The sequence below is a fragment of the Microbacterium paludicola genome (assembly GCF_039529675.1).
Classification (GTDB): Bacteria; Actinomycetota; Actinomycetes; order Actinomycetales; family Microbacteriaceae; genus Microbacterium; species Microbacterium paludicola.
Genome location: NZ_BAAANG010000036.1, coordinates 1 through 56,668, shown reverse-complemented (window position 1 = coordinate 56,668; position 56,668 = coordinate 1). Strand labels below are relative to the sequence as shown.

Genomic DNA, 56,668 nt, shown 5'->3' with positions numbered 1-56,668 from the left:
CGACACCCGCGACGGCATCTGTGCGCTCTGGCTGGTCACCGACACCGAGGATTTCGTGCTCCACGCACGCAGCGACTCTGCACTGCACCGCCAGCAGTTCGTCCTTCACGAGCTGGCCCACATGATCCTCGGTCACACGGAGGGCGACGATTGCACAGCCGGGGACGTCTTGCTGCCCAACATCCCTCCTCACACGCGCGGACGTCTGCTCAAGCGACAGGACATTGACAGTGAGACGGAGATCGCCGCCGAGTCGCTCGCAGATCGGCTGGCCGCGGGCATCCGAGGATCGGTGTTCGCCGAGTCCCGCTATTCGGAGATTTTCGGGTGATCCAGGCGCTCGTCGCGACGCTCATGTGGGCGCTCGTGGCGAGCCTGCTCATCTTCCGCCGCAAACGGGCGGATCGAAGCATCACCTACGCTTCCTTCACGATTGCCGTCGCGATGACCCTGAACGTCGACGCCATCTACCTCGCCACCGATCCGCTTCTTGGCGGGACGAATGTCACGACCCTCGTTTCGGATGGGTTGCTGATGACCGGGATCTTCTTTCTCGGTCGAGGCGTCATGAAGGCCGACGAGTACCGCCCCAGGCTCGTGCGGGTCGCCGTGGGAATCCCGGTGCTCCTCACCTCGCTTCTTGCGATCACCACGACGTTCGTGTTCATCGACCGAGGCACAACCACGACTCGGTTCATGATCGACCTCGGCGCGCAACCCGCAGCAGCGGCCTACTCGATCATCAACTTCAGCTACTTCTTCCTCGTAATCACGACGATGATGATCCTCGCCGCGCGGCAATATCTGCGCAGCTCCGGCATCCAGCGTCTCCCCGCGGCTCTGCTGAGCCTGGGATCGGCGTTCGGCGGCGCACTGTGCCTGGCCGTGCTCATCATGGACGTCGCACACGTCACAGGACATCTCGATCTCATGCGCGCCGTCCAACCCGCCTACGAACCGCTCTCTCTCCTCGCGTTCCTTTTCCTATGCGCGGGCTTCGCCGCGCAGCCTGCCGTCCGCCGCGCACAGCACGACATGCGCCGGAAGCGCACCGTCGGCCTCGCGACACAGTTGGAGCCTCTCTGGAAGCGGGCGTCCCTCGTGCGGCCTGGGCTGAGCCAAGCAGACCCGCTCGCTGCGAGCGCGGATGACCTGGAGAGCCGTCTACACCGAGAGATCGTTGAGATCCGCGACGCGATGATCGACCCGCGCGTCACCTTCGACATCAGCGCAGCCGAGCGCGCCCTGCTGAATCGCGCCGAGAGCCACCTCCTCGGACTCGACACGAGAGCGACACGGACCACCGCTTCGCCAGGAGGCCGGGTCGGCCAGGAGGGCAGTTCGTGATGCGACGGGTCGCGCTAGGTGCCGGACTCGTTGCGGCAGGCGCGTTGGGTGTCGGCTGGGTGATCGCGCGGCGGCTGACAGCCCCCAGCACGCGGCGATACGACCTGACCGTCCGCGAGGTTGAGCGCGACGGCGACGGCACTCTCATCGTGCTCGACCGAACTCGCCAGACCGCAGCCGAAGGCGCGTACAACCTCTGGTTCGAGAACGGAGGCTGGGCGCAACTCTCCGAAGACGTGCTCGACCGTGGACCGACTCTGATCGCACGACGGGTGACGAGCACGGCATCGGGGCTCACTCTCAGGGCTGGCGATCACGTCTCCTGGAGCGGCATCTACTACCCGACCCCGCACGACGCCGGCCTTCACGCACACGACATCACCATCGACACCCCCGCGGGTGCTGCCCCCGCCTGGCGCATCGACGGCGACGGTGCCAGATCGACGTGGGCGATCCACCTACATGGCCTCGGCAGCGTTCGAGCCGGAACACTTCGCGGCGTGCTCGCTGCGACCGAGCGCGGCTACACCTCGCTCGTTGTCAGCTACCGAGCCGACGGCGAAGGCCCGGGAGTCGGCAACGGGCGCTCAATGCTTGGTTTCACCGAGGCCGACGACGCCGCGGCTGCCATCGAGTACGCGATGCGGCACGGAGCCCGACAGATCGTGCTGTTCGGATGGTCGATGGGTGCGGCCATCGCGCTCCAGCTCGCTCACCACCCGTCGTATCGACGCAGCATCGCAGGTCTCGTGCTCGACTCGCCTGTGCTCGACTGGACGGAAGTCATCAAAGCGAACTGTGCCCGCAGCGGATTCCCCGCAGCCGCGGGCAGCCTCGCGATTCCGTGGCTGACGCTCCGCCCCCTGGCCCACATGGTCGGCCTGCCCGAGCGCATCCCGCTCCGATCCTTCGACTGGACGGTTCGTGCCGAGGAACTCACCGCGCCCACGCTCATCCTTCACGGCACCCACGACGACTCCGTACCGATACGGCTCTCACAAGGACTCCGAGACTCTCGGCCTGGCCTCGTTTCGCTGGAGGTCTTCGAGGCCTTTCATACGCTCTCTTGGAACTCTGACCCCGACCGATGGCACAGCGCGGTGATCACTTGGCTTGCTGCGCACGGCCCGGCATGAACATAAGCGATGTCGGTAGGGGGACTTCGACGGTGGGGGGGGCAACGAGATCGGCCGCCTGGTCGCGACCTCCGGAGGAGCGGTCTCGTTCGCCAGGCTGTCGCCGTCGCGGTTTCGATCCGGCAGGATGTCCACGCCGGCTACATGAAGGGACTGAGTCGTCCCTGACGTCGGGATCCACGCCGGGCCGGGCCCGGTTGACGTTAGCGAGCTCCCACCGTATGCGGGAGCGCAGGAATGACTCGTCGAAGAAGAGCGCCCATATCCGCACACCTTGGGCGGGACGCACCCGAGTACCACATCCCAGCTCTCAGGGTCATAGCCGAACCAGGCGTGCACGCGGCAGTGCCGACCGCCGTCTCGATCTACGCGACGCCCTCGAATACGTGGATGATCTTGACGTGCCCGAACACCGCCTGGTGGTTCCGCTCCGTGCGTACGCTCTCCAGTGTCGGCAACAGTGGACCGACCGGCGGATCGTCAATGGCGTCGCGCCGCGGGAAGTCACCCTGGCCCACCGGAGTTGACCATCGTCCCGTCCGGGCGATGGTGTCGTCACGCGTCCATCGACACGACTTGGGGCGTCGGCTGCAGGAGGTGCAGCCTAGTCACGCCCGATAGCCGATAACAGTGGTCATGCCGGTTTCGGCGTGGTAGATGTTGTGGCAGTGGGCGACCCAGAGGCCGGGGTTGTCGGCGTCGAAATCGACGGTAAGGGTCTGCTTCGGGAGGATGATCGAGGTGTCTTTCCGCGGGCCACCTTCGTGCTGGTAGGTGTGTCCGTGAAGGTGGAATGGGTGCCACATCTCGGTGTCGTTGGTGATCGTGAACCGGACGCGTTCGCCTTCGCGGATCTCGTGCGCGCCGTCGAGGGGCTGATTCATATCGAACCGTCGCCCGTCGATGCCCCAGTCGTATTCGGCCATACCTCCGGAGAGAGTGATCGCCACGGTCCGATCAGGCTGCCGTGAGGACAGCGCAACGCTGCTATCTGACGTCAGCAGCTGTGCGGTCCCGATCCGGCTGCTAGTGAGCTCCGGGATGCTCACATCGGCCGTCGGTGCTGCCGCGGCGCTGCCGGTGCGGATGACGGCGAAACCGCGATCGCGTTTGCCTTCGGCCTGAGCGATGAGGGGGAACGCGCCGTCATCCAGGGTAATGATCGCGTCGTAGCGTTCGCCCATACCGATGAGGATGCTGTCGACTTCGACCGGTTCCACGGGGAATCCGTCGGTATGGGTGATGGTGAGCGTGTGACCGCCGATGGCGAGGCGGAACGCGGTGTCGCTGCCGGCGTTGATGATCCGCAGCCGCACCTTCTCGCCGGCCCGCCCGGTGAACTGGGTCGGGTCGGCGGGGGGCTTCCCGTTGACGAGGTAGAGGGGATAGTAGACGTCGCCGGCGTCGCCGCCGAGCAGGTCGGAGGTGGCGCCCATGAGGGTGTTGCCCATCCGCATGAACATGTCGCCCATCCCGCCCATGTCGCCCATCCCGGCGGACAGCTCGTCAAGGACGTCGTCGGGGGTGGCGGTGACGCCGTCGAGCCAGTCGTCGAGGATGATGACCCACTCGTCGTCGTAGCCGCCGGGTTCGGCGGGGTCCTCGACGATCAGCGCCCCGTACAGGCCACGGTCCAGCTGCACCCCGACGTGGGGGTGGAACCAGTAGGTGCCGGGATCGGGCGCGATGAACTCGTAGTCGAAACTGGCCCCGGCCTTGATGGGCTGCTGGGTGACCGGCGGGACGCCGTCCATGTCGTTGCGCAGCGCGAGCCCGTGCCAGTGCACGGAGGTGTCCGCCTCGAGCTGGTTCCGGACGGTGGCCTTCAGAGTGTCTCCGGCGCCGAGACGGATCACGGGCGCCGGAACAGACCCGAACGCCCAGGTCGGCGCGGTCGCCCCGGCTAGGTCCAGCACGGTCGGGGCGGCGGTGAGGGTCGCGGTGGTGACCTTCCCGGTGCCGCCGCGGCGCCGCTCGGCGCCTTGGACCTGGGCGCCGTCGGGCTGCACCCAGTTCGCCGCCGGCGCGCAGGATGCCAGCGCGACCGTCGCGACGGCGCCAATGCTGACGCCGAGGAACCCTCGCCGAGTTAGGAGGAAGCGGGGGCGTGGGGCGGGCGACGGGTTCATCGTTGTTTCCTTTCCGGCCGGGAGCGCGGGCCGTGGTTTTCGTCAGGGAGGCCGTCCGGGTCGGACGTCGCATGATCGGCGGAGGCTCGTGGGGCACGATTGCCGGTTGCCGTGACGGCCGAGGGCTCTGAGCGCCTGGATCCGATGGCGAGCAACGCCATTGCGATCAGCACGATCACGGTCCCGATCCAGCCCCACAGGCCCGGGTCCTCGCGCAGGATCAGCAGCGACAGCAGGATCCCGAAGACCGGCACGAGCAGCGTCCACGCGGCGAGGAGGTCGAGCCGGGCACGTCCGATCTCGGTGAACCAGGCGACCGTGGTGGCGGCGGTGCCGACCAGTGATAGGAACAGCAGGGTGAGGATGAACCGGATGTTCCAGTCGATCGTGGGCGGCCCTTCTGTGACGGCTGCGGTGCCGGCGAGGATCGCACCTCCGATGAGCAGCTGAGCTGCCGCCACGATTCGGACGTCTGCGTGCACGATCCGGCCGATGAGGGTGCCGGCGGTGATCGCGGCGGCGGAGGTCAGTGAGAGCCACGCTCCGGTGCCGAGCCCGGAGGGAAGGACGATGATGAGTAGGCCGGTGAAGCCCAGGCCGATCGCGGCGATCGCGGCGGGGGTGGGACGCTCGCGGTATAGCCACCACGCGGGCAGCAGGATCAGGATTGGCTGCGCGTTGGCGAGCACCGAGGCGATCCCGGTCGACAGTCCGGTCGCGGCGACGAACATCGTCGCGAATGCCAGGGCGATGTTCACCAGTCCGAGGCAGCCGATCAGTGCCCATGTCTTCGGGTCGCGGGGAAGAGGTGCCCGCTGGATGCCGGCGACGGTTGCGAGCGCGACCCCGGCGATGAGGGCTCTCAGTGCCGCGAGCCACAGCGGCGGGGCGTCTTGCAGGCCGACGGTGATCGCGACGAAGCACGACCCCCAGGCGAGCGTGACCCACAGCATCCGCAGCGGTCGGGGGTGCCCGTGCCGGCTGGCGTCCGCGAGGGGGCGGACGACGGTGTTCACGACGACTCTCGCGTGTCGGTCCCGCTGTCGCCCCCGTGGCGTCGATGATTCGAGTCGTGGGCGCCGGTGTGGTGGCGGTGGCCGAACAGGTGCATGGCGGCCATGCCGATGATCGCGACGTAGGGCAGCACTGCGACGACGTGGGGAAGGTGGTCGATGAACAGGTAGATCGCGATCCCGAGCACGGAGATCCCGATGATCAGCCACGCCGTCACAGGCATCCGTCGCCGCGGGTCGCCTTCGCCGGGATGGTCGGCGGGCGGTTGGTGGTCACCGGTCATGGTCGGGCTCCTCCGCCGGTGTGAGGAAGTCCTGGCGCATGCCGAGGCTCTCGTCGGTGAGGCGGATCGAGGTCGCGGCGTCGGGGACGGTGCCCGTCAGCGCGCGGATCGCGTCGATCGTCTCGGGCACGACGATGGCCTCGTTGTAGACCTGGTAGGCGAGGTAGGCCTCGCTGCCGTTCACGGTGACCAGGTCCTCCCACACGGCGACCTCCCACATGTCTCCCCGGGGGCGGCCGAGATCGCGCATCAGCTCGACGGTGGAGTTGAGGGCGACCAGGCCATCGGACATCCGGATGAACGCGATGCGGGGCGCGGCGCGCAGGGCGTCCAGCACCTCGTCGCGGGTCGCCTCCCGGGTCAGTTGTAGCGTCCAGTAGTGGCTGTGGGTCTGCGTGTGGGCGCCTTTGGCGGCGATGGTGACGACATCGAGTCCGGGGAGCACGGTCTGTGCGTCGGGGCCCTGATGAGAGGGGATGGTCGGTTCTGGGACCATCGTGTTCATGATCCCGCCGAGGTGCGATTCCCACGGGTCGGTGGCGCGGCGGATGAGCACCCCACGGGCGCGCAGCAGGAGTCCGGCCGCATCCAGCGCGCCGAGGATCCGCACGATGCTAGTGGTGTTGCAGGAGACCACCCGGGTGCTGTCCCTGCCGATGGCGCTGGCGTAGTTGGCTTGGGCGACGAAGGAGTGGCCGGTGGTGGAGTGGGACTCGCCGCCTTGGAGCACTGCCTTGACGCCGAGGGCGCGGTAGCGCTCCAGGTTTCCCGCTGCCACATGCTTGGGGGTGGTGTCGACGACGACGTCGCACTGCGCGAGAAGGTCGTCGAGCACTCCCTGTGCGGGCACGTCGGCGGCCCGCATGGCCTGCTGCGCCTCGATGGTGGAGGCGAACACGGGCAGGCGGTTCGCTGCGGACTTGATCCGCCAGTCGGTGGCGATGTCCGCGACGCCGACCAGGTCCATGTCCGACTGCAGCAGGACCGCGTCGGCGACGCGCTTGCCGATGACGCCGTAGCCGTTGACGCCGACTCGAATGGTGTTCATGTGCGTGCCTTTCTGATGAGGGATGGGAGCCGCGGCGGTCATCGCCGTCGCCGCGTGGTCCAGAGCAGGTAGCCGCCGAGTGCGGTGACCACGCTCGCGCCGGCGCCGATCATGACGCCTTCCCGCGAGCGCCATCTCGTGTTCCCGCTGACGAGTTCGCCGATGCCGTTGATCAGAGCGGCGGTGATCATGCCGGCGATCAGGCGATTGCCGATCCGTTCAGCCCGTCCCACGAGCGGTTCCAGTTCGGCCGCGCGCAGGTGCACCTCGAGGCCGCCGTTCTCCAGCACCCGCCGGAGCTGCTTGAGTGTTCCGGGCAGCTCGAGCAGCAGTGCTCCGGCATCCGCGGATGCCTGTGCCCAGCGTTTCGCCAGGGCGGGGAGGGAGAACTGTCGCTGCACGATCCGCTCCGAGAAGGGGGTGAGCGCCTGCAGCATCTCGAACTCGGGGTCGAGCCGTGCCGCCAGTGCCTCGCCCATCATCAGGACCTTGAACAGCAGAGCGATCTGCTGCGGCAGCTGGAGGTGGTGGTGTCGCAGCAGGGCGAGCAGCTCTCCGAGCAGGTGGCTGAGGTTAATGTCGGACAGGGGGCGTCCGAGATACCGCGACACGAAGACGTCCAGGGAGCGGCCTAGCTCGCCGCGGTCGGAGGTGTTCTTGGTGATCGAGAGCGCGAGCAGGGCGGTGGCGAGCGCGTTGGAGTCTCCGCGGGTGAAGGCGAGCAGCACGTCGGAGAGCTGCTCGGTGACCTCTTCGTCGAGTTGGCCGACCATGCCGAAGTCGATGAGGGCGATGGATCCGTCGGTTTGGATGAACAGGTTGCCCGGGTGCGGGTCGGCGTGGAAGAAGCGGTTCTCGAACACCATGGTGAGGATGAGGTCTGCGCCTCGCCTGGCCAGCTGGTTCCGGTCGATGCCGGCCGCGTCCAGGGCGGGCAGGTCGTCGACTCGGATGCCGTGCATCCGTTCCAGGGTCAGCACGCGTGACGTGGTCGTCTCCCAGAACACCTGGGGGACGGCGACGTCGGGTGAGTCGGCGAAGTCGGCGGCGAACCGCTCCGCGTTCCGGCCCTCCTGCAGATAGTCGAGCTCGGCGCGCAGCGTGCGGGAGAACTCCTCGACGATGCCCGGCAGGTTGTACTGGCGGGCGGCATCCCACCGCTTGTCGGCGCGCTCGGCGAGGTTCTGCAGGATCTCCAGGTCTTCGTGGATCTGGGCGACCGCGCCGGGTCGGCGGACCTTCACGACGACCTGGGTGCCGTCGTGAAGGGTCGCAGCGTATGCCTGCCCGATCGACGCGGCGGCCAGCGGTTGCGGGTCGAACTGTGCGAAGAGCTGTTCGGGGTCCGCGCCGAGCTCCTCGCGGATCACCGCCTTCATCGGCTCCCAGGCCTCGGGCGGCGCGGCGTCCTGAAGCTTGACCAACTCGGCGAGGTAAGCGGCGGGCAGCAGGTCGTTGCGGGTGGACAGCAGCTGGCCGAGTTTGATGAAGGTCGGTCCGAGCTCCTCGAGGGCGAGTCGGAGGTGTTCCGGACTGGTGTAGGGCTCGTCCCGGCGCGCATGCCCGAGAACGCCTTTGTTGAAGGGAATCCACTTCTCCAGCCCGAGCAGCCCGAGGCCGAGCCCGAGTCCGTGGTGCTCGAGGATGGTGGCGATGCGCCGATACCGGCTCCGATGCGTGCTCATCAGTCGAGGCCTCCTTCGCGGTTGGTCGCGTCGCGGGCCGAGGTGCCCGGGCCGATCGCGAACGTCTTGGTCTGTCCGGCCGAGAGCGGCACGGCGACCGCGCCGACGCGCACGTGGATCGCGGGTGCTGAGCCGGCGTGCACGCGAAGCTCCAGGCTGCGGTCACGGAGCATCACGTCGACGAGGTGGCCGCGGTATCGGATCTGGAACCCGACCCGGGTGAGGTTCGGCGGCAGTCGGGGGGCGAAGACGAGCTCGTCGTCACCGAGGGCCATGCCGGCGAAGGAGCGGACGGGCAGGTCGATGGTGCCGGCCATCGCGCCGAGGTGGATCCCTTCGCGGGTGGTGCCGCCCTGGGAGTCGTCGAGATCGGCGATCAGCGCCTCGCGGAACGCGATCCAGGAGCGGGACGGGTCGATGCCGGCCAGGACGGAGGCGTTCACGACTCGGCTGAGCGTCGACCCGTTGGCGGTGCGCGCGAGGTAGTACTCGACCGTGCGGGTCAGGTCCTGCTCGGAGAACGGGTAGCCGAGCGTGGCGAGTTGCGCCCGGAGCCCGTCGTGACCGAGCAGGTAGACCAGCATGACGACGTCGGGCTGCTTGGCGAGCTTGTACCGGTTGGTGCTGTCGTTCTCGGACTCGAGGATGAGATCGAGCCGGCCGATGTTCCCGTACTCCTCGCGGTAGTGGTCCCAGTCCAGCTCCTGCAGGCTCTCGTAGCCGTCGAACTGGGTGAGGATGCCGTCGCGGTGGAACCCCACCGCCAGTCGTGTGCTGAGCCGGGCCCATCCCGCGATCTCCTCGTCGGTGACGCGGAGCCGGTCGCGGAGGCCCTCGCCGCGGTGCCCGTGGAGCAGGGCGAGTGTCCGGGCCGCTCGCGTGGCGACCCACGAGGCGAGGACGTTGGTGTACGTGTTGTCGCGCAGGCCGCTGCCGGGAGCGTCCGGGGCGCCGTCGTGGAACTCGTCGGGTCCCATCACCCCGGCGATGTGGAAGCGGTCGGTGGCAGTGTCGTGCTCGGCGAGCGAGGCGAACAGGCGGGCGACCTCGATGATGAGCTCGCCGCCGCGTTCGGCGAGCCACTCGAGGTCGCCGGTGGCCTGGTAGTGCTGCCAGGCGTTGTAGGCGATGGCGAGGCCGACGTGGCGTTGACGGTGGGAGTTGTCCGGCATCCACCGACCGGAGCGCGGGTTGTAGAGCGCCTCGGGCGTCTCCTCGCGACCGTCGCTGCCGCTCTGCCAGGGGAAGAGGGCTCCGCGGAGTCCGGCGGCGGTCGCCGCGGCGCGGGCGGCGTCCAGTCGCCGCCAGCGGTAGTCGATCAGCGCCCGGCTGATCTCGGGCGTGCGCAGAGCGATCACGGGCAGGACGAACACCTCGTCCCAGAAGACGTGCCCCCGATACCCCTCGCCGTGCAGGCCGCGGGCGGGCACCCCGGCGTCGAGCTCGACGGTGTGCGGCGAGAGGGTCTGGAGCAGGTGGAAGACGTGCAGGTTCAGGATGAGTCGGCTGTGCGTGTCGGCGTCCAGGGTGACCGCGAAGCGTTCCCAGAGTCGCCGCCACGCCGCCGCGTGGCGTTCCCGCAGCGCCTCGACGTCGCCACCGCGTTCGGTGAGCAGGGTCAGGGCGGCACCACCCGGCTCGCTGATGGCCCGATCGTGGGAGGTGTAGATCGCGGCCGTCTTGGTGAGGGTGACCGGTCGACCCTGCTCCAGAGGGATGCGCAGCTCCCGGGTGTGCTGCGATGGCGTGTCGATGCGGTGATCGGTCGCGCTGTCGGTTCCGGTGAGGGTCGAGCGGACGGCGGTGGCGATGTGGACCCGGCTCTGCCGGGTCCGCACCTCGCAGAGGGTGGTGTCGCCGACCTGGCGGAACGTCGGCTGCGTGAGGTGGGTGGCGTCCGATCCGAGATACGCGGCCACGTTGCTGTTGCGCACCCCGGCGTCGATCCCGGCGCGGAGGGTGACCGTGCCGCTCCAGTCGGGGGCGGTGAGCGTGGTTTCCAGCACGGCCAGGTGAGGCTCGTCCAGGGAGGTGAACGTCGTCTGCACGAAGTCGAGTCGATCCCCGTTCGGACCGGTGAGGACCGCGCGGCGGACGACCAGGCCGCGGCGCAGGTCGAGCTCGCGTCGTTCGCTGTGCGTCACGACCTGGCCGGTGGACAGCCACGGCCCGTCTCCGAGGCGGAGGTCCACCGGAAGCCAGTTGGGAGTGTTGACGAGATGCTCCTCCTCGAGCTCGCGCCCGTGGATGGTGCTCGCCAGCCGGTTGTACACGCCGGCGAGGTAGGTGCCGGGATAGTGGATGCCGTCGTCGTGGTGCTCGGGCCGGGCGCCCCGGGTGGCCAGGTAGCCGTTGCCCAGCGCGGTGAGCGCCTCCCGGTGCCCTTCGTGCGCGGGGTCGAAGCCGTCGTAGACCAGCTGCCACGGATCCGTGGTGGAGACGCCCAGGTCGAGCTCGGCGACATCGGCCAGGACGAGGTCGGCGCCCGCGGCCTCGAGCTGCTCCCGCGCTCCGGCGCGGTCGATGCCGACGACGAAGCCGAAGCCTCCGCGCCTCCCGGCCGCCACGCCGGCGACCGAGTCCTCGACGACCGCGGTGCGGGCCGCAGCGACACCCAGTCGCCGGGCTGCCTCGACGAACATGGCGGGATCCGGCTTGCCTTTCAGGTGATGCGAGAGCGCGATCCGGCCGTCCACCACGGTGTCGAAGCAGCCGGCCAGTCCTGCGGCGGCGAGCATCTGGTGCGCGTTCCGGCTCGCGGTGACCAGCCCGACCGGAACGGCCGCGCCCCGCAGGCGATGCAGCAGCGCCACGGTGCCCGGATAGACGCGCAGCCCGCGGGTGCCCAGCTCCGCCAGGAACAGCTCGTTCTTGCGCGCCGCGAGCCCCGCGATCGTCCACGCCGTTGGTGGGTCGTCGGGATCTCCGGCGTCCAGGGCGATCCCACGGGCCGTCAGGTACGCCGATACCCCGTCCTCGCGGGTTCGCCCATCCACATAGCGGCGGTAGTCGGCGACCGGGTCGAAGGTCGTCTCGGGGTCGTCCACCTGCACACGCGGGTCTCGCAGCACCTCGTCGAACAGCTGCTTCCACGCGGCGGCATGGATCGCGGCGGTGTTCGTGACCACGCCGTCCATGTCGAACAGCACCGCGTCGTAGACGGCATCGAGGTGGTGAGTCCCGCGCTCTGCCGACCGCGGAGTCATCGCGGCGCCTCGCGTCCGGTCATGAGGCGCCGCCGGGCGTCGACGCCGGGGCGAGGCTGCTCGCCTCTGCCGGGGCCGCGGGGGCCTGCTGGGCGGGCAGCCGGAGCCGCTTGAGCAGGAGCGCGTTGACGGCGACGATCACGCTGGAGCCGGACATGCTGATGGCGGCGATCTCCGGGGAGAGCATGATCCCGAACGCGGGGTAGAACACGCCGGCGGCGATCGGCAGCGCGATCGCGTTGTAGCCGATGGCCCAGCCGAGGTTCTGCCGCATCTTCCGCAGCGTGCCCTTCCCGATCTTCAGCGCGATCGCCACGTCCAGCGGGTCGGAGCGCATCAGGACGACATCGGCGGTCTCGATGGCGACGTCGGTGCCGGCGCCGATCGCGATGCCGAGGTCCGCCTGGGCGAGGGCGGGGGCGTCGTTGACGCCGTCGCCGACCATCGCGACCTTCTTGCCGGATGCCTGGAGCTCGGCGATCTTGGCGGACTTGTCCTCGGGGAGCACGTCGGCGATCACGGTGTCGATGCCCAGCAGCGAGGCGATGCGCTCGGCGGTGGGCTTGTTGTCGCCCGTGAGCATCGCCACCTCGATGCCCTGCTCGTGGAGTGCGTCGATCGCGGCTTTCGCGGTGTCGCGGGGGGCGTCGGCGAGGGCGATCACGCCGGCGATCTGCCCGTCGACGGCGAACATGATCGCGGTGCGGCCGCCGTCCGCGAGGGCCTGCTGCTGCGAGACGACCGGGCCGGTGTCGATGCCCTGCGCGGCCATCAGCCGGGCGTTGCCGAGCACCACCTGCTTCCCGTCCACGGTGGCGATCGCGCCCTGCCCGGTGACGTTGCGGAACGCGGACGCGGTGCGGCGCGGGATGTTCCGGCTGTCGGCGTAGGTGACGATCGCCTTGGCCAGCGGGTGCTCCGACTCCCGCTCGAGCGCGGCGGCGAGGGCGAGCAGCTCCAGGTCGTCCATGCCGATGGGGATGTAGTCGGTGACCTCCGGCTCGCCCTTGGTGAGCGTGCCGGTCTTGTCCAGCACGACGGTGTCGATGTGCGCGGCGGTCTCGATGCCGGTCGCGTTCTTGAACAGCACGCCGCGCTTGGCGCCCAGGCCCGTGCCGACCATGATCGCGGTCGGCGTGGCGAGCCCGAGGGCGTCGGGGCAGGTGATGACGACGACGGTGATCGCGAACAGGATCGCCATCGGCAGCTCCGCCCCGGCGAGGAACCACACCAGGAAGGTCAGGGTGCCGCCGACGAGGGCGAGCAGAACGAGCCAGAACGCGGCCCGGTCGGCGAGGCGCTGGCCGGGGGCCTTGGAGTTCTGCGCCTCCTGCACCAGCTTCACGATCTGCGCCAGCGCGGTGTCCGCGCCGACCTTCGTGGCACGCACCCGGAGCGTGCCGACGGTGTTCACGGTCGCCCCGATCACCTCCGAGCCGGGCGCCTTCTCGACCGGCATGGACTCGCCGGTGACCATCGACTCGTCGATCTCGGACTCGCCGTCCTCGACGACGCCGTCGGTGGGGACTTTCGCGCCGGGGCGGATGAGCATGAGGTCGCCGGGGACGACCTCGGAGGTGGGGATCTCGACCTCCTCTCCGTCGCGGAGGACGACCGCGCGGGCGGGCGCGAGCTCCAGCAGCCGGCGGATGGCGTCGTTCGCACCTCCCCGGGCGCGCATCTCGACCCAGTGGCCGAGCAGCACGAAGGTGGCCAGCACGGTAGCGGCTTCGTAGAACACCTCGCCGCCTCCGGTGAGGGTGATGACCAGGCTGTAGATCCAGCCGGCGCCGACACCGACCGCGACCAGCACCATCATGTCCAGGGTGCGGGCGCGCAGAGCCCGGTAGGCGCCGTCGAAGAAGATCCAGGCCGAGTAGAAGATCACCGGCAGCGACAGGATCAGCATGAACACGTCGTCGCGCAGCCCGAACGGGGCCGGCACCTCGAAGCCGAGCACCTCCCGGCCGATCGGGGACCACAAGGTGATCGGGATCGACAGGATCAACGCGACCAGGAACCGGTTGCGCATGTCGCGGATCATCGCCGCCATCGACATGCCGCCGTGATGCCCGCCGTGGCCCATCACATCCTGCGCGCTGCGGCCGGCCGGCTGAGCCCCGTGATCGTGCCCACCCTCGGTGGCCGGAGCGTGACCGGCATGCTCACCGGCGTCCACTGCGGAGTGGTCAGCGTGGTCCGCTGCCGGGTGCGGGTGCTCGTGCCCCGCCGGGGTGTCATGACCGGTGGAGACCGCGCGTCCCTCGTGCTCGGCGTGCTCCTGATAGCCGTCGTGCGCGTCATGCTCGGCGTGGGCATCGTGCTCGGCGTGGTCGTGGTGGTCGGCGTGCTCGTGGGGTTCGTGGGCGGGGTCGCAGATGTGGTCCGGGACGGACTGCCCGGCGCAGTGGTAGCCGCATTCGATCACCCACTGCTGCAGGTGCGCGACCGAGGTGGTCTGCGGGTCGTAGGTGACGGTCGCGGTCTGGGAGACCGGGTTCGCGTCGACGGACAGGACGCCCGGCTGGCGGGCGAGGTGGGCTTCGGTGACGTTCTTGGAGGTCGCGCGGATCATGCCGCTGACCTGCAGGGTCACGGTCTTGGTGTCGGTCATCGGATTTCCTTCGCGGTGGAGGGGCGGTTCGGGTCGGTGTCGGGGTGGGGCCAGCGCCAGTCGGCGACGGCGGGGATGTCGGTGCCGTGCTCGCGGGTGTGGGCGCGGGCGCGCAGGCGGGCGTCGACGAGTTCCTGCCGCAGCTGCGCGTGGGTCGCGGCAAGGCCCGGGACGTGGTCGAGGACGTCGATCGCGAGCCGGTAGCGGTCGAGGTCGTTGAGCATGACCATGTCGAACGGGGTCGTGGTGGTGCCCTTCTCCACGAAGCCGTGGACGTGCAGGTTCTGGTGCCCGGCGCGCTTGTAGGTGAGACGGTGGATCAGCCACGGGTAGCCGTGGTAGGCGAAGATCACCGGCTTGTCGGGGGTGAAGATCGCGTCGAACTCCCGGTCCGGCAGGCCGTGCGGGTGCTGGTCCTCGGATTGCAGACGGGTCAGGTCGACCACGTTCACGACCCGCACGGACAGGTCAGGGATGTGCTCGCGCAGCAACGCGGCCGCGGCGAGCACCTCGAGGGTGGGCACGTCGCCGGCGGCGGCGAGCACCACGTCCGGCTCGGCGCCCTCGGTCTCGGTGCCGGCCCAGGGCAGGATGCCCAGGCCCCGGGTGCAGTGCTCGATCGCCTCGTCCATGGTGAGCCACTGCGGGGCGGGCTGCTTTCCGGCGACGACGACGTTGATGTAGCCGGTGGAGCGCAGGCAGTGGTCGTAGGTGGACAGCAGCGTGTTCGCGTCGAACGGGAGGTAGACGCGGACGATGTCGGGGCTCTTGTTCAGGGCGAGGTCGATGAACCCGGGGTCCTGGTGGCTGAACCCGTTGTGGTCCTGCCGCCAGACGTGGCTGGAGAGCAGGTAGTTGAAGCTCGGCACCGGTTCCCGCCAGGGCACCTCGCTGGCGGCTTCGAGCCATTTGGCGTGCTGGTTGAACATCGAGTCGACGATGTGCGTGAACGCCTCGTAGCAGTTGAACAGGCCGTGCCGGCCGGTGAGGACGTACCCTTCGAGCCAGCCCTGGCACTGGTGCTCGCTGAGCACCTCCATCACCCGCCCGGTCGGCGCCAGATGCTCGTCCACCGGCAGCACGGTCGCGTTCCACTGCTTGCCGGTGGCCTCGAACACGGGCGGGGCGAGCCGGTTGGAGGCGGTCTCGTCGGGGCCGAAGATGCGGAAGTTGTCCGGGTTGTGCCGGATCACGTCGGCGAGCCATTCGCCGAGCATTCGGGTCGCCTCCGCCGTTCCCGTGCCTCGCGCCTCGGGGTCGACCGGGTGGGCGTGGTCGCGGAAGTCGCCCAGGCGCAGCGGGACGGTCAGCTGCCCGCCGTTCGCGACCGGGTTAGCGCTCATCCGCCGCGCTCCGGCCGGGGCGGCGGCGACCGTGGCGGGGAACGGGGCGCCGTCGGCGTCGAAGAGCTCGTCGGGCCGGTAGGAGGCCAGCCAGTCCTGGAGGAGCTGCAGGTGCTCGGGGGTGTCGCGGACCTCGGCGAGCGGCACCTGGTGGGACCGCCAGGTGCCCTCCACGGGGAGCCCGTCGATCACCGGCGGGCAGGTCCAGCCTTTCGGGCTGCGCAGCACGATCGCTGGCCACGCCGGCCGGCCTTCCAGGGTGCCGGCCGCCGCGGCGGTCTTGATGTCCGCGATCCGGTCCAGCACCTCGTCCAGCACGCCGGCGAACCGGGCGTGGGACTCCCGCGGGTCCTCGCCGTCGAAGCCGACGGTGACCACGAACGGCTCGTGGCCGTAGCCGCGCAGCAGCGCGACCAGCTCGTCCTCGGGGATGCGGGACAGCACCGTCGGGTTGGCGATCTTGTACCCGTTCAGGTGCAGGATCGGTAGCACCACCCCGTCCGCGGCTGGGTTGAGGAACTTGTTGCCGTGCCACGCGGTCGCCAGCGGCCCGGTCTCGGCCTCCCCGTCGCCGATCACGCACGCGACCAGCAGGTCCGGGTTGTCGAACGCGGCGCCGTAGGCGTGGACGAGGGAATAGCCGAGCTCGCCGCCCTCGTTGATCGACCCGGGCGTGTCCGGGGACGCGTGCGAGGGGATGCCGCCGGGGAAGGAGAACTGCCGGAACAGCGCCTTGAGCCCCTCCTCGGTGCGGTCGATCCGCGGGTACAGCTCCGTGTAGGTGCCGTCCAGGTAGGCGTTGGCGACCATGCCCGGCCCGCCGTGCCCCGGCCCGGTCACGTACAGGGTGTTCAGATCCCGGTCGGTGATCGCCCGGTTGAGGTGGGCGTACAGGAAGTTCAGGCCCGGGGTGGTGCCCCAGTGCCCCAGTAGTCGAGGCTTGATGTGCTCCGCGGTGAGCGGGTCGCGCAGCAGCGGGTTGTCGAGCAGGTAGATCTGCCCGATGCTCAGGTAGTTCGCCGCCCGCCACCACGCATCCACCTCCTCCAGTCGTTCCGGGGTGACGGCGGTGGTGCGGTATGCCCAGCGGGCCGGTGCGGTGCTCATGGTCGGTCTCCTCGCGGTTCGCGGCCGAGGCCGCCGAATGTGGTCATGGTGATAGTGGTCATTGTGCGGTCCCTGCCGGGAGGACGACGGTGGTCTCGGTGCCGTGGATCCAGACGATGCCGCGGTCGTCGACGAGCACGACCGCCCCATCTGCGTTCCCGAGCGCCTGGACGGTGCCCGTGGCGGCACCGACGCTGTCCCAGGATCCGGTGCCGGTGAGTCGCCAGAGGGTGCCGTCGGTGTCGACGCCGACCAGCCCGCCCGTGGAGTCCGCCTCCACCAGGTAGAGCGGCGGCGCATCCGCGACGAGGTCGAAGGTGGCGCCCGCATCCCGGCTCTCCTGCAGGCCCTGCCGCGTCGCGGCGTACAGGGTGCCGTCGGTGGTGACGGTCAGGTCGGCGGCGGGGAGCTCGGCGCCGTCGATCCAGGTGGTCCCGCCGTCGGTGCTGGTGCGGATGGTGATCGAGCTGGACCCGATCCCGTGGATCGCACCGTCTCCGGCGGTGAGGACGTGGAAGTCCTCCTGCCCGGTGAACGCGACCGGCTCCCAGGTGGTCCCGGCGTCGGTGCTTCGGATGAGTCCCAGGTTGTGCTCGCCGAGCTCCGCCGGGGTGTTCGGTCCCGGGTGCCCGGAGGCGTAGAGGACGTCGCCGTCGGCGGTCAGGCCCATCGCGTCGAAGTCCGCGCCTCCCAGGGGGCCGGAGAGGTCGCCGGTGTCGGTGAGGGTGTAGAGGCCTGCGTGGGCGCCCAGCAGCACGGTGCTCCCGCCGAGGTCGACGATGCCGTGCACATGACCGAGACCGGTATCCGGGGCGGGTGCCGAGGTGGCGGTCGGCGTGGAGGTGCAGCCGGTCAGCAGCAGGCCCGCAGCAGCGGCGACGGCAGCGGCCGTGATCGTGGTGGCGTTGCTGCTCATGCGATCGCCTGGATGAAGAGAATGGTCGCCGCGGACAGGATGATCAGGGCGAGGATGATGCCCACGAAGCACGCGGCCAGAGTCCGGGAAGTCATGACGGGCCTTTCGACGGGTCGACGCTGTCGGTCAGGACGGATGCGCCGGGCGGATCGCCGGGCCTCGGGCGGGGCCAGGTCAGGGGTGGTCGGCCCCGCCCGAGGGGTTCGGGTCAGAGGGTGGCAAGGATGTCCTGCATGGTGGTGATCTCGGCGGTCTGTCCGTCGATGATCTGCTGGGCGAGCGCGGCCACGTCCGGGTTCTCCCCGTTGTCCAGCACCATCTGGGCCATCGTGACGGCGCCCTGGTGGTGGCCGATCATGCCCTCGAGGAACAGCCGGGTCGCCTCGACCCCGGTGGCGGCGTCCAGGGCGGCCATGTCGTCGTCGGACATCATCCCGTTGCCGTGGTCCATGCCGCCCATCCCGCCCATGTCGGACATGGAGTCGTCGTAGGGGATTCCCCAGTCCTCGAGCCAGCCCTTCATGGTCTGGATCTCGGGGCCTTGGGCGGCTTTGATCTGCTCGGCGAGGGTCACGACCCGCTCGTCGATGCCGTCCTTGGCCAGAATCTGATCGGCCATCTCGATGGCCTGTTCGTGGTGCGGGATCATCATCGTGACGAACATCTCGTCAGCGGAGTTGAACGATGCCTGCCCGGAGGGGGCGGGGGTGCTGCTGGTCATGCCGCCGGGGCCGTGGTCCATGCCGGGCATGGATCCGTCGGTGGGGGCGCAGCCGGCGAGCACGAGCGCAGCGGCGAGCGCGCCGGTGCTCAGCGCGAGAATGCGGAAACGCATGGGTGGGTGTCCTTGTCTAGTCGGTCGAATGGTGAGTCGATTTCCGTGCCGTATGCGGGCACGGCGCAGCATCTCCCGGCACAGCGGTGACGGGAGGGCGGGGAATCAGGTTCGACTGATCGACAGGACGATGAGGGAAGGTGGTCGGGGGTGCGGTAACGCGGTGAGCACATTCCGCCCGTGCAGGCGCAGCAGGGCGAGGGCGGTGCCCAGGCGGGCCAGCAGCGCCGGGGCGAGCAGCACGATGGTGGCGGCCAACAGCGCCAGCACGCACGCCATCATCAGCATCGAATGGTCCGGCATTCCGCCCGAGCCGTCGCAGTCGCCCTCACAGTACCCGCCCGAAGCCTCGGGGCCTGTCCCGATGGTGTCCTCGAGCATGCTCCCGGTCGCGACGGTGCCGCCCAGGTCAGAGGCAGGCGCGGCATGGGCGGCTTCGGAGGCCGCTGCGGGGGTGTCGGCGTGCCCGCTGGTGAGCGTGCCGGTGAGGGTGTGCATGGCCAGCAGGCCGGCGATCAGCAGGAGCGCGGTCGCGAAGGTCAACAGCAGCCGGTGCAGCCCGGATGGGGCGTGCACCAGGGTTCGGATGTGGTTCACCGCCGACCTCCTTCCCGCGTCCAGCGTACCCTGGTGTGCCTGGATCCCCACCGGCGCCGATCGGGCGCACGGCGGTCCTGCCCAGGCTGGTCGCCCGACCGATGCCTGGCCAGGGGCGATGGTCCCGGATGGGGACCGGTGCGCGGCAGCCGGCTCATCGGCGGCCCGTTCCGGCGCGGTGGGCCTTCTCCATCAGAGCCAGCAGCCCGAGGGTGTCGTCCTTGATCTGGGTGCGACCGACGACGGCCCAGTTGCGGGCGAGGTGATCGCGGAGGTAGTCGAGGATGTGCTCGAGGGGGACGGTGTGCCAGGAGCGGGACAGATTGGGGCGGGCGGTGTTGCCGAACGCGACCGTGCGGATCAGGTGGCCCTCCGGGGCGAGGACCTGCCCGGCCGTCAGCAGCTCCTGGACGAGCGCGGGCGCGTCGGCGGGGGTGCAGCAGCCGAACCGGGCGAACGCGGCCTCCAGCACCGCGGGGTCGCGCATCGCGGGGTTCAGCTTCGGGGCGCCCTCCTTGACCTCGCCGACGATCATGTCCGGCGCCCCGGGGCGGGCGCCGAGGGCCGGGTCGGGGTCGTCGCCGCGGATGTGGTGCAGTCGGATCGCGAGGATGTCCAGGTCGGTGACGGTGCGCGGCCCGTCCGGACCGGTCGCGTCCAGCACCGGGTACTCGGCGACGGTGAAGTACCCGTTCACCCGCAGGTAGGCCTGCACCAGCCCGACCGCTGTATCCATCCCGCGCCCCCTTTCCCTGCCGTCGTGGGTCAGGCGGCGTTGGCGTAGCGGGCGGGGTCGGCGTCAAACAGCGGCCCGCACTCGGGGCAGCAGAACCAGTACCGGGTGCCTTCGTAGTCGCGGAACAGGCCGCGCTTCTCGGCCCATGCCGGGTCGACCTGGTTGCCGGGCATGACCGGGCAGGTGACGAGGTTGGTCGCTCCGGCCGGGGGCTCGTGGTGATGATGCTCGTGGGACCCGTGATCGTGCGCGGCGGCGTCGTGGCCGGTGTGGTCGCGGTCGTGCGTCATGGCGGTCTCCTTGCGTGGGTGTCAGGCGTGGACGGGGGTGGTGTCGCGGCGGGGCGTCGGGACGGTGGGCGTCGGGGCGGGCAGGTGGCGGAAGCGGCGCAGTCGGAGGCTGTTGGTGACCACGAACACGCTGCTGAACGCCATCGCGGCGGCGGCGAGGATGGGGTTGAGCAGGGCGAGCATCGCGACCGGGATCGCGGCGACGTTGTACGCGAACGCCCAGAACAGGTTGCCCTTGATGGTGCCCAGGGTGCGGCGGGCGAGCCGGATCGCGTCCGGGACCAGGAGCAGGTCGCCGGAGACGATGGTCAGGTCCGCGGCGGTGATAGCCGCGTCGGTGCCGGTGCCCATCGCGATGCCGAGGTCCGCTTGGGCGAGGGCGGCGGCGTCGTTCACGCCGTCGCCGACCATCGCGACCACCCGGCCGGATGCCTGCAGCTCCCGGATTGTGTCGAGCTTGCCCTGCGGGGTGACTCCGGCGCGGACGTCGTCGATGCCGGCGTCGTCGGCGATGGTGCGGGCGGCGCCGGGGTTGTCGCCGGTGAGCAGGATCGGGGTCAGCCCGAGCTGCCGCAGCCGGGCGATCGCCTCACTGCTGGTGGGCTTGATGGTGTCGGCGACGCTGATCGCGCCGCGCGCCTGCCCGTCCCACGCCACCACGGTCACGGTCGCGCCCGCGGCCTCGTCGGCCGCGATCGTCCCGGCGAGATCGTCGGGGATCGCGATCGCCCATTGCCCGGTGATCCAGGTGGCGCGGCCGGCGACGACCATGCGGCCGTCGACGATGCCCTGCACGCCCTGCCCTGACTCGGCGGCGAACGACTCCACCGCATCCACCGGGCCATCCGCGGCGGCGGTGATCGCGCGGCCGATGGGGTGCTCAGAGCCGTGCTCGAGCGCCGCGGCGACCCGGATCAGCTCGGCTCGGTCGGTGCCGGGTGCGGGGTGGACGCCGGTGACGGTCATGGTGCCGGCCGTGATGGTGCCGGTCTTGTCGAGGACGACGGTGTCGATGCGGCGGGTCTGCTCCAGCACCTGGGGTCCGCGGATGAGGATGCCCAGCTGGGCGCCGCGGCCGGTGCCGACCAGCAGAGCGGTCGGCGTCGCCAGCCCCAGCGCGCACGGGCAGGCGATGATCAGAGTGGTCACCGCGGCGGTGAACGCGACCTCCGGCGGCGCTCCCGCGATCAGCCACCCGGCGAACGCGATCAGGGCGAGAGCGATGACGATGGGGACGAAGACGGCCGACACCCGGTCGGCGAGGCGCTGCACCTGTGCCTTGCCGGTCTGCGCCTCCTCGACCAGCCGCGCCATACGGGCCAGCTCGGTGTCGGCGCCGACGCGGGTGATCTGCACGAGCAGGCGCCCGCCGGTGTTCACGGTCGCGCCCACCACGCGGGAGCCGGGGGCGACCTCGACCGGCACGGACTCGCCGGTGAGCATCGACTCGTCCACCGCGGAGACGCCCTCGGTGACCAGGCCGTCGGCGGGGATCTTCTCACCCGGCCGCACCACCACGACATCACCCGGTACGAGCTGTGCGACGGGGATGCGCTGCTCGGCACCGGCCCGGAGGACCACGGCGTCCTTCGCGCCGAGCTCCAGCAGGGCGCGCAGGGCCTCCCCAGACTGCCGCTTCGCACGGACCTCGAGGTAACGGCCGAGGAGGATGAACACGGTCACCAGGGCGGCGACCTCCAGGTACACCTCATGACCGCCGGACTGCGGGGTGCCGAAGAAGGTGACGCTCATCCGCATTCCCGGCATCCCGGCGCCGCCGAAGAACAGCGCGTACAGCGACCAGCCGAACGCGGCCAGCACCCCGACGCTGATCAGGGTGTCCATCGTCGCCGCCCCGTGCCGGGCGTTGATCGCCGCGGCGCGGTGGAACGGCCACGCCCCCCACACCACCACCGGCGCGGCCAGGGTGAGCGTGAGCCACTGCCAGTAGGTGAACTGCAGGGCGGGGATCATCGACAGCACCGCGACCGGCACCGCCAGCACCGCCGAGACGATCAGCCGCTGCCGCAGCGACGCCAGCTCCTCGTCCCGCGGCGTGGTGATCTGCTCAGCCGGGTCGGGCGGGGCGGGGACGCTCGCCCCGTACCCGGCCTGCTCGACCGCGGCGATCAGCTCCTCCACCGGCACCGGAGCCTCGGAGTGCACGCGGGCCTTCTCGGTGGCGAAGTTGACGGTCGCCTCCACCCCGGGCAGTTTGTTCAGCTTCCGCTCGACCCGCGTCGCGCACGACGCGCAGGTCATCCCGGTGATGTCGAGATCGACGTCCAGCGTGCTCATGATGCTGCGGCGAGGCTGTATCCGGCCTCCTCGACCGCCTCCCGCACCCGCTCCGCGTCCACTGGGGCGGTGCTGGACACGGTCACCGTGGACACGCCGCCGGCGTGCAGGTCGACCTCGACGCCGGAGACCCCGTCGATCGCGGAGACCTCGTCGGTGACGCTGCGCACGCAGTGCGAGCACGTCATGCCCTCCACCAGGAACTGCGCCGACAGATCACCCGACGCTGGTTGCGCCGTCGCCGGAGCGGTGGTGTTCGCCGTGGTGGCGTGCGAGGCGGGGCCGCAACAGGCGCAGCCACCGCCGTTCGTCGCCTGCAGGCCGAGGTCCTGGAATCCCTCTCCGGTCATGTTGTGCTCCTTTCGCGAGCGTGTCGATGCGTGTGGTGTGAACGTTCTAGGAGCGGACCAGCCGCGTGATCGCGGCGTTCGCCTCGCGGAGCTTCTCCTCCGCCACCGGGCCGCCCTGCGCGGTCGCCTGCGCGACGCAATGCCCGAGATGGTCCTCCAGCAGCGTCAGCGCGACCGACTCCAGCGCCTTCGTCGCCGCCGAGACCTGGGTGAGGATGTCGATGCAGTACACGTCCTCATCGACCATCCGCGCGATCCCGCGCACCTGCCCCTCCGCCCGACGCAACCGCGCCAGCAGCGCCTGCTTGTCATCCACGTATCCGTGCGCCATCTCAGCCACCTCCGACGTCAATCCTATACCCTCTAGGGGTATAAGGTACTTCGGGAAGAGGATATTCCCGGAGCAGGCAGAGCGAAAGGGCGAATGTGACCAACTGGTACGTCATCACCGGCGGGCCCAGCTCGGGCAAGACCACCACCGTGAACCTGTTGCGGGACCGCGGCTACACCACCACCATCGAGCATGCCCGGCACTATCTCGACCTGCAGCGCATCGCCGGCCGCACCGTCGAGGAGGTCCGGGCGAAGCAGCGGCAGTTCCAGCGCGGCGTCCTGGACATGCAGCTCGCGGAGGAAGCTGCCCTCGACCCGGACGCCACCGTGTTCCTCGACCGGGCCGTCCCCGACTCCCTCGCCTACTACCGCTTCCTCGACCTCGAGCCCGACCCCGCCCTGCTCACCGCGCTCGAGCACGTCGACTACCGCAAGACGTTCATCCTCGACCTGCTGCCCCTGGCCGCGGACTACGCCCGCACCGAGGACACCGCCGCCCAGCAGCGCATCCATTACCTGCTCACCGAGGTCTACGCGGCCCTGCCCTTCCCGATCGTGCACGTCCCAGTGCTCGGGGCGGAGGAGCGGGTCGACTTCATCCTCGACCGGCTCTAAATGCCGCTCGCCGGTCCCGGGCGACTTCTGCCCGGGTGCCGAGCGCCGGACTCGTCATAACATACCCCCCTAACGTATGCAAGCCGTTCGCCGACCGCTGGTGCCCCGACCTACGGTTCTTCGCAACAGGCCCGGTATTGGGTCGACAAGAAGGAGGACTGAGATGACTGTTGCGGATCAGATGCTCCGGACCTACCCCAAGGATCTGGGAGACCTCGATCAGGCGGCACTACTGGCCTGCATACAGGCCTGCGTCGAGTGCGCACAGGCGTGCAGCGCGTGCGCCGACGCCTGTTTGAGCGAGGACATGATCGCCGACCTCACCAAGTGTGTGAGGACCAACCTCGACTGCGCGGACCTGTGCGAAGCAACAGGGCGCATCCTGTCTCGGCGCACCGGCTACGACGCGAACGTCACACGGTCGACCCTGGAAGCCTGCCGCACCGCGTGCGCAGCCTGCGCCGACGAATGCGAACAGCATGCCGACATGCACGAGCACTGCCGGGTATGCGCGGAAGCCTGCCGGAAGTGCGAGCAGGCCTGCGAGAAACTGCTGGGCCTGCTGTGAGCGACCACACCCAGCATGAGGTCACCTCGCACGCCGACGGTGCGAAGAACTACCTCCGCCTGCTCATCGCCCTGGCCCTGAGCCTGGTGGTGATGTACTTCCTCACGTTCGCGCTGATCAACGTCGTCGGCGATCTCTACCTGAACATCAGCAACCTCTACATGGCCCTGATGATGGTGTTCCCGATGGGCATCATCATGATCGCGATCATGTGGCGCATGTTCCCGAGCAAGCCGCTCAATATCGGGCTCATCGTCGCATTCGCCCTGCTCATGGTCGGCGCGTTCTTCATGGGAAGGGCCGCGGCGTTCGTGGGAAATCAGCAGTTCCTGGACTCGATGATCCCCCACCACTCCCGAGCCATCCTGCTCTGCGAACAGTCGAACATCACCGACCCTGAGATCAAAGACCTCTGCGGCGAGATCGTCGAGTCCCAGCAACGAGAAATCGATCAGATGAAGGACATCCTGCAGCGGCTCGGGAACTAGACCGGCCCTGCTGGATCGGCCTCGGCCGAGTCACCGCGGCTAGAGATCGCCCGGCGATCTCGCGCTCCTCGTCTGTGGCACGACCATGACGGCGGTCCGGGAGCGGGGGTCGGAGACCGTCCGCGCCCCCGCCCCGCCCCGCCGTCGCGCGGTTGCGCTCGTCGTCAAGGCGAATGCCGAGACGCTCCACGCCGAACGGCGGCGGCGCGGGTCGTCGGGGCATTCTCGCCAACACCGCCGGTGAACACGATCGCCTCGGCGCTGTCGAGCTGGCCGAGGTAGTGCCGCAACCCGGTAGTGGTAGACCTCCAGCGCGCAGTCGCGGCCTGAATCACCGACGACCGCAGTCCATGGGTGTCGCGCATTTCCTCGCTGCCGGCCAAAGCCAGCAAGCCGCTCTCGCGAGTCAGCAGCTCCTCACGCTCGTCCCATCCGAGGCCCGCTCGGCCGGGGGCGATGAGCACTCCGGGATCGACGTCGCCGGCGCGGGTGCCCCATGACGAGTCCTTCCAGGGGCGTCATGCCCATCGATGTCGCCACCGATCGACCGGCGGCAAGCGCGCATGCGGAGGCCCCGTTGCGCAGGTGGAAGACGATCAATCGCAACTCTTACAACGGGCGTCCCGGCAGCTCGGCAGCGCGAGCGGAGACGTACTGGTAGGAAATACCGTGGAACTCGTGCGGGCGGATCTGATGCCGTCGCGCCAGATCCAGCGGAGCACATACGAGGCAGACGCCGACAGGATCCGGTGAAACGCCGTATCGAATACGAGCCGAGCGCCTTCAATGCTCCGGGGAATGTACACGTCTTGCACATCGAGGTCGATCGCGCCTGACAGCGGGGTCGGCGGCTCACCTCTTTGACGAGAGAGGCGGTGCCGAGTGTCGGTTTCGATGCGGGTGATGGGCGCTGGGGACGGCTACAAGTACCTGCTGCGCTCCGTGGCGTCGGCTGACGGAGAGCGGGCGCTTTCGACGCCGTTGACCCGGTACTACGCCGAGCAGGGCACGCCGCCGGGGCGTTGGATGGGCGGCGGGCTCGCGGCGCTCGGGGACGGTGAAATTCACGAGGGCGCACCGGTCTCGGAGGCGCAGCTCCAACTTCTGCTGGGAATGGGGCGTGACCCGGTGACGGGCGATCCGCTCGGGAAGGCATACCCGGTGTTCCCGATCGTGGAGGATCGGATCGCGGCGCGCATCGCGCGGCTCGATCCGGCATTGGGCGCGGATCAGCGGGCCGAGGCCGTTGTGGTGATCGAGGCGGAGGAGTCGGCGCGCACCTCGCGGCGGGCGGTTGCCGGGTACGACTTCACCTTCTCGCTGCCGAAGTCAGCGTCGGTGCTGTGGGCGGTTGCGGACGCAAGGACGCAGGCACGGATCACGGAGGCGCACCACACGGCGGTTGCGGAGGTGGTTGCGTTCATGGAGCGCGAGCTTGCAGTGACGCGTTCCGGCGCAACGTTCCGCGGGGGAGCTGTTGCGCAGGTTGAGGTAATCGGGCTGATCGCAACCGCGTTCGATCACTTTGACTCGCGGGCGGGCGATCCGCAGTTGCACACGCATGTCGTGGTGAGCAACAAGGTGCGCACCCTGTTCGACGGCAAGTGGCGGTCGCTGGATGGCCGGCCTCTGTACGCGGCGACCGTGGCGCTGAGCGAGCTGCACACCGCGGTGTTCGCCGATCACCTGACCCGCGCACTCGGAGTCGGGTGGCAGCGGCGTGAGCGGGGCGCGGATCGCAACCCGGTGTGGGCGGTCGCTACGGTGCCCGAGGAGCTGGTCGCCGAGTTCTCGTCCCGGTCGCGGCACATCGACATCGAGAAGGACAGGCTGATCGCCGAATACGAGCAAACGCACGGGCACGCGCCGTCGCGGGAGACGATCATCCGGCTGCGGCAGCAGGCGACGCTGGCAACCCGGCCCGACAAGCAAGTCCGCCCGCTCGCCGACCTCGCCCAGGACTGGCGCACCCGCGCGAGCCGACTGCTGGGCCGGGACGCAACCGAATGGGCGCGAGAAGCCGTCGCGGTCGAGCCTGCGAAGCTCCTGCGCGCGGAGAACGTGCGGCTGGAGTGGATCGCCAGGCTCGGCGCGTCGGTGGTCGCCGCTGTTGCCGAGAAGCGCACGACGTGGAGCGTCTGGAACCTGTACGCCGAGGCCGCGCGGCAGACGATGGGCTGGCGCTTCACCGGCACGGAGGACCGCGAGGCGATCACGGGCATGATCGTCGATGCCGCAGAGCAGGCGTCCATCCGGATCACTCCGCCTGAGCTGGCCTCCAGTCCCGCCTCGTTCCGGCGCGCGGACGGGACGAGCGTGTTCCGGCCTCGCAACGCCGCCCGCTACAGCGGTGCCGCGGTGCTCGCTGCCGAGGATCGGCTGCTTGCACGCTCTCGCGAGCAGGTTGCACCGCGCCTGGCCGACGCAACCATCGCGCACGCGCTGCAACCCCGCCGTGGGCGCACGCTCGGCGACGACCAGCGCGCCGCGCTCGCAGCGATTGCGTCGTCAGGTCGGATGCTCGACCTGCTCGTCGGCCCTGCGGGGGCGGGCAAGACCACCGCGCTGCGCGCGTTGCGGCGTGCATGGGAGGTCGAGCACGGACATGGCTCGGTCGTCGGCCTGGCACCGTCCGCGGTCGCGGCCGAGGTGCTGGCCGGTGACCTCGGCATCCCGACAGAGAACACCGCGAAGTGGTGGCAGACCTACCGCGACCACGGCACCGGGTTCACCGCCGGGCAGCTCGTGATCGTGGACGAGGCATCCCTTGCCGGGACGCTCGCGCTCGACCGGCTCGTCGGCGTCGCGGCCGACGCCGGGGCGAAGGTGCTACTCGTGGGCGACACCGCGCAACTGCAATCCGTCGACGCCGGGGGAGCGTTCGGGATGCTCGTCGCTGACCGCGACAGCGTGGCCGAGCTGACGGATGTGCGCCGCATCGCCGCAGCTTGGGAGAAGGAAGCCACCCTCGACCTGCGCCACGGGCGCATCGACGCCATTGACACCTACCAGGCCCACGGGCGCATCCACGCAGGGGAGGCCGAGCGCATGGCTGATGCCGCCTACGCTGCATGGCAGCGCGACCGCGCCGCAGGACTGGCGAGCATCCTCATCGCCGAGTCGAGCGCGATGGTCACCACCCTGAACCAGCGCGCCCGCGCCGACCTCATCCTCTCCGGGCAGGTCGGCGCGCGCGTCGAGGTGCGGCTGCATGACGATACCGAGGCATCCGTCGGGGACGCGATCATCACCCGCCGCAACGACCGCGAGCTGCGCGTCGGCCGCGGCTGGGTGCGCAACGGCAGTCGATGGACGATCACCGCCATCGGCTCCGACGGGTCGCTGCGGGTGCGTCCCGCCGGACGGCGCTGGGGCGCGACCGTGCGGCTTCCCGCCGAGTACGTCGCCGATCACGTCGAACTCGGCTACGCCGTCACCGCGTACCGGGCGCAGGGCGTCACCGTCGACACCGGACACACGCTCATCGAGCCTGGCGCTACGCGCGAGAACTTCTACGTCGCTATGACCCGCGGAAGGCTCGGGAACACCGCCTACGTCTCGATCAACCGTCCCGACGACGACCACATCCATCCGCCTACCCAGGACACCAAGACAGTCGCGGCCCGCAAGGTTCTCGCCGGGGTGCTCCAGCATGTTGGAGCGGAACTCTCCGCCCGCCAGATGATCGCCGCCGAGCAGGACGCCTGGGGCTCAGTCGGCCAGCTCGCCGCCGAGTACGAGACCATCGCCGCGGCCGCACAGCAACCGAGGTGGGAAGCCCTCGTGCGCGCGACTCGGCTCACCGAGGCCGAAGCCGACGCCGCCATCGGATCGACGGCGTTCGGCGTGCTCGGTGCCGAACTGCGCCGCGCCGAGGCGGACGGGTACGACGCGGAGCGCCTGCTTCGCGCGATCGTCGATTCGCGCCCGCTCGACAACGCGGGCGACGTGGCCGCGGTCCTCCACGAACGGGTGATCCGAGCCCTCGGCCGAGCGGACGGTGCCGGGCGCGTGCGCCAGGCCGCCATACCTATCGCCGGACTCATCACCCCGGCTCTCGGCACGATGGACGACGACATGCGCGCCGCGCTCCGCGAACGCGCCGTACTCATCGAGCAGCGTGCCGATGCACTCGTCGCCGAAGCTGTTGGGGCGTCCGAGGCATGGGCCGCAGAACTCGGCCCAGAGCCCGCCGATCCGCAGCTTGCCGCGATTTGGGGACGGGAGGCGCGCACCGTCGCGGCCTACCGCGACACCTACGGCATCACCAAGACCAGCGCGGTCGGAGTCATCGGCGACGACGTGCGGCAGCGCACAGACGCCGCGCGAGCACGCGCCGCGATCCTGCGCGCACAACAGCTCGCGGCACGCGCAGCAGAACCGGAGTCTACGGTCAGCGCAGTCGGGGTATCCGCGCCGCGCCTGTAGCTGCCCTTCCGTGTGTCCGAGGTCAGGCGTACCCTGGGTGTCGAGGTAGTAGCCACGATTTCTAGGTCGCTTGCGACGGTCCCCTCGGGACGCTCACCACATGATCTACCTCATCGGCGGAGCTACGCACCCTCTCAGGAGGCGGACATCATGCTCCGACTGCTCTGGAATCTCAGCATCCGGGTTCGGCTGTTCCTGCGGACGTACATGCCGACGAACATCCTGCTCAACGCGCTGCGGACGCGGCGCGGACTGAAGTGGGGCGTGCCCGCCATGCTCATCGCCGCGCCGTACCTGCTCGGCGCGTGGCTCCTGACCGTCTGGATCGCTGACGGCGGGCCGGGCTGGCTGAACCTGCTCGTGCTGCTCTTCATCTGGAACGCGCTGAAGTTCCTCGTCAACGGGCCGATCACGCTCGTCATCCTGATCCGGGCTGGCCTCGCCGAGCGGCGCGACCGCCGACTCGTTGAGCGCGAGTCGGCGGCTTACGCGGCGGGCGACGACCTTCCCGTTCTCACCGCGACGCGACTCTGACCCGGACGCATCGGGACCGCCAACGGCACTGCAAGAGCGGCCCCCGCGCCCTGTCCGAAAACCTGTCCGTTTACTGCCCGTAGCCGTCCGTAAACGTCCAGAGGTACACTGAGCCCCAGACGGCAACTGCCGCCTGGGGCTCAGTGAATTGCTGGTCTCAAGAACCGGAAGTGTGGCTCTGAGGGCCTCCCGGAATCAGACCCCGAAGTAGAGCTCGAACTCGAACGGGTGCGGGCGCTGGGCCATCGGCTTGATCTCGTTCTCGTGCTTGTAGTCGATCCACGTGTCGATCAGCTCGTCGGTGAACACGCCACCGGCGGTGAGGAACTCGCGGTCCTTGTCGAGCGCGTCGAGCGAGTCGACGAGGGAGTTCGGAACCTGGGGGATGTTCTTCGCCTCCTCGGCCGGCAGCTCGTACAGGTCCTTGTCGACCGGCTCGTGCGGCTCGATGCGGTTCTTGATGCCGTCGATGCCGGCCATCAGCTGCGCCGCGAACGCGAGGTACGGGTTGCCCGACGAGTCGGGGGCGCGGAACTCGATGCGCTTCGCCTTCGGGTTCGAGCCCGTGATGGGGATGCGGATTGCCGCCGAGCGGTTACCGGCCGAGTAGACGAGGTTGACCGGGGCCTCGAAGCCCTTGACCAGGCGGTGGTACGAGTTCAGCGTGGGGTTCGTGAACGCGAGGACGGCGGGCGCGTGCTTCAGCAGGCCGCCGATGTACCAGCGGGCGATGTCCGAGAGCTGCGCGTAGCCCTTCTCGTCGTAGAAGAGCGGCTTGCCGTCGGCCCACAGCGACTGGTGCGTGTGCATGCCCGAGCCGTTGTCACCGAAGAGCGGCTTCGGCATGAACGTCGCCGTCTTGCCCCACTCCTCGGCCGTGTTCTTGACGATGTACTTGAACTTCAAGATGTCGTCCGCCGAGTGGACCATCGTGTCGAACTTGTAGTTGATCTCTGCCTGACCGGCGGTGCCCACCTCGTGGTGCGAGCGCTCGACCTCAAGGCCCGCCTCGATCAGCTTCAGCACGATGTCGTCGCGGATGTCGGCCTGCTTGTCGACCGGCGAGACGGGGAAGTAGCCGCCCTTGTACGGGGTCTTGTTCGCGAGGTTTCCACCCTCTTCCTCGCGGCCCGAGTTCCACGCGGCCTCCTCGGAGTCGACCGAGTAGAAGCTCTTGCCCTGCGAGACCTCGTAGCGGACGTCGTCGAAGATGAAGAACTCGGCCTCGGGCGCGAAGAACGCGGTGTCGGCGATGCCGGTCGAGGCGAGGTACTTCTCGGCCTTCTTGGCGACCTGGCGCGGGTCCTTCGAGTAGATCTCGCCGTTGCGCGGGTTGTAGATGTCGAAGACCATGATCAGCGTCTTCGCCTCGCGGAACGGGTCGAGGTACGCGGTCGTGACGTCGGGGATCAGCTGCATGTCCGACTCGTTGATGTTCGCGAAGCCTCGGATCGAGGAGCCGTCGAACAGCTGTCCCACCGTGAAGAAGTCCTCATCGACAGTCGAGGCCGGGATGTTGAAGTGCTGCTGAACACCGGGAAGGTCGGTGAAGCGGATGTCGAGGAACTTGACATCGTTGTCCTTGATGAACTTCAGCACCTCGGATGAGTCGTTGAACATTGAGGCTCCAGATTGGTGGGACTTCGGGTGGGGATCGCCTGGAACGCAGGTGACGCCACGACCGTATCGGCGGGGCATTGCCCAAGGGTGTCCCTTATGTTTCCGGCATGTTACGGCGGCGCCAGGAAGGTGCGCCCGCCAGGGCGATCTAGGCTGGAGGGATGCGCCGTAACGAGCGGCCGAAGGGACCCGAGATGACCACCTCCGCAGACGCGTACCCCGGCCAGCGACTGGGGTTGCCGCCGACCGGACGCGGAAGCGTGGCGCGTGTCCCGCGCCGCCTCGCCGGGCTCGCGATCGACTGGATCGCCGCGGTCGTCATCTCCATCGCGTTCTTCGACTACGACCCGCTCGCGACGATGGCGATCTTCGCCGCGGTGCACATCCTGTTCATCCCGACGATCGGCGGCAGCCCCGGCCATCGGATCGCGGGGATGCGCCTGCAGCTCGCTACCGGCGGATGGCCCGGTCTGTGGCGTCCGATCGTGCGGACGCTGCTGCTGGTGCTCGTGATCCCCGCCGTGATCTGGGATCCGGATCAGCGCGGCCTCCACGATCGCGCCGCCGGCACCATCCTGGTCCGCGCGTAGCGGGCGCGGGCTGCCCGAGACAGCGTCCCCGGAGACGAGAGGAGCCCCGCCGTGGCGGGGCTCCTCAGGTCAGGGTCAGCGCGGACGCGGTGCGCGAGCCTTGGTCGGATCGATGCCCTTCGGGATCGGCAGCGACGCGAGCGACTGCGACACCGACTCGATGCGCTGCACGACGGCGCCCATCGTGGCGCGGTCGATGGCCTTCGGATACGACTTGATCGTGCGGACGAGCTCGGCGATCGAGACCTCGTCCTCGCCGTGTCCGACGTAGAGCTCGTGGACGGGGACGCCGTTCGCGACCCGGCTGACCTTCATCCGCTCGTCGCGCATGAGGCGCGTCAGGCGGCCGCGGCTTCCCTCGCCGACGATGACCACGCCGCCGCGGCCGACCGCGCGGTACACGGCCTCCTGCGTCTTCGGGTTCACACCGACGGGCATCTCGCTCGAGCGCCAGTTGCGGCCGAGCATCGTCGACAGGACGTGGCCGGTGGCGCCGGGCATGCCGTCGAGCTTGCGGTACATGGCCTTGGTCGAGAGGCGCGTGAGCGTCATCATCGCGGCCAGCAGGCCGAGCATAAGGCCGGCGAGACCCCACAGGATGAGGCCGAGCGGGTCGGGCTGGAGCAGCACGCCCAGCAGGATGCCGACCGCGAGACCCAGCACCAGGATGCCGAGCAGCAGCCAGCCGAGCCACGGGTACACCTCGCGTGTGAAGGTGAACAGGGACCGGATCTGCCGGAAGAAACCGGGGCGCTTCTCTGCCTCGGGGGTGCGTGCTGCCATACCTCAAGACTACCCAGTGCCCGGCGACGTTCCGACCCGCCCGGCGCCGCAGTGGCCCGTCCACAGGCCGATGTTCGCGCAGGGCGATGCACACCCGCGGCATCGAGCCCCACCGCGACGCGCGGCGGCGCAGGATTGCCGCATGTCCGCCACCGCTCGCCCCTCTGACGCGCCGTCCGCCCTCGACCCCGCGCCGGCCGGGTCCGAGCCACCCCTCACGGACGCGTATCGGCCGATCCGGCGCATCGCCCTTCCGCACGCGCCCGTGGCGGGGATGCTCGCCGCGGCGGGGGAGCGGCGCGTGCTGCTCGCCGACGCCGAGGCCTGCACCGGTCGCGTCTTCCTTGGCAGATCGGATCTTCCCCACCACCTTCTCGTCCCCCTCGACCTCGTCCGGCGCGCCGGCGGCCACGACCTCGAGCTTCCCTGGTGCCGCGAGCCGCTTGCGCGCCTGCTCGACCGTCGCGCGGCGGAGAACAGGCCGCTGGCGGGCGGCGAGCTGGTGACCGTCGCCGTGAGCCTGGCGCGCGGCGCGTGCGAGGCGTGGGAGGACGTCCCACCGGAGGCCGAGCCGCCGCCCGGACGGTGGTGGATCGACGACGAGGGGCGCCCGCTGTTCGCGCCGGCGGATGACGGCGCTCCCGTGGCGGAGGAGGCGAGCGCCCTCCTCGAGCGGGCCGCCGCGCACACGAAGGACCGGGTGCTGCGGCGAGTGATCGAGGAGGCGCGGGACGCCCTCGAACGACCGCGCCGGCTTCACCGCGCACTGGGGGCACTCGAGGACGCGCTGTTCGAGTGCTACGCGCCAAGGGCCATCGAGCGCGGCGAGGGAAGGGCAGCGGATGCCGGTGCGGTCGTGCGCCTCGACGACGCACCGGAGCTTCCCGCGGGGCCGAGCCCGGGGGCGAGCCTGGCCGGCATCCTCGGGCACTTCACGGATCCGGGCCTCGCCGACGCCGTAGGAGACGCGCTCGACAGGACGCGCACCGCGGCGCGGCGCGCCCTGGGCACGGGGCGGAGACTGCCGGTGCTGGTGGGAGCCGCTGCGGCCGTGCTCGTTGTGGTCGGCGGCCTGATGTGGCCGACGGATCCGGAGCCGGCCGATGCTCACGCGGCGAAGGGCGCCACGCCCACGCCCTCTGCGACCACGCCCGGCACCGCCGCGCCTGCTCCCGAACCGAGCGGCACCGCCGACGCCGCGGTCGAGGACGCGCAGGCCGCTGCCGAGGACGCGCAGACCGCGGCCGAGCGGCTGCGCGCGGACCTCGCCGACTGCGCCGCGCACGGGGACCCGCTGTGCGCGGGCATCCGGGACGACCCCGCGGAGCCTTTTCCGGACGAGGTGCTCGCCGCTGTGGCCGCGTCGACCGAGGCCGTGCTGCTCGACGACTACGGTGACGTCGCCGTCTTCCGGGTCCAGGATGCGGACGGCGCGGTGCCGGCGGTGCTGATGCAGCTCGTCAGGCTCGACGGCCGTTGGCTCATCCGCAGCGCGCAGGCTCTCTCGGGAGCAGGATGAGCCCCCGCGTGAATGCGGAAGGGGCCCGACCGGCGAGATGCCGGCCGAGCCCCTTCACGCAGCGGGTCAGATGCCGAGGTCGCCCGTGAAGGCAGCCTCCTCGAGACGGGCCTTGACCGCCGACAGGAAGCGGGCCGCGTCGGCGCCGTCGATCGTGCGGTGGTCGTAGGACAGCGCGAGGTAGACGTACGAGCGGATGCCGATGGCCTCCACGCCGTCGACGTTCACGACACCGGGACGCTTGTAGACGATTCCCGTGCCGAGGATCGCCGACTGCGGCAGGAACACGACGGGGGTGTCGAACAGCGCGCCGCGCGAACCGGTGTTGGTCAGCGTGAACGTGCCGCCCGCGAGCTCGTCGGGCTTCAGCTTGTTGTCGCGCGTGCGCGCGGCGAGGTCGGCGATCTCGGTCGAGATCTGAGCGAGGTTCTTCGTCGCCGCGTCGCGCAGCACCGGAGTGAGCAGGCCGCGCGGCGTGTCGACCGCGATCGAGATGTTCTCGGACGCGGGGTAGACGATGTTCTCGCCGTCCAGCGTCGAGTTGATGATCGGGTACGCCTGCAGCGCCTCGGCCGCCGCCAGGGCGAAGAACGGAAGGAACGACAGCTTGCCGCCGGTCTTCGCGACGAAGTCGCTCTGGACCTGGCTGCGCAGAGCGGCGACCTTCGTCACATCCACCTCGACCACGGTGGTGAGCTGCGCCGTCGAGTTCATCGACTCGACCGCGCGCGACGCGAGCACCTTGCGCAGGCGCGACATCGGCTGGGTCGTGCCGCGCAGCTCCGAGACCTCGAGCTTCGTGGCGGGAGCGGCCTGGGCGGGCGCCTCGGCGGCGGCGGGAGCCGAAGCGGTCTCCGCAGCCTTCAGGACGTCCTCCTTGCGGATGCGGCCGCCGACACCGGTGCCCGTGACGGTCGCCAGGTCGACGCCGTTCTGCGCGGCGAGGCGGCGCACCAGCGGCGTGACGTAGACCTTGTCGTCGTCCGCCGAGGGCGTGAACGTGGGGGCCGCGGGCTCAGCCTTCGGGGCCTCCTGCGCCGGAGCGGCGGGCTGGGCCGGAGCGGCAGGAGCCGCGGGCTGGGCCGGAGCGGCCGGCTGCGCCGGGGCGGCCGGAGCCTGCTGCGCCGGAGCCGGGGCCTCCTGAGCGGGAGCCTCCTGCGCCGGGGCCTCCTGCGCGGGCGCCTCCTGTGCCGGGGCGGCCGGAGCCTCCTGCGCGGCAGCCGGAGCGCCGCTGCCGACGCGGGCGAGCACGGCGCCGACCTCGACGGTCTCGTCCTCCTGGACGAGGATCTCCTGGATCACGCCGGCGACCGGCGAGGGGATCTCGGTGTCGACCTTGTCGGTCGAGATCTCCAGCAGCGCCTCGTCGACGGCGATCTCGTCGCCGACCTTCTTCAGCCAGCGGGTGACGGTTCCCTCGGTGACGCTCTCGCCCAGCTCGGGAAGCACGATGTCGGTGGCGTCGCCGGACGAGCTCGGGGCCGGTGCCGTCTCGGCGACCGGGGCGGGCTGCCCGGTGGGGGCCTCGGCGGCGGGCTGCTCGGCGGCGGGCGCGGGCGCCTGCTCGGCCGGTGCCTGCTCCGCGGGAGCGGCCTCGGCGGGCGCCTGCTCGGCGGGTGCCTGCTCGGCGGCCGGCGCGTCGTCCTGCGCGCCGGAGCCCGAGCCGTCGCCGATCTTCGCCAGCACGGCGCCGACCTCGACGGTCTCGTCCTCCTGAACGAGGATCTCCTCGATCACGCCCGCGACGGGCGACGGGATCTCGGTGTCGACCTTGTCGGTCGAGATCTCCAACAGGGCCTCGTCGACGGCGATCGTGTCGCCGACCTTCTTCAGCCAGCGGGTGACCGTTCCCTCGGTGACGCTTTCGCCGAGTTCGGGGAGGACCACGGAAGTACTCATGTCGGAGTCTCCTTCAGGATTCGATGACGTTCTACAGCTTAGTGACGTGCGGTCCCCGGATCGGGCCGCATCGGGTTTCAGATCGCGTGAAGCGGCTTGCCCGCGAGTGCCAGGAAGGCCTCGCCGAGCGCCTCGCTCTGGGTGGGGTGGGCGTGGATGAGCGGCGCGATGTCCTCGGGGTGCGCCTCCCAGGCGACCGCGAGCTGCCCCTCCGTGATGAGCTCGCCCACCCGGTCGCCGAGCAGGTGCACGCCCAGGATGGGGCCGTCGACGCGGCGCACGACCTTGACGAGCCCGCCCGTGCCGATGATCTCGCTCTTGCCGTTTCCGGCCAGGTTGTACTCGTACGAGGTCACGCCCTCTGCGCCGTGCTCGGCGACCGCCTGCGCCTCCGTCAGCCCGACGGAAGCCGCCTCGGGATGGGAGTAGGTGACCTTCGGGATCTGCGTCTCGGGAACGGGCACGGGATCGAGCCCCGCGATCGCCTCCGCGACGAAGATGCCCTGCTGGAACCCGCGGTGAGCGAGCTGGAGGCCGGGCACGATGTCGCCCACGGCCCACACCCCCTCCGCGGTCGTGCGCAGTCGCTCGTCGACCGTGACGAAGCCGCGATCCAGCGAGACACCGGCCTCCTCGAAACCCAGCCCGGCGGTCGCCGGCCCACGGCCGACGGCGACGAGCAGGTAGTCGGCGCGAAGCGAGGCGCCGTCCTCGAGCGTCACCGTGACGCCGTCGCCATCCTGCGTCGCCGAGGCGAAGCGGACGCCGAGGCGCGCCTGGATGCCGCGCTTGCGGTATGCGCGCTCGAGGCCCTTGCTGAGAGCGATGTCCTCGTTCGGGATCAGGTGATCGAACGCCTCGACGATCGTGACCTCGGCGCCGAAGGAACGCCACACGCTGGCGAACTCGACGCCGATCACGCCGCCGCCGAGGATGATGGCGCTTCCCGGGACCTCGTCGAGGGCGAGGGCGCCCTCGCTCGTCAGGATGCGGTCGCCGATCTCCAGGCTCGGCAGGGTGCGGCTGTACGAGCCGGTGGCCAGCACGACGTCGCGGCCCGTGTACGTGTCGTCTCCGACCCGGACAGTGCGTCCGGCCTCGAGCCGTCCCTCGCCCGCGATCACGGTGATCCCGCGACGGGCGATGAGGCCCTCGAGGCCCTTGAACTTCTTCGCGACGATTCCCTCGCGGTACGCGCGCAGGCGGGCGGGGTCGATGCCGCCGAGCGAGGCGGTCACGCCGTACGAGGCGGCCTCGCGCACGGAATCGGCGACCTCGGCCGCGTGGAGCAGCGCCTTCGTGGGGATGCACCCGCGGTGAAGGCACGTGCCGCCGAGGCGGTCCTTCTCGATCAGCGCGACGGTCTTGCCGAGCTCGGAGGCGCGCAGCGCGGCGGCGTATCCGCCGCTGCCGCCGCCGAGGACGACGACGTCGAAGTCGTGAGCGGTCACTGCACCTCTCCACCCGCGGCGACGAAATCGATCAGCGCGCGGATGCTTGCCCCCGTGGGCCCCTTGTCCGTGAAGCCGTAGGCGGCGCTCGCGCTCATGGCGGAGCCGGCGATGTCGAGGTGCACCCACGGGATCCGCGGGGCGTCGTCGCCGTCACCCGTGCGACCGACGAAGTGCTGCAGGAACAGCCCCGCGTACAGGGCGCCGCCGTTGCGGTTTCCCATGTCGGCGTTGCGGAGATCGGCGACGCGCGACTCGAGCTGCTCGGCGATGTGCTCAGGCAGGGGGAGCGGCCAGGCGAGCTCTCCGGTGCGGTCGGCCGAGCGCAGGAACGCGTCGACCGCATCGCCGTGGCCCATCACGCCGGTGTGGCGCGTGCCCAGGGCGGCCATCACGGCGCCGGTCAGGGTCGCGACGTCGACGATGACATCCGGGTTCTCGCGGCTCGCCGCGACCAGGCCGTCGGCGAGGACGAGGCGTCCCTCGGCATCGGTGTTCGTCACCTCGACCGTGGTGCCGTCGAGCATGGTGAGCACGTCTCCCGGGCGCGTGGCGCGGCCCGAGGGCATGTTGTCGGCGATGCACATCCAGCCGGTGACGCGCACGGGGAGCTCGAGCTGCGCGGCGGCGCGGACGACGGCGAGCACCTCGGCGGCGCCGGTCATGTCCTCGTTCATGCCGAGCATCGAGGCCGCGGGCTTGAGCGAGAGGCCGCCGGTGTCGAACGTGATCCCCTTGCCGACGAGCGCGATGTGGCGCTGCGCGCCCTCCGGCGCCCACTCGAGGCGCACGAGGCGGGGCGGGCGGTCCGATCCCTTGCCGACGCCGAGGATGCCGCCGAAGCCGCCCTCCTCGAGGGCCTCCTCGTCGTACACGGTCACGTCGATGTCGAGATCGGCCGTGGCGGCCACCGCGGCCTCGGCGAGCTGCTCCGGGCTCTGGCGGTCGGCCGTGGTCGAGACGAGATCCTTCACCAGCGCGACGGCTTCGGCGGCCGCGCGCACCGTGGCGAGCTCGGCGTCGTCGACCGGGCCGGGCACGTGCACGACGACCGAGGAGGCGCGACGCTTCTTCTTCGCCTTCTCCGGATCCTGTGTCTTGTACGACTCGAACGAGTACGCACCGAGGGATGCGCCCTCGGCGGCGGCGCGCCAGGCGTCGTCAACATCGGCGGCGACGTGCACCGCGACGGTGTCGAAGCCGGTCAGCATCCGTGCGGCGGTGCCGACGGCCTCGCGGACGGCGGCGGCATCCGGATCCGATCCGAGACCGACGACCGCGAGCGGACGGTCGGTCACGTCGGGGGCGTAGACGCGGGCGAACGAGTTCTTCGCGCCGGTGAATCCCGTGGCGTCGAGCGCCGGGCGCAGGCCGGGAAGGTCGAGTTCGTCGCCCTCGGCGAACGAGGGAAGCGCCAGGATAGCGGCCTCCGCGCTTTCCTGAGGGAACGAGTCTTGGGTCAGCGCGAGAGCGGGAATCGGCATTCCTCCATCCTAGGTACGCGCAGAGCGGAACAGGTCCCGGGCACTCCGGGGGCTCGTAGCATGGATGCATGCCCTCGACAGGTGACATCTATGAGCGGGTCGCGAACGGTCCGATCGTTCCGGACGGACTTCCCCTCGTCATCCTGATGACGGGGTTCACCGATGCGGGCGGTGCCGTGTCGAACCTCATCGACTTCGCGCGCGAGGAGCTGAACCCGCGGCCCGTCGTCGTGTTCTCGAACGACGCGCTGCTCGACTACCGGGCGCGGCGCCCCATCGTGACCTTCGAGCAGGATCACCTGAGCGACTACCGGCCGCCGCGTCTCGAGCTCTCGCTCGCGCACGACGCGCTGGGTCAGCCCTTCCTGCTGCTCTCGGGCTACGAGCCGGATTTCTCGTGGGATGCGTTCGCCGAGGCGGCGGTCGACTTCGCCGATCGCTACGCCGTGAAGTCGATCACGTGGGTGCACGCGATCGCGATGCCGGTGCCGCACACCCGCACGCTGGGCGTCACCGTCAGCGGAAACCGCGCCGACCTGATCGAGGCGCACTCCATCTGGCACCCGCGCACGCAAGTGCCGGCGACGGTCGGGCACCTGCTGGAGTACCGCTTCATCGAGTCGGGCTTCGACACGGCGGGCTTCGTCCTGCTCGTGCCTCACTACCTGGCCGAGACCGACTACCCGGCGGCGACGATCGCCGCCCTCGACAAGCTGATGGCCGCCACGGGCCTGGTCTTCGCGCTGGACGAGCTGTACGGCGAGAACCGCGAGTATCTCGGCAAGGTCGAGGACCAGATCGCCGGCAACGAGGAGCTGGGCCGGATGGTGCAGGGACTCGAGGAGCGCTACGACGCCTACGCCGCGGGACTCGCCGGCGGCACGCCGACGGTCGGCGGGCTGCGGGAGGGCGAGCTGCCGAGCGCCGACGAGCTCGCGGCCGAGCTCGAGCGGTTCCTCGCGTCGCGCCCGAGCGGCGACGACGACAAGCGCGGAAGCTGACGGAAGAGCGCCTCCCGGCGGAATACCGGAGCCCCTCGAACCGTTGTCTCCACTGTCGCGCGAGGCGGAGCCGCCTCGCCGTAAGGGTCGGGTGAGGGAGCGTCGCCCGACGTATGAGAGAATGGGTGTCCGACCCGTTGTCGAGACGGCGCATATGACGGCGCTGGACTTGACAAGGGTCTTACTAGTGCCCGTACACACCCGGGGGCGCGGCGCGCAAGCGTCGCCGGTGAAAGGCGAAACGTGACCACTGCCACGAAGACTCCGCGGAGCACCGCGAAGAAGAAGGACGCGACGGAAGCGGATGCGCCCGTCGACACCGCTGTGACCGAGGCCCCGGCAGGGGCGAAGGCGCCGCGCAAGACAGCGGCGAAGACGGCCGACAAGCCCGCGGCAAAGGCGCCAGCGCGGAAGACGGCCGCAAAGGCCGCTCCGAAGAAGGCTGCGCCCAAGAAGGCCGCCAAGGACTCCGACGGTCCCGACGACGATGAGGCCGTCGAGGTCGAAGAGGTCGAGATCGACGACACCGAGGCGGCAGAGGCCGCCAAGGACGACGCCGCCGAGGCGTCCGACGACGACGACGCGCCCAAGAACGTCGTCACAGAGCCGCTGCCCACGGGCGCGATCGTCATCAGCTCGAGCGACGAGGACGAGGTCCCCGTCTACTCGACGCAGATCACGGGCGCCACGGCCGACCCGGTCAAGGACTACCTGAAGCAGATCGGCAAGGTCCCGCTGCTGAACGCGGCGGAGGAGGTCGACCTCGCCATGCGCATCGAGGCGGGTCTGTTCGCCGAGGAGAAGCTGTCGAAGATGTCGGCAGCCGAGAAGTCGAGCCAGCTCGGCCTCGACCTGCAGTGGGTCGCGCGCGACGGCCAGCGCGCCAAGTCGCACCTGCTCGGCGCCAACCTGCGTCTCGTCGTCTCGCTCGCGAAGCGCTACACGGGCCGGGGCATGCAGTTCCTGGACCTGATCCAGGAGGGCAACCTCGGTCTGATCCGCGCGGTCGAGAAGTTCGACTACACAAAGGGCTTCAAGTTCTCGACGTACGCGACCTGGTGGATCCGCCAGGCGATCACGCGCGCGATGGCCGACCAGGCCCGCACGATCCGCATCCCCGTGCACATGGTCGAGGTCATCAACAAGCTCGCCCGCGTGCAGCGTCAGATGCTGCAGGATCTCGGCCGCGAACCCACACCCGAGGAGCTCTCCAAGGAGCTCGACATGACCCCCGAGAAGGTCATCGAGGTGCAGAAGTACGGCCGTGAGCCGATCTCGCTGCACACGCCCCTGGGTGAGGACGGCGACAGCGAGTTCGGCGACCTGATCGAGGACACCGAGGCCGTCGTCCCGGCCGACGCCGTGGGCTTCACCATGTTGCAGCGTCAGCTCGAGAGCCTGCTCGACTCGCTCTCCGAGCGCGAGGCGGGCGTCATCCGGATGCGCTTCGGTCTTGGCGACGGTCAGCCGAAGACTCTCGACCAGATCGGCGACACGTTCGGCGTCACGCGCGAGCGCATCCGCCAGATCGAGTCGAAGACGATGGCGAAGCTGCGTCACCCGAGCCGCTCGCAGTCGCTGCGGGACTACCTCGAGTGAGCGCGGCCGCGAACGAGGGCAAGGCCCTCGAGGTCGAGGTCGACGGTGAGAAGGTCCAGCGCATCCCGCTGCGCACGCGCGTCGTGATGCCGGATGACGACCTCGACGCGATCATCACCGAGTACGCGAAGGACGCCGTGCAGCCGGGCGACCTGCTGTTCGTGACCGAGAAGATCGTCGCGATCACGCAGGGCCGCTCGTACCTGCTGACGGACATCAAGGTCCGTCCCCTCGCCCGGTTCCTGTCGAAGTACGTTGTGAAGACGCCGTACGGCATCGGCCTCGGCATGCCCGAGACCATGGAGATGGCGCTGCGCGAGTGCGGCACCCCGCGGATCCTGTTCGCCGCCGCCGTCGCGGCAGTGACCAAGGCTTTCGGGCGCAAGGGCGACTTCTACCGGATCGCCGGTGACAAGGCCCGCGCGATCGACGGCCCCACGAGCGGCACGATCCCGCCGTACAACCAGGCCGTCGTGCTCGGTCCGGACAAGCCGCGCGAGGTCGCCCGCCACGTGCAGGCGCTGCTCGGCGGCGGCATCGACGTGGCCGTCGTCGACATCAACGACATCGGCGGCAACATCCTCGGTTCGACGCTCGACAAGGCGGGGGAGAAGCGCCTCGTGCGCATCCTCGGCGACAACCCGCTCGGCCAGGGCCACCAGTCCACGCCGCTCGGGATCGTGAGATCGATCGCTGGTTGAGCGAGCGAAGCGAGTCGAAACCCCCAAACCTCCCGGGAGGCTTGGGGGTTTCGACTCGGTCGCTTCGCTCCCTCGCTCAACCAGCGAAGGGGATCAGAACTTGATCGCGGCCTTGTAGCGGGGCTTGTGACCGGTGCGGATGCCGGTGACGCTCGGCTTGTTCTCGTAGACGCCGGCGCCCCAGTTCCCCTCGACCAGGACCGGGCCATCCGGGGTGACGACGACATCCCAGCCCACGTAGGGGACCTCGGGCACGACGCGCGCGACCTCGTCGATGAACGCCAGGACCTCGTCGATCAGCGGCAGGCGGAACTCGGAGATCGGGAAACCCGTGTCGGGGTGCTTCTCGTGCACGTGGCCGTGCGAGTCGTAGCCCGCGCCGAACGCACGGCCGTCGTCGTGGAGCATCGTGTAGAAGCCGCCGTACGACATCTGGTCGCTCACGGCGCCGCGGCCGAACTTCTGCGCGATCGCGAGGACGTGCACCTGCGCGCCGTCGAAGAACGCCGTGATGCGGGTGGTGTTGACCGTGCCGGGGCAGACGGCCGCGAGGTCGTCGTGCTGGCGGATGACCTCCTCGAGCAGCAGTTCGTCGCGCTCGATGAGGCCGCGGTGGAACGCCTCCCAGTCGGACACGTCCTTCGCGTGGTAGCGGCGGACGCCGAGGCCCATGTGACTGACGGGCACCTTCGCGATGAACGTGCCGTGCTTCTCCGCGAACGCGCGGACGGCGTCGGCGTTGCCGGCCTCGACGATGAGCCACTCGCGCTTGAGGAAGCGGTCGAACAGCTTGTTGAACTCGATCTTGTTCTCGAACAGGACGCGCTTGTCCTTGCGGGCGAAGCGCTGCGCGAGCTGCATCGAGACGGGATGCGTCATGTACGTCGCGCGCTCCTCCTTCGACAGGATGGCGAAGTCGTAGTCGACGTAGTCCTGGAAGGCGACGTCGTGGCGCGCGGCCGACCACAGCATGTCCGCGAACACCCGCGGCGTCCACGCCCCGTGCTGCTCGTGCACCTCTCTTGCGCGCTCCGCGACCGACTTCACGTCGATGCGGCGGGCGCGCTCGGCGAGGTAGCGGAACTTGCCGGCGAGGCCGAGGCGGTTGTCAGACATTCACACTCCGAGGGGTCAGCGGGACCGGTGGGCCCCCGGGTTAGTCTAGGTCGGTGACCTGGTCGAACCCCCGGCGCGCAGCCCCGTTGGCGCGCATCTCGCGGTCGGCCCTCCTCGCCAACGCGCGGCTTCTCGCCCGCGATCCGGATGTCGTCGCCGATCTTCGGCGCGACGCGTGGGGTCACGGAATCGACGTGGCCGCGCGTGCCGCGGCGGCCGCCGGGGTGCGGTTCGCCCGTGCCGACGAGCGCGACGCCGCGGTAATCGCCGCGGCCGGCCTCGAGCTGGTCGACCGGGAGCCGGAGACCGGCGAGCTGCTGTACGGCCTGCCGCGATCGGGAGGCGCGCCCGCGCTCGTCCTGAGCACGCCGATCCTGTCGACCAAGCGCCTGCTCGCGGGCGAGGGCGTCTCCTACGGCTACACCCACCGTGCGGTCGCCGACACGCGCGTCGCGCTGATCGCGGGTGGCTACGCGGAGGGTGTCGTGCGCGCGCTCGGCAACCGCGTCGGGGTCGAGCTGGCGGGCGCCGTGCGGCCCATCATCGGCCGAGTTGCCATGGACGTCTGCGTCATCGACATCGGCGATGCAGACGTCGCCGCGGGGGACGAGGCTGTGTACTTCGGATCGGGCCTCGTGCGCGACGGTCTCACCGGCTGGGTCGACGCGACGGGGCTCAGCACCGCCGAGCTCGTGTGTGCGGTGGGCCTGCACGTGGAGCGCAAGGTGACCGAATGAGTGCGGAGCTGCGGATCTCCCGGGCGCGTCTGGCCGCCAACATCGCCGCGGTGCGGGAACGGATCGCCCCGGCAGAGCTGCTTATGGTCGTCAAGGACGACGCGTACGCGCATGGTGTCGAGGCGATCGTGGAGATCGCGCTGGATGCGGGCGTCACCTGGTTCGGTGCGATCGACCCGCCGAGCGCGCTGCGCGCGAAGGCCGTGGCCAGCGATCGGGCGCGTGTGTTCTGCTGGCTCACCCTCGGCGCCGAGGCCGCCCGCGACGCGCTCGACGGCGGTCTCGAGCTCGGCGTCGGCGACGCCGACTACCTCGAGCGGATCGCGGAGGTCGCGCAGGACACCGCCGTCGTGCACCTGAAGATCGACACGGGCCTTCACCGCAACGGCGTGCGGCCCGAGGACTGGCCCGCGTTCGTCGCGCGCGCCGCCGAGCTGGAGCGGGCGGGGCGCATCCGCGTCGCCGGCATCTGGAGCCACATCTCCGAGGCGAGCGACGAGGACGACGACGTCGCCCGCGCCGAGTTCGACGCGGCGGTGGCGACGGCTCGAGCCGCGGGGCTTGAGCCCGAGGTGCGCCATCTCGCCGCCAGCGCCGCAGGCTGGGCGAGGCCCGAGTTCCGGTACGACCTCGTCCGCGTCGGGGCGTTCTGCTACGGCATCCGGTCGGCGGACGGCCCGGAGCTGCCCGGCATCGCCCCGGCGGCGACCCTCGTCGCACGCGTGACCGCCGTCCGCGCCGACGGGGTCGACATCGGCATCGGATCGCTCGACGGACTGCCGTCCTCCCTCGGCGGACGTGTCACGGTCGGCACGCCTGCCGGCGCGCGCCCCCTTCAGCGGGTGGGCCTCGCGGAGAGCACCGTGGCGGCATGGCCCGGTTCCGCGGTCGGGGACGAGGTCGCCGTGTTCGGACCGGGCGCGTCGGGGGAGTCGTCGGCGACCACCCTCGCGGAGGCGATCGGCACCGTCGGGGAGGAGCCCGTCCTGCGCGTCTCCCCGCTCATCCCTCGCGTCGTCGTCGACTGATCCGCGAGCCGGCGTTCCCCGGCCGAGACTTCGTAGCGCGCGCGATGCGGCATCCCGCGGCCGAGACTGCGCGGCGCACATGCTGTCTCACGGCCAGAATGCACTCTCGTGCGCGAGTTGTCGCCTCACGCGGCGGGGCGCACCGGCGCCGAGAACGAGAACGCGCCCGCGGCCCCGAAGGGCGGCGGGCGCGTGAAGCCTCGGCTGCGGTCAGTCGGCGTCGCTCAGGCGCGCCGTCTCGTCGTGCCAGGAGGTCGCGACGGAGCGGAGCTTCTCCTCGTACTTGCGTCCGTGGTGGGCGCAGAAGAGCAGCTCGCTGCCGTTGACCTCGGCGGCGATGTACGCCTGCGCACCGCACGAGTCGCAGCGGTCCATCGCCGAGAGGCGGTAGGAGGGGGCGGGAGCTTCGGTCGTGGTCATCATGTCTGCCTCCTCGTTCTGTCCATCCGTGCACTCTTGCGGGATGCGTCACATATAACCACGCGGCCCTGATAAACCTGCCCGCCATGCGGCATGTTTCGCTCAGCGCGTACGCCGGGCCTCCCCTGCCCAGACGGGAGTAGGGGACAAGGGAGTGTCCAGCGGGCGATCCGGGCGCGCGCGATTAGCATCGAAGATTGTGACTGCCGAGTACTCCGCCCATCATCTCCAGGTCCTGGAGGGCCTCGAGGCCGTCCGCAAGCGCCCGGGCATGTACATCGGCTCGAACGGCTCGCCGGGCCTCATGCACTGCCTCTGGGAGATCATCGACAACGCCGTCGACGAGGCGGTCGCCGGCAACGGCACGCGCATCGATGTCATCCTGCACGGCGACGGCAGCGTCGAGGTCCGCGACCGCGGGCGCGGCGTCCCTGTCGACGTCGAGCCCCGCACCGGCCTGTCCGGTGTCGAGGTCGTCTACACGAAGCTCCACGCGGGCGGAAAGTTCGGCGGCGGCTCGTACGCCGCCTCCGGTGGCCTTCACGGCGTCGGCGCCTCGGTCGTCAACGCGCTCTCCGAGCGCCTGGAGGTCGAGGTCGACCGCAACGGCAAGACGTGGGCGATGTCGTTCCACCGCGGCGAGCCGGGCGTGTTCGCGGACGGCAAGGGCGAGCCGACGCCGGATGCCCCGTTCACCCCGTTCGAGGAGCGCAGCGAGCTGCGCGTAGTCGGCAAGGTCGCCAAGGGAGTCACCGGCACGCGCGTGCGGTACTGGGCCGACCGCCAGATCTTCACGAAGGACGCGGCGTTCCAGCTCGACGACCTCGTGACGCGCGCGCGTCAGACCGCATTCCTCGTCCCCGGGCTCGAGATCGTGATCCGGGACGAGCGCGGCGAAGAGCTGGTCGAGACCGCGTACCGGTTCGACGGCGGGATCTCCGAGTTCGTCGACTTCCTCGCGACCGACGCGCCCATCACCGACACGTGGCGCCTCACCGGATCCGGAACGTTCACCGAGACCGTGCCCATGCTGCAGGCGAACGGCCACATGGTCTCGACCGAGGTCGAGCGCGAGTGCCGCGTCGACATCGCGCTGCGCTGGGGAACCGGCTACGACACGCACATCCGCTCGTTCGTCAACATCATCTCCACGCCCAAGGGCGGCACGCACCAGCAGGGCTTCGAGCAGGAGCTGCTGAAGCAGCTGCGCGACCAGGTCGCCGCCAACGCCCGTCGCCTGAAGGTCGGGAACGATAAGCTGGAGAAGGACGACGTGCTCGCCGGTCTCAGCGCCGTGCTCACCGTCGAGGTGCCCGAGCCGCAGTTCGAGGGCCAGACGAAGGAGGTGCTCGGCACCCCCGCTGTGCGCGCCATCGTGGCGAAGGTCGTCCGCGAGGAGCTGAAGGCCCGGTTCGCCTCCGCCAAGCGCGACGACAAGAACCAGACGTCGATGCTGCTCGACAAGGTCGTCTCCGAGATGAAGGCGCGCGTCTCGGCCCGCGCCCACAAGGAGACGCAGCGACGCAAGAACGCCCTGGAGAGCTCGTCGCTGCCGACGAAGCTCGTCGACTGCCGCACGCAGGATGTCGCGCAGTCGGAGCTGTTCATCGTCGAGGGCGACTCGGCGCTCGGCACCGCGAAGCTCGCCCGCAACAGCGAGTACCAGGCACTGCTTCCGATCCGCGGCAAGATCCTCAACGTGCAGAAGGCATCCATCAGCGACATGCTCTCGAACGCCGAGTGTGCGTCGATCATCCAGGTGGTCGGCGCCGGCTCGGGCCGCACGTTCGACATCGATGCGGCGCGCTACGGAAAGATCATCATGATGAGCGACGCCGATGTCGACGGCGCGCACATCCGCACCCTGCTGCTGACGCTGTTCTACCGGTACATGCGTCCGCTCGTCGAGGCCGGCCGGGTGTTCTCGGCCGTGCCGCCGCTGCACCGGATCATCGTGATCAACCCCGGCTCGAAGCCGAACGAGACGATCTACACCTACAGCGAGGCGGAGCTCCACCGCCTGCTCGACAAGCTGCGGAAGGCCGGCAAGCGGTGGCAGGAGCCGATCCAGCGCTACAAGGGCCTCGGCGAGATGGACGCCGATCAGCTCGCGGAGACCACGATGATGCGCGAGGGACGCCTGCTGCGCCGCGTGCGCCTCGAGGACGCCGAAGCCGCCGGCCGTGTCTTCGAGATCCTGATGGGCAACGAGGTCGGCCCGCGCCGCGAGTTCATCGTGGAGTCCGCCGACCGCCTGAGCCGCGAGTCGATCGACGCCTGATCTCAGGAGCCGACGCGCCCAGTCGTCGGCTCGTCCGCTCGGTCGCAGGATCGGCGGGGCGGCTGGGACGCGTGTGCCTCACGAAGCGACATCGGTCCCGCCGCCACCGACGGCCGGGTGGCGGCTCCGACTATGGGGCGTCAGACGCACCCTTCTCTGGCTGCGGTGCATTCATCGGGTCGGATGATCCGCGGGGTTGCGGGATCGCTGTTGTCGACGACGAGAGACGCTCGTGCCCACGGGCGCTCGGCGTCGAAATAGAGTCGCTGACCCTCGACGTATCGGCGCATGGAGACGTGATCCGGATCCGCGTGGGTGCCGTCGCGGATCGCCATCCGCCGCGCTGTCTCCGCGAAAGGCACGTCGAGGAAGACGGAGAAGTCCCAGAACGCGGCGAGGTCGCCGCGGAGGAGGAACATGCCTTCCACGATGACGAGCGACGGGTCCGCCTCCCGGGGCCCGTCGAGTACCTCGGCACGGATCCGCGCGTAGTCGTAGGTGTCGAGCCAGAACCCTTCCGGTGACCAGCGGCCTCGGGCGTGGCGGATCTGCGGCGGGTTCACGAAATCGTCGAGATGCACGAGCCTGCTGGCAGGCATACTCAGTCGCTCGTGCAGAGCGCGTGCGAACGTTGTCTTGCCGCTGCCGTCCACACCGTCGATCGCCACGAGCGCACCACGCTGCGGCAACGTGGCGATCGCCGTCGCGATGTGATCTAGGACTTCCGTCATGGCTCAAGTCTCTGGGATCCGCCCACTCGTCGGATCATCCGCTCGGTCATAGGTCCGGCGGGGCAGCTGGGACGCGTGTGCCTCACGAAGCGACATCGGTCCCGCCGCCACCGACGGCTGGGTGGCGGCACCGACGACTGAGCGAGGCGGGATCAGCGAAGGGTGCGGCCGATCGAGCCCACGGGGGCCTCGAGCGGCTGCCCCGAGGCGTCGCGCCGGGCGAGCGTCTCGGGCAGCTTCCGGACCGTGCCGGTCGCGTCGACCGCGCGTGCCGGATCCGGACCCACCCACGCCAGCGTGAGGCGATCCTCGCCCTTCAGCAGCGAGTGCGCGCGGACGCCGCCGGTCGCGCGCCCCTTGGCCGGGAACTCGGAGAAGTCGGTGATCTTCGCGCGGCCCGTGTCCATGCCCGGGATCGCGGCGGACGACCCGGAGACGGTGACGACGACGGTCTCGTCGCCGACCGCGGCGCCGAAGAAGATCGCTTCGGCCTTCGCCGCGAGCTTCACACCGGCCATGCCGCCGGCCGGCGCACCCTGGGGGCGGACCGACGACGCCGCGAACCGCAGCAGCTGCGCGTCGGACGTGACGAACACGAGCTCGGCGTCGTCGGGCGCCGTCGCAGCGCCGACCAGACCGTCGCCCGGCTTCAGCGCGATGATCTCCAGCTCGGGCTTCGGCGGCAGGGCCGAAGGGACGATGCGCTTGACGACGCCCTGGGCGGTGCCGAGCGCGACCGGCGTGTCGTCATCCAGTCGCACGAGTCCGACGATCCGCTCGCTGCGATCGGTGAGCCCGATGTAGTCATGGAGCTTCACGCCGACGCCGAGCTGCACGGAGTTGGCGGGAACGGAGGGCAGGTCGACGGGGGAGAAGCGCACAAGACGCCCCTTCGACGTGATCGCGCCGGCCTCGCCGCGGATCGTCGCGTCGACGGTCGTCAGCAGCGCGTCGTGCTTGCTGCGTCGTGCGGGCGCGACCAGCTGCTGGCCCTCCTGCAGCTCGACGCGCACGGCGCGACCCGTCGTCGACAGCGCGATCGTCGTGGGGCCGTCGGCGATCTGCAGGTCGGGTTCTCCCTTGCGCGGCCGGGGCGCGGCGGGCTTGCCGTTCATCAGCAGGGTGCGACGCGGTGTCGCGTGCTTCTCCGCCGTGGCGTCGAGTTCGAGCGCCACCTGCTTGCGCAGCAGCACGTCCGAGCCGAGCAGCTCCTCCAGCTGGGCGATCTCGGCAAGCAGGGCGTCGCGCTCCTGCTCGAGCTCGATGCGCGAGAACTTCGTCAGGCGGCGCAGACGCAGCTCGAGGATGTACTCGGCCTGCACCTCGTCGAGGTCGAACACCGTGCACAGTCGCCCGCGCGCCTGCTCCGACGTGTCGGAGGAGCGGATGACCTGGATGACCTCGTCGATGTCGAGGATCGCGACGAGCAGGCCCTGCACGAGGTGAAGCCGCTCGCGGCGCCGGGCGAGGCGGAACCGGCTGCGGCGCGTGACGACCGCGAGGCGGTGGTCGATGTAGACGCGCAGCAGCTCCTTCAGCCCGAGCGTGCGCGGCTGCCCGTCGACGAGGGCGACGTTGTTGATGCTGAACGAGTCCTCGAGCGGCGTCAGCTTGTACAGCAGCTCGAGCACCGCGTGCGGGTCGAAGCCGGTCTTGATGCCGATCACGAGGCGGAGGCCGTTGTTGCGGTCGGTGAGGTCGGCGACGTCGCTGATGCCCTGCAGCTTCTTCGACTGCACCGCGTCCTTGAGCTTCTCGATGACGCGCTCGGGGCCGACCATGTACGGCAGCTCGGTGATCACGATGCCGGTGCGGCGCGGCGCGATCTGCTCGACCGACACCTTTCCGCGCAGCTTGAAGGCGCCGCGGCCGGTCTCGTATGCGTCGCGGACGCCGTCGAGCCCGACGAGGATTCCGCCGGAGGGGAAGTCGGGGCCGGGCACGAACTCCATGAGCTCGGCGGTGGTCGCCTCCGGGTGCTCGAGCAGGTGCGTCGCCGCCGCCACGACCTCGCTGAGGTTGTGCGGGGCCATGTTCGTCGCCATGCCCACCGCGATGCCGCTGGCGCCGTTGACGAGCAGGTTCGGGTACGCCGCCGGCAGCACGGAGGGCTGCTGGAACTGCCCGTCGTAGTTCGGGACGAAGTCGACGACGTCCTCTTCGAGGTCCGCCGTCAGCGACAGCGCGGGCGCGGCGAGACGCGCCTCGGTGTACCGGGCGGCGGCGGGGCCGTCGTCGAGGGATCCGAAGTTGCCGTGGCCGTCGATGAGCGGCACCCGCAGCGCCCAGTGTTGCGCGAGGCGCACGAGCGCGTCGTAGATCGCCGTGTCGCCGTGGGGGTGCAGCTTTCCCATCACCTCGCCGACGACGCGGGCGCTCTTGACGTGACCGCGGTCGGGGCGGAGGCCCATCTCGGCCATCTGGTACAGGATGCGCCGCTGCACCGGCTTCAGGCCGTCGCGGGCGTCGGGGAGGGCGCGGGAGTAGATGACCGAGTACGCGTACTCGAGGTACGACCCCTGCATCTCCGCTTCGAGGTCGATGTCCTCGATGCGCTCTTCGACGGGTTCCGTCGAGCTCGGGGATGCGGAGGACTTGCGAGCCATGCTTCTCTTTCTCGAACGCTCGTCGGGTCGAGCGGTGGGCTCCGGGCGCAGGCCCCGGAGCGGGCGAAGCGCGTTGTGCGAGACTTGCCCGGATGCCCCCCATCGTACCGACGGGCTCTCTGTCAGCCCGGAGCCTCACCGGAATTGCGCCGGACATCCTTCGATCGCTGTCCGACGGATCCGGTGATCTGCGCCCCGCGCGATCCGCCGTGCTGTTCGTGATCGACGGGCTCGGCGCCCATCAGCTGCGTGCGCATGCCGGGCATGCCCGGCGCCTCACGGCAGCGGGAGGAAAGAAGGATGTCGCCCGCACGGTCTTCCCGTCGACGACCGCGGCCGCGCTCACCTCGATCCTGACCGGCTCCGATCCCGGCCGGCACGGTCTTGTCGGGTACCGCGTCCTGGATCCGGATCAGGGTCGCCTCGCGAATCAGCTCAACGGCTACGAGAGGGACGGACTCGATCCGGCCACGTGGCAGCGCCGCCCCACGATCTTCGAGCGCGCCGCGGCAGAGGGGCGCCGCACGTTCGCGGTCGGCCTCGCGGAGTACTCCACGAGCGGGCTCACCGCCGCGATCCTGCGCGGGGCCGAGTACGTCGCATCCGACGAGATCCGGATGCGCGTGCGCGTCGCCTACGAGCTCGCCGCGGGCGAGCCGGGATCGCTCGTGTACTGCTACCTGCCCGAGATCGACAAGGCGGGGCACCGCCACGGCGTCGACTCGGAGGCCTGGATCTCGGCACTGGAGGAGGTCGACGCCGCGTTCGCCGCGCCGGTTCCCCCGGGCGTGGGCGCGCTCGTGACCGCCGACCACGGAATGGTGGATGTGCCGCGCCACCGGCATGTGCTGCTGCAGGATGGCGACCCGAGGCTCGATGGCGTCGCCCACCTGGGGGGCGAGCCCCGGCTGCTCCACGTGTATCTCGAGCCGGGATCGGACGCCCGCGCGGCCGCCGGCGTGTGGACCGTCGCCTCGGGGCGCACCGCGGACGTCGCCACGCGCGACGAGGCGATCGCCGCGGGCCTGTTCGGCGAGGTCTCGGACGAGGTGCGCCCGCGGATCGGCGACCTGCTCGTCGCGGCGCGCGGCTCGTGGGCGTTCTACGACGACCGTCTCGAGGACAAGCGCCCGCAGAACATGGTCGGCCAGCACGGCTCCGTCACCCCCGAGGAGGTCATGGTGCCGCTGCTCAGGCTCGGCGCCTACGCGGGCTGAGGAACGACAGGCCTTCTAGTCGTCGCTGCGGGCGCCGAAGACGATCTCGTCCCACGACGGCATCGAGGTGCGACCGCGGCGGCGCGGCGACTCGTCCGCCTCGGGCGTGGCGCCGCGATCCTGCTTCTCGGCGGCCGGCATCGAGTCGAACAGCGCCACGGGCGCCCGACGCTCCGAGTCACGCGCCTCGGGCCGGGCCGAGGGGCCCTGCTCGTCGGCGTCGAAGGCGGGGGCGGGCTCGCGCTGTCCGCGGCGGCGGCGGAGCGCCTCCAGCAGGTCGGCCGTGTCGGGATTGGGCGTCTGCGCGCCGGGGGCGCGCTTGGTGGCGAGGTCGCGCACGGTCGACGACGAGGAGGCGTGTTCCGCGCCCGGCTCCGGCTGGGCGTCGGGCAGACGACGAGGCCCGAAGGCGCCCGAGTCGAACTGGGCATCCGCGTCCTCGGTGCCCGACCCGTCGCCCTGGAGGGGCGCGACCGTGTCGAGGGCGCGGAGGCGGGGGATCAGCCCCTCCGGCATCGGGCCCTGACGCGACAGCTGGGTCGCGTCGCCGTTGAGCGGCGAGAGCGCGCTGCGGCGGGGCTCGAAGCTCCAGCGCGCGTCGTGGTCGACCTCGTTGGCGGTGAACTCGAGCTTCACGATCCAGCCCGAGGACTCCTTCCAGCTCGTCCAGCGCTCGCCCGTCCCACCGAGCTCCGCGAGCTTCGCGCGGATGGCGACGCCGAAGGTGGGGTTCTCGTCCTGCTCGAGATCGATTCCCATCAGCACCGGCACGGCGAGCGCCTGGCCGACGATGTGCTCGCGCTCGGCGAGCACGGGGGTCTCGAACTTGCGGATCGCCTCGATCGGCGCGCCGAGCAGCTCGGCGACATCCTCGGCCGACATGCCGGAGCGGATGTGCGCCTGGATCTCGCGCGGGCTCGGCAGGGGCGCGCGCGTCTCGGCCGGGGAGTGCTCGCGCTGGGCCTTGCGGATCTCCGAGCGCAGCACGTCATCGATCGCGAGCGTGAAGCGCTGGCCCGCCTCGGTGGCCAGGACGAGGCGGCCGTCCTCGGTTCCGATGATGGTGAGCGATTCCATGCTCAGCCTCCTCTGGCTCGCGCTGGCCGCCGCTGTCGGATCACGGCGCGCCGCTGGCGTTCACGACGCTCACATGGTTTCACGCACCCGGCCGAACACGGGGAATAGAACGGGCGCGCCGCGAGTTTCGATCCCAGCGCGCGTCCGCATTTGCTTATCCGGCGGCGGACGTGCAGACTATCGCCGCTCCGCCGCACGGCGGAGACCGCACCGCAGTTTATGAAAGAAGTGTGACCCACTCACATGGCAACCGATTACGACGCCCCGCGCAAGACCGAGGACGACGGCAACGAGTCGATCGAGGCGCTGAAGGCGCGTGTGCCCGACACGATGTCGGGCTCGGTGGACGTGGAGGACTCGGACAACCCGTCGAGCTTCGACCTCCCGGGCGCCGATCTCTCCAACGTCGAGCTCGACGTCGTGGTGCTCCCGCCCCAGGAAGACGAGTTCACCTGCATGAACTGCTTCCTCGTGAAGCACCGCTCGCAGATCGATCACGAGGACGCCAACGGCCCGATCTGCCGCGACTGCGCCTGATAAACGGCCTAGCGCCCGCTCTGCGCGTGACGCACGGCCGCCGCGAGGCGGTCGGGGGTGCGCGACGAGAGCGTCCACGATGACACGGGGTCGTCGGGATCCACGTCCGGAAGGACGACGATCCCGTCGACCCCTCCGCGTATCAGGTGCCAGCCGCGCGGATCGAGCTGCGGCCCGCGTGCCGTCCGCGCCTCCTCGCCGGTCACCGCCGACGGCTCGCCGAGCAGGCTGACTGCGATGTGGGCGCGTCCCGCACGCAGCTCGCCATCCGCGACCTCGATCACCGGGGAGGTCAGGATGAGCGTCGCCACGACGAAGATGCCGACGGCGAGGCCGATCGCGAGGGAGAGGGTGCCGTCGTACTGGACGAACACGAGCGCCGCCATGGGCGCCACGACCGCGGCTCCGCCGAGGATCCAGAGCGAGGGAGTGAGCCGCTCGTGGTACAGCGGGCGAGGCTTCTTGCCCGGCTCCGCGGCGGCTTGGCGGCGAGCAGGCTGTGATGTGTTCTGCATTACCCTCGTGGAGTGAGCGAAACCGTGGACGTCCCCATCATCGCACCGGCCCCGCCGGTGTACGCGCACCCCGGCGATGCCGGCGCGGATCTGGTGGCGGCGGAGGCGGTGCGTCTTGCGCCGGGTGAGCGCGCGCTCGTCGGCACGGGGGTGCGCATCGCACTGCCCGACGGCTATGCGGCATTCGTCGTGCCGCGCAGCGGCCTCGCCGCCAAGCACGGCATCACCATCGTCAACGCGCCGGGCACGATCGACGCGGGGTACCGCGGCGAGATCAAGGTCGCGCTGCTGAACACCGACGCCCGCGAGGCGTACGACGTCGCGGTGGGGGACCGGATCGCCCAGCTGATCCTGATGCCCGTGCCGCAGGCGCGCTTCATCCCGGTGGACGAGCTTCCCGAGCATGTCCGCGGCGAGGGCGGCTTCGGCTCCACCGGCTATCAGACCCAGGAGGGGAACGCATGAGCGACGAGCTCGAGATCCGCCGGAAGGCGGCCCCCGGCGATCGCCCCACGGCCGGTCCGCTGGACGAGACCGAGGCGAACCCGGTCCGTCCCTACATCGACCTCGGCGGCATCAAGGTGCTGCCGCGCGAGGGCCTGAACCTGCGGCTCGAGGTCGAGGAGCAGACGAAGCGCATCGTCGCCGTCGGGCTCGACTACGCCGACTCCACCCTTCAGGTGCAGCCCTTCGCCGCGCCCCGGACGACAGGGCTGTGGGACGAGACCCGCGCCCAGATCCGCGACCAGGTGCGCCAGCAGGGCGGCCGCGTCGAGGAGCGCGAGGGCCCGCTCGGGGCCGAGCTGCTTGCCGAGGTGCCCGTGGTCGCCGGTCAGGACGCGCAGATGCGGCTCGCCCGCTTCGTCGGCGTCGACGGCCCCCGCTGGTTCCTGCGCGGCGTCATCGGCGGCGCCGCAGCCTCCGATCCGGCCGCGGCCGAGCAGGTGGAGGACCTCTTCCGGTCGATCGTCGTCGTCCGCGGCGGCGCTCCGATGCCGCCGCGCGACCTGATCCCGCTCAAGATGCCGTCGACGCCCGCGTCGGCGTGAGGCAGGGATGAACTCGGAGTCGGGCCTGGGCGACGCACGCCCCGACGGGCGGGATGAGCCCTCCGCGTCCGATCTCGTCGGGGCGGCCATCGGCGGCGCCGCTCGCCGGGCGGGCATCGACCCCGCCGAGGAGGCGACGACCGGCCACGTGGTCTGGAAGGCGATGGGTGGCGTGCGCGGCGTCCTCGAATCGGTGCTGCCGAGCCTCGTCTTCGTCGTCGTGTACACGTTCTGGCCCGATCCGCTCGTCCTGTCGCTCGGCTTGTCCGTCGGCATCGCCGCGGTGTTCACGGTCATCCGTCTCGCACAGAAGTCGCCGCCGTCGGCGGCTCTCGGGGGACTCATCGCGGCGGCCGCCGCGGCGGCGCTCGCGCTGTTCACCGGGCAGGGGCGCGACAACTTCGTCCTGGGCCTCGTCACCAATGCCGTGTACGGCACGGCGTTCCTGATCTCGGCCGTCATCGGCTGGTCGCTCATCGGCCTCGCCGCCGGCTACCTGATGGGCGAGGGGACGGCCTGGCGACAGGATCGGCGCAAGCGCCGCGTGTTCCTGTGGCTCGCGCTCGCGTGGGCAGCGCTCTTCTACGCGCGCCTTGCCGTGCAGCTGCCCCTGTACCTGGCCGACGAGACGACGCTGCTGGGGACGCTGAAGCTCATCATGGGGCTGCCGCTGTTCGCCCCGCTCGTCGCCGTGACCTGGCTCGCCGTCCGCGCGTTGTACCCGGCCGCGCGCGAGCGCTAGCTGTACTTCCCCGGCAGGTTGTGAACGGCTGAGGTAGGCGAAGACCTCCGGGCAGGATGTGGGTT

Annotated in this window: 49 protein-coding genes and 1 pseudogene (1 of these 50 cut by a window edge); 21 read left to right on the top strand and 29 right to left on the bottom strand. The window is 70.2% G+C overall.

The genetic code is table 11. The features are described from left to right. The 3 genes in view from ABD161_RS14845 to ABD161_RS14835 are tightly spaced (each overlapping or abutting the next) and all read left to right on the top strand, a layout consistent with a single transcriptional unit that may run on beyond the window. Positions 1–331, top strand: partial view of a hypothetical protein gene (locus ABD161_RS14845; protein ID WP_125131942.1) — the 3' portion only. It extends 134 nt beyond the left edge of the window; only the last 331 of its 465 coding nucleotides appear in the window; the start codon falls outside the window, past its left edge; its stop codon occupies positions 329–331. Continuing rightward, the gene (locus ABD161_RS14840; protein WP_344004648.1) at positions 328–1,347 is read left to right on the top strand and encodes a DUF6545 domain-containing protein; all 1,020 of its coding nucleotides are present in this window, start codon (positions 328–330) and stop codon (positions 1,345–1,347) included. The genes ABD161_RS14845 and ABD161_RS14840 overlap by 4 nt, the downstream gene beginning before the upstream one ends. Beyond that, positions 1,347–2,483, top strand: a complete 1,137-nt coding sequence (locus ABD161_RS14835; RefSeq protein WP_344004698.1) for an alpha/beta hydrolase — start codon at positions 1,347–1,349, stop codon at positions 2,481–2,483. The genes ABD161_RS14840 and ABD161_RS14835 overlap by 1 nt, the downstream gene beginning before the upstream one ends. A 608-nt stretch (positions 2,484–3,091) precedes the next feature. Here the strand turns inward: ABD161_RS14835 and ABD161_RS14830 are convergent. The 16 genes from ABD161_RS14830 to ABD161_RS14755 form a co-directional block, all read right to left on the bottom strand. Beyond that, entirely contained in the window at positions 3,092–4,612 is a 1,521-nt protein-coding gene (locus ABD161_RS14830; RefSeq protein WP_344004645.1) for a multicopper oxidase family protein, read from the bottom strand. Beyond that, positions 4,609–5,628 (bottom strand): DMT family transporter, encoded by a 1,020-nt coding sequence (locus tag ABD161_RS14825; RefSeq protein WP_152594931.1) that lies wholly within the window; start codon positions 5,626–5,628, stop codon positions 4,609–4,611. Before ABD161_RS14825 ends, ABD161_RS14830 begins: the two co-directional genes overlap by 4 nt. Continuing rightward, a complete protein-coding gene (locus ABD161_RS14820) occupies positions 5,625–5,909 on the bottom strand; it encodes a DUF2933 domain-containing protein (RefSeq protein ID WP_033107642.1) in 285 nt (94 codons plus the stop codon). Before ABD161_RS14820 ends, ABD161_RS14825 begins: the two co-directional genes overlap by 4 nt. Continuing rightward, entirely contained in the window at positions 5,899–6,957 is a 1,059-nt protein-coding gene (locus ABD161_RS14815; RefSeq protein ID WP_344004640.1) for a type II glyceraldehyde-3-phosphate dehydrogenase, read from the bottom strand. The genes ABD161_RS14820 and ABD161_RS14815 overlap by 11 nt, the downstream gene beginning before the upstream one ends. 38 nt (positions 6,958–6,995) lie before the next feature. Further along, positions 6,996–8,642, bottom strand: coding sequence for an ABC1 kinase family protein (locus ABD161_RS14810; RefSeq protein WP_058253887.1), 1,647 nt, complete (start codon positions 8,640–8,642; stop codon positions 6,996–6,998). Next, positions 8,642–11,848: an HAD-IA family hydrolase gene (locus tag ABD161_RS14805; protein ID WP_344004635.1), complete on the bottom strand. Its 3,207-nt coding sequence runs from the start codon at positions 11,846–11,848 to the stop codon at positions 8,642–8,644. Before ABD161_RS14805 ends, ABD161_RS14810 begins: the two co-directional genes overlap by 1 nt. Before the next feature lie 19 nt (positions 11,849–11,867). Next, positions 11,868–14,462, bottom strand: a complete 2,595-nt coding sequence (locus tag ABD161_RS14800; protein WP_344004632.1) for a heavy metal translocating P-type ATPase — start codon at positions 14,460–14,462, stop codon at positions 11,868–11,870. Beyond that, positions 14,459–16,912: a phosphoketolase family protein gene (locus tag ABD161_RS14795; RefSeq protein ID WP_042378557.1), complete on the bottom strand. Its 2,454-nt coding sequence runs from the start codon at positions 16,910–16,912 to the stop codon at positions 14,459–14,461. The genes ABD161_RS14800 and ABD161_RS14795 overlap by 4 nt, the downstream gene beginning before the upstream one ends. A 58-nt stretch (positions 16,913–16,970) precedes the next feature. Next, positions 16,971–17,828 carry a F510_1955 family glycosylhydrolase gene (locus ABD161_RS14790; RefSeq protein WP_253034363.1) on the bottom strand — a complete coding sequence of 286 codons (858 nt, stop codon included), beginning with the start codon at positions 17,826–17,828 and terminating at the stop codon, positions 16,971–16,973. A 208-nt stretch (positions 17,829–18,036) separates the two neighbouring features. Beyond that, on the bottom strand, positions 18,037–18,663 hold the full coding sequence (locus ABD161_RS14785) for a DUF305 domain-containing protein (protein WP_344004625.1): 627 nt from the start codon (positions 18,661–18,663) through the stop codon (positions 18,037–18,039). A 105-nt stretch (positions 18,664–18,768) separates the two neighbouring features. Continuing rightward, entirely contained in the window at positions 18,769–19,260 is a 492-nt protein-coding gene (locus ABD161_RS14780) for a DUF6153 family protein (protein WP_344004622.1), read from the bottom strand. 154 nt (positions 19,261–19,414) lie between these two features. After that, positions 19,415–19,996 (bottom strand): hypothetical protein, encoded by a 582-nt coding sequence (locus ABD161_RS14775; RefSeq protein WP_042378563.1) that lies wholly within the window; start codon positions 19,994–19,996, stop codon positions 19,415–19,417. 29 nt (positions 19,997–20,025) lie between these two features. Further along, complete coding sequence (locus ABD161_RS14770; protein WP_042378564.1) at positions 20,026–20,286, bottom strand: YHS domain-containing protein; 261 nt, start codon at positions 20,284–20,286, stop codon at positions 20,026–20,028. Between the two features lie 21 nt (positions 20,287–20,307). Further along, complete coding sequence (locus tag ABD161_RS14765; protein ID WP_344004614.1) at positions 20,308–22,584, bottom strand: heavy metal translocating P-type ATPase; 2,277 nt, start codon at positions 22,582–22,584, stop codon at positions 20,308–20,310. Next, positions 22,581–22,934 carry a heavy-metal-associated domain-containing protein gene (locus tag ABD161_RS14760; protein ID WP_344004611.1) on the bottom strand — a complete coding sequence of 118 codons (354 nt, stop codon included), beginning with the start codon at positions 22,932–22,934 and terminating at the stop codon, positions 22,581–22,583. Before ABD161_RS14760 ends, ABD161_RS14765 begins: the two co-directional genes overlap by 4 nt. 46 nt (positions 22,935–22,980) lie before the next feature. Further along, positions 22,981–23,265: a metal-sensitive transcriptional regulator gene (locus tag ABD161_RS14755; RefSeq protein WP_344004692.1), complete on the bottom strand. Its 285-nt coding sequence runs from the start codon at positions 23,263–23,265 to the stop codon at positions 22,981–22,983. A 95-nt stretch (positions 23,266–23,360) separates the two neighbouring features. Between ABD161_RS14755 and ABD161_RS14750 the strand changes: the two genes are divergently transcribed. The 3 genes from ABD161_RS14750 (at position 23,361) to ABD161_RS14740 (ending at position 24,938) form a co-directional block, all read left to right on the top strand. Further along, positions 23,361–23,882: an AAA family ATPase gene (locus tag ABD161_RS14750; RefSeq protein WP_344004608.1), complete on the top strand. Its 522-nt coding sequence runs from the start codon at positions 23,361–23,363 to the stop codon at positions 23,880–23,882. A 163-nt stretch (positions 23,883–24,045) separates the two neighbouring features. Continuing rightward, the gene (locus tag ABD161_RS14745) at positions 24,046–24,450 is read left to right on the top strand and encodes a four-helix bundle copper-binding protein (RefSeq protein WP_344004605.1); all 405 of its coding nucleotides are present in this window, start codon (positions 24,046–24,048) and stop codon (positions 24,448–24,450) included. Then, positions 24,447–24,938, top strand: a complete 492-nt coding sequence (locus ABD161_RS14740; protein ID WP_344004602.1) for a DUF305 domain-containing protein — start codon at positions 24,447–24,449, stop codon at positions 24,936–24,938. The genes ABD161_RS14745 and ABD161_RS14740 overlap by 4 nt, the downstream gene beginning before the upstream one ends. Before the next feature lie 164 nt (positions 24,939–25,102). Here ABD161_RS14740 and ABD161_RS14735 read toward each other — a convergent pair. Both ABD161_RS14735 and ABD161_RS16010 read right to left on the bottom strand, forming a co-directional pair. After that, a pseudogene (locus tag ABD161_RS14735) lies at positions 25,103–25,420 on the bottom strand (acetate kinase); the annotation flags it as partial. Then, positions 25,356–25,538, bottom strand: coding sequence for a hypothetical protein (locus tag ABD161_RS16010; RefSeq protein WP_425560914.1), 183 nt, complete (start codon positions 25,536–25,538; stop codon positions 25,356–25,358). The gene ABD161_RS16010 and the pseudogene ABD161_RS14735, both read right to left, overlap by 65 nt. Positions 25,539–25,832: 294 nt before the next feature. On the opposite strand from ABD161_RS16010, the gene mobF reads away from it, so the two are divergent. Together mobF and ABD161_RS14725 are read left to right on the top strand one after the other, a co-directional pair. Continuing rightward, positions 25,833–29,366, top strand: a complete 3,534-nt coding sequence (gene mobF / locus ABD161_RS14730) for a MobF family relaxase (protein ID WP_486348025.1) — start codon at positions 25,833–25,835, stop codon at positions 29,364–29,366. A 150-nt stretch (positions 29,367–29,516) separates the two neighbouring features. Continuing rightward, entirely contained in the window at positions 29,517–29,900 is a 384-nt protein-coding gene (locus tag ABD161_RS14725; protein ID WP_344004596.1) for a sulfate permease, read from the top strand. 195 nt (positions 29,901–30,095) lie between these two features. On the opposite strand, the gene glnA is transcribed toward ABD161_RS14725, so the two are convergent. Beyond that, complete coding sequence (gene glnA, locus ABD161_RS14720; RefSeq protein ID WP_344004593.1) at positions 30,096–31,520, bottom strand: type I glutamate--ammonia ligase; 1,425 nt, start codon at positions 31,518–31,520, stop codon at positions 30,096–30,098. 194 nt (positions 31,521–31,714) lie between these two features. Here glnA and ABD161_RS14715 point away from each other — a divergent pair, with 194 nt between their 5' ends. Next, positions 31,715–32,110, top strand: a complete 396-nt coding sequence (locus tag ABD161_RS14715) for an RDD family protein (protein ID WP_344004590.1) — start codon at positions 31,715–31,717, stop codon at positions 32,108–32,110. Between the two features lie 75 nt (positions 32,111–32,185). Here ABD161_RS14715 and ABD161_RS14710 read toward each other — a convergent pair whose 3' ends face one another. Further along, positions 32,186–32,893, bottom strand: coding sequence for a DUF4191 family protein (locus tag ABD161_RS14710; RefSeq protein ID WP_135114102.1), 708 nt, complete (start codon positions 32,891–32,893; stop codon positions 32,186–32,188). A gap of 142 nt (positions 32,894–33,035) precedes the next feature. Between ABD161_RS14710 and ABD161_RS14705 the strand changes: the two genes are divergently transcribed. Continuing rightward, positions 33,036–34,412: a hypothetical protein gene (locus ABD161_RS14705; RefSeq protein ID WP_344004585.1), complete on the top strand. Its 1,377-nt coding sequence runs from the start codon at positions 33,036–33,038 to the stop codon at positions 34,410–34,412. A gap of 66 nt (positions 34,413–34,478) precedes the next feature. Here ABD161_RS14705 and sucB read toward each other — a convergent pair whose 3' ends face one another. The 3 genes from sucB to ABD161_RS14690 all read right to left on the bottom strand — a co-directional run bounded on the left by sucB (position 34,479) and on the right by ABD161_RS14690 (position 39,246). Next, positions 34,479–36,311 carry a 2-oxoglutarate dehydrogenase, E2 component, dihydrolipoamide succinyltransferase gene (sucB, locus tag ABD161_RS14700; RefSeq protein WP_344004582.1) on the bottom strand — a complete coding sequence of 611 codons (1,833 nt, stop codon included), beginning with the start codon at positions 36,309–36,311 and terminating at the stop codon, positions 34,479–34,481. A gap of 77 nt (positions 36,312–36,388) precedes the next feature. Beyond that, positions 36,389–37,762, bottom strand: coding sequence for a dihydrolipoyl dehydrogenase (gene lpdA, locus ABD161_RS14695; protein ID WP_344004579.1), 1,374 nt, complete (start codon positions 37,760–37,762; stop codon positions 36,389–36,391). Beyond that, the gene (locus ABD161_RS14690) at positions 37,759–39,246 is read right to left on the bottom strand and encodes a leucyl aminopeptidase (protein ID WP_344004576.1); all 1,488 of its coding nucleotides are present in this window, start codon (positions 39,244–39,246) and stop codon (positions 37,759–37,761) included. The genes lpdA and ABD161_RS14690 overlap by 4 nt, the downstream gene beginning before the upstream one ends. 68 nt (positions 39,247–39,314) lie before the next feature. Between ABD161_RS14690 and ABD161_RS14685 the strand changes: the two genes are divergently transcribed. From ABD161_RS14685 to ABD161_RS14675, 3 genes are all read left to right on the top strand, one after another. Continuing rightward, entirely contained in the window at positions 39,315–40,247 is a 933-nt protein-coding gene (locus ABD161_RS14685; protein WP_135114107.1) for a proteasome assembly chaperone family protein, read from the top strand. Positions 40,248–40,490: 243 nt separating this feature from the next. Further along, positions 40,491–41,846 carry an RNA polymerase sigma factor gene (locus ABD161_RS14680; protein WP_135114108.1) on the top strand — a complete coding sequence of 452 codons (1,356 nt, stop codon included), beginning with the start codon at positions 40,491–40,493 and terminating at the stop codon, positions 41,844–41,846. Continuing rightward, positions 41,843–42,547 (top strand): coenzyme F420-0:L-glutamate ligase, encoded by a 705-nt coding sequence (locus ABD161_RS14675; RefSeq protein WP_344004570.1) that lies wholly within the window; start codon positions 41,843–41,845, stop codon positions 42,545–42,547. Before ABD161_RS14680 ends, ABD161_RS14675 begins: the two co-directional genes overlap by 4 nt. 93 nt (positions 42,548–42,640) lie before the next feature. Here the strand turns inward: ABD161_RS14675 and ABD161_RS14670 are convergent, their stop codons facing one another. After that, positions 42,641–43,663: a sugar-transfer associated ATP-grasp domain-containing protein gene (locus ABD161_RS14670; RefSeq protein ID WP_344004567.1), complete on the bottom strand. Its 1,023-nt coding sequence runs from the start codon at positions 43,661–43,663 to the stop codon at positions 42,641–42,643. A gap of 53 nt (positions 43,664–43,716) precedes the next feature. On the opposite strand from ABD161_RS14670, the gene ABD161_RS14665 reads away from it, so the two are divergent. Together ABD161_RS14665 and ABD161_RS14660 are read left to right on the top strand one after the other, a co-directional pair. Beyond that, a complete protein-coding gene (locus ABD161_RS14665) occupies positions 43,717–44,400 on the top strand; it encodes an alanine racemase (RefSeq protein WP_344004564.1) in 684 nt (227 codons plus the stop codon). Further along, a complete protein-coding gene (locus ABD161_RS14660; protein ID WP_344004561.1) occupies positions 44,397–45,428 on the top strand; it encodes an alanine racemase in 1,032 nt (343 codons plus the stop codon). The genes ABD161_RS14665 and ABD161_RS14660 overlap by 4 nt, the downstream gene beginning before the upstream one ends. Positions 45,429–45,638: 210 nt before the next feature. Here the strand turns inward: ABD161_RS14660 and ABD161_RS14655 are convergent, their stop codons facing one another. Next, entirely contained in the window at positions 45,639–45,851 is a 213-nt protein-coding gene (locus tag ABD161_RS14655) for a DUF7455 domain-containing protein (protein WP_135114113.1), read from the bottom strand. Positions 45,852–46,047: 196 nt separating this feature from the next. Between ABD161_RS14655 and ABD161_RS14650 the strand changes: the two genes are divergently transcribed. Further along, positions 46,048–48,129, top strand: coding sequence for a DNA gyrase/topoisomerase IV subunit B (locus tag ABD161_RS14650; protein ID WP_344004558.1), 2,082 nt, complete (start codon positions 46,048–46,050; stop codon positions 48,127–48,129). A 140-nt stretch (positions 48,130–48,269) separates the two neighbouring features. On the opposite strand, the gene ABD161_RS14645 is transcribed toward ABD161_RS14650, so the two are convergent. Beyond that, positions 48,270–48,782, bottom strand: a complete 513-nt coding sequence (locus ABD161_RS14645) for a nucleoside/nucleotide kinase family protein (RefSeq protein ID WP_344004555.1) — start codon at positions 48,780–48,782, stop codon at positions 48,270–48,272. 230 nt (positions 48,783–49,012) lie between these two features. Further along, positions 49,013–51,466, bottom strand: coding sequence for a DNA gyrase/topoisomerase IV subunit A (locus tag ABD161_RS14640; RefSeq protein WP_344004552.1), 2,454 nt, complete (start codon positions 51,464–51,466; stop codon positions 49,013–49,015). Positions 51,467–51,558: 92 nt separating this feature from the next. Here ABD161_RS14640 and ABD161_RS14635 point away from each other — a divergent pair, with 92 nt between their 5' ends. Next, entirely contained in the window at positions 51,559–52,683 is a 1,125-nt protein-coding gene (locus tag ABD161_RS14635; RefSeq protein ID WP_425560913.1) for an alkaline phosphatase family protein, read from the top strand. 15 nt (positions 52,684–52,698) lie between these two features. Here the strand turns inward: ABD161_RS14635 and sepH are convergent, their stop codons facing one another. After that, positions 52,699–53,760, bottom strand: coding sequence for a septation protein SepH (gene sepH, locus ABD161_RS14630; RefSeq protein WP_344004546.1), 1,062 nt, complete (start codon positions 53,758–53,760; stop codon positions 52,699–52,701). A 243-nt stretch (positions 53,761–54,003) separates the two neighbouring features. Between sepH and ABD161_RS14625 the strand changes: the two genes are divergently transcribed. Continuing rightward, positions 54,004–54,297, top strand: a complete 294-nt coding sequence (locus tag ABD161_RS14625) for a DUF4193 domain-containing protein (RefSeq protein ID WP_135114120.1) — start codon at positions 54,004–54,006, stop codon at positions 54,295–54,297. Between the two features lie 8 nt (positions 54,298–54,305). Here ABD161_RS14625 and ABD161_RS14620 read toward each other — a convergent pair whose 3' ends face one another. Further along, positions 54,306–54,812 carry a DUF3093 domain-containing protein gene (locus tag ABD161_RS14620; protein ID WP_344004541.1) on the bottom strand — a complete coding sequence of 169 codons (507 nt, stop codon included), beginning with the start codon at positions 54,810–54,812 and terminating at the stop codon, positions 54,306–54,308. A gap of 12 nt (positions 54,813–54,824) precedes the next feature. Here ABD161_RS14620 and dut point away from each other — a divergent pair, with 12 nt between their 5' ends. Genes dut through ABD161_RS14605 form a run of 3 tightly spaced genes read left to right on the top strand, consistent with a single transcriptional unit; the run spans position 54,825 to position 56,603 of the window. After that, positions 54,825–55,277: a dUTP diphosphatase gene (gene dut / locus ABD161_RS14615; protein ID WP_344004538.1), complete on the top strand. Its 453-nt coding sequence runs from the start codon at positions 54,825–54,827 to the stop codon at positions 55,275–55,277. Continuing rightward, positions 55,274–55,861 carry a DUF3710 domain-containing protein gene (locus tag ABD161_RS14610; protein ID WP_344004535.1) on the top strand — a complete coding sequence of 196 codons (588 nt, stop codon included), beginning with the start codon at positions 55,274–55,276 and terminating at the stop codon, positions 55,859–55,861. The genes dut and ABD161_RS14610 overlap by 4 nt, the downstream gene beginning before the upstream one ends. Positions 55,862–55,868: 7 nt before the next feature. Further along, positions 55,869–56,603, top strand: a complete 735-nt coding sequence (locus tag ABD161_RS14605) for a DUF3159 domain-containing protein (RefSeq protein WP_344004532.1) — start codon at positions 55,869–55,871, stop codon at positions 56,601–56,603. Positions 56,604–56,668 lie beyond the last annotated feature (65 nt).

What these genes read in the sequence shown, in the direction of transcription:
- ABD161_RS14760 (WP_344004611.1), bottom strand. Translation starts at nt 22,934, where the DNA reads ATGACCGGAGAGGGATTCCAGGACCTCGGCCTGCAGGCGACGAACGGC.
- sepH (WP_344004546.1), bottom strand. Translation starts at nt 53,760, where the DNA reads ATGGAATCGCTCACCATCATCGGAACCGAGGACGGCCGCCTCGTCCTG.
- ABD161_RS14685 (WP_135114107.1), top strand. Translation starts at nt 39,315, where the DNA reads ATGCCCTCGACAGGTGACATCTATGAGCGGGTCGCGAACGGTCCGATC.
- ABD161_RS14790 (WP_253034363.1), bottom strand. Translation starts at nt 17,828, where the DNA reads ATGAGCAGCAACGCCACCACGATCACGGCCGCTGCCGTCGCCGCTGCT.
- ABD161_RS14710 (WP_135114102.1), bottom strand. Translation starts at nt 32,893, where the DNA reads ATGGCAGCACGCACCCCCGAGGCAGAGAAGCGCCCCGGTTTCTTCCGG.
- ABD161_RS14770 (WP_042378564.1), bottom strand. Translation starts at nt 20,286, where the DNA reads ATGACGCACGACCGCGACCACACCGGCCACGACGCCGCCGCGCACGAT.
- ABD161_RS14640 (WP_344004552.1), bottom strand. Translation starts at nt 51,466, where the DNA reads ATGGCTCGCAAGTCCTCCGCATCCCCGAGCTCGACGGAACCCGTCGAA.
- ABD161_RS14610 (WP_344004535.1), top strand. Translation starts at nt 55,274, where the DNA reads ATGAGCGACGAGCTCGAGATCCGCCGGAAGGCGGCCCCCGGCGATCGC.
- ABD161_RS14605 (WP_344004532.1), top strand. Translation starts at nt 55,869, where the DNA reads ATGAACTCGGAGTCGGGCCTGGGCGACGCACGCCCCGACGGGCGGGAT.
- ABD161_RS14775 (WP_042378563.1), bottom strand. Translation starts at nt 19,996, where the DNA reads ATGGATACAGCGGTCGGGCTGGTGCAGGCCTACCTGCGGGTGAACGGG.
- ABD161_RS14620 (WP_344004541.1), bottom strand. Translation starts at nt 54,812, where the DNA reads ATGCAGAACACATCACAGCCTGCTCGCCGCCAAGCCGCCGCGGAGCCG.
- ABD161_RS14690 (WP_344004576.1), bottom strand. Translation starts at nt 39,246, where the DNA reads ATGCCGATTCCCGCTCTCGCGCTGACCCAAGACTCGTTCCCTCAGGAA.
- ABD161_RS14635 (WP_425560913.1), top strand. Translation starts at nt 51,559, where the DNA reads ATGCCCCCCATCGTACCGACGGGCTCTCTGTCAGCCCGGAGCCTCACC.
- glnA (WP_344004593.1), bottom strand. Translation starts at nt 31,520, where the DNA reads ATGTTCAACGACTCATCCGAGGTGCTGAAGTTCATCAAGGACAACGAT.
- ABD161_RS14765 (WP_344004614.1), bottom strand. Translation starts at nt 22,584, where the DNA reads ATGAGCACGCTGGACGTCGATCTCGACATCACCGGGATGACCTGCGCG.
- ABD161_RS14625 (WP_135114120.1), top strand. Translation starts at nt 54,004, where the DNA reads ATGGCAACCGATTACGACGCCCCGCGCAAGACCGAGGACGACGGCAAC.
- ABD161_RS14805 (WP_344004635.1), bottom strand. Translation starts at nt 11,848, where the DNA reads ATGACTCCGCGGTCGGCAGAGCGCGGGACTCACCACCTCGATGCCGTC.
- ABD161_RS14830 (WP_344004645.1), bottom strand. Translation starts at nt 4,612, where the DNA reads ATGAACCCGTCGCCCGCCCCACGCCCCCGCTTCCTCCTAACTCGGCGA.
- ABD161_RS14815 (WP_344004640.1), bottom strand. Translation starts at nt 6,957, where the DNA reads ATGAACACCATTCGAGTCGGCGTCAACGGCTACGGCGTCATCGGCAAG.
- ABD161_RS14785 (WP_344004625.1), bottom strand. Translation starts at nt 18,663, where the DNA reads ATGCGTTTCCGCATTCTCGCGCTGAGCACCGGCGCGCTCGCCGCTGCG.
- ABD161_RS14835 (WP_344004698.1), top strand. Translation starts at nt 1,347, where the DNA reads ATGCGACGGGTCGCGCTAGGTGCCGGACTCGTTGCGGCAGGCGCGTTG.
- sucB (WP_344004582.1), bottom strand. Translation starts at nt 36,311, where the DNA reads ATGAGTACTTCCGTGGTCCTCCCCGAACTCGGCGAAAGCGTCACCGAG.
- mobF (WP_486348025.1), top strand. Translation starts at nt 25,833, where the DNA reads ATGCGGGTGATGGGCGCTGGGGACGGCTACAAGTACCTGCTGCGCTCC.
- ABD161_RS14820 (WP_033107642.1), bottom strand. Translation starts at nt 5,909, where the DNA reads ATGACCGGTGACCACCAACCGCCCGCCGACCATCCCGGCGAAGGCGAC.
- ABD161_RS14755 (WP_344004692.1), bottom strand. Translation starts at nt 23,265, where the DNA reads ATGGCGCACGGATACGTGGATGACAAGCAGGCGCTGCTGGCGCGGTTG.
- ABD161_RS14745 (WP_344004605.1), top strand. Translation starts at nt 24,046, where the DNA reads ATGACTGTTGCGGATCAGATGCTCCGGACCTACCCCAAGGATCTGGGA.
- ABD161_RS14660 (WP_344004561.1), top strand. Translation starts at nt 44,397, where the DNA reads ATGAGTGCGGAGCTGCGGATCTCCCGGGCGCGTCTGGCCGCCAACATC.
- ABD161_RS14655 (WP_135114113.1), bottom strand. Translation starts at nt 45,851, where the DNA reads ATGATGACCACGACCGAAGCTCCCGCCCCCTCCTACCGCCTCTCGGCG.
- ABD161_RS14725 (WP_344004596.1), top strand. Translation starts at nt 29,517, where the DNA reads ATGCTCCGACTGCTCTGGAATCTCAGCATCCGGGTTCGGCTGTTCCTG.
- ABD161_RS14705 (WP_344004585.1), top strand. Translation starts at nt 33,036, where the DNA reads ATGTCCGCCACCGCTCGCCCCTCTGACGCGCCGTCCGCCCTCGACCCC.
- ABD161_RS14810 (WP_058253887.1), bottom strand. Translation starts at nt 8,642, where the DNA reads ATGAGCACGCATCGGAGCCGGTATCGGCGCATCGCCACCATCCTCGAG.
- ABD161_RS14670 (WP_344004567.1), bottom strand. Translation starts at nt 43,663, where the DNA reads ATGTCTGACAACCGCCTCGGCCTCGCCGGCAAGTTCCGCTACCTCGCC.
- ABD161_RS14715 (WP_344004590.1), top strand. Translation starts at nt 31,715, where the DNA reads ATGACCACCTCCGCAGACGCGTACCCCGGCCAGCGACTGGGGTTGCCG.
- ABD161_RS14795 (WP_042378557.1), bottom strand. Translation starts at nt 16,912, where the DNA reads ATGAGCACCGCACCGGCCCGCTGGGCATACCGCACCACCGCCGTCACC.
- ABD161_RS14800 (WP_344004632.1), bottom strand. Translation starts at nt 14,462, where the DNA reads ATGACCGACACCAAGACCGTGACCCTGCAGGTCAGCGGCATGATCCGC.